The organism is Allobosea rubneri (assembly GCF_032464875.1).
Lineage (GTDB): Bacteria > Pseudomonadota > Alphaproteobacteria > Rhizobiales > Beijerinckiaceae > Allobosea > Allobosea rubneri.
The window spans coordinates 1-57142 of the sequence record NZ_JAWDID010000032.1 but is presented as its reverse complement, the minus strand read 5'-3'; the positions used below and the strand labels follow the sequence as shown (position 1 = coordinate 57142).

The window sequence follows — 57142 nt, the reverse complement described above, 5'->3', positions numbered from 1 at the left end:
CGGAGGCGGCGACCATGGCGACGATGTCGGGATCATTCTCGAGATCGTGCTGCAGCACGGTCACGATCACCTGGGTGTCGTTCTTGTAGCCATCGGCGAAGAGCGGACGGATCGGCCGGTCGATCAGGCGCGAGACCAGCGTCTCCTTCTCGGTCGGGCGTCCCTCGCGCTTGAAGTAGCCGCCGGGGATGCGGCCGGCCGCGAAGGTCTTTTCCTGGTAGTTCACGGTCAGCGGGAAGAAGTCGAAGCCCGGCTTCGGCTCCTTGGCCGAGACGATGGTCGCGAGCACGACGGTCTCGCCATAGGTGGCGAGCACGGCGCCGTCAGCCTGGCGGGCGATCTTGCCGGTTTCGAGCACGAGCTTGCGCCCGCCCCAGATCAGCTCTTCGGTTTGGATGTCGAACATGGATTTTCTTTCGGTCGGATGCGATCCGCCCCGCGCCCTTTGGCCCATGGGCAAGACGGCAAAACGCTCGGTCGTACAGTTCAGCCGCGCCCGAGCGCTCGGCGATCCTGCCATGGGCGTCCGCAACGCCCGGTGGATCATGCGGAAAGCCGCCCCATGCGGCCGCCGCATTCAAGAAGGGTAATGCCGCACCATTGCGGCCGGCCCCTTGAAGAACCGCCCGGAGCGACGAGGCACCGGGCGGGAATTCATCTCGCGATCAGCGGCGGATGCCGAGCTTCTCGATCAGCGTGCGATAACGGCCTTCGTTCTTGCCCTTGAGATAGTCGAGCAGCGAACGGCGCTGGGAGACCATCTTGAGCAGGCCGCGACGCGAATGGTTGTCCTTGTGATGGGACTTGAAGTGGCCGGTCAGATTGTTGATGCGCTCCGTCAGGATCGCGATCTGGACTTCCGGCGAGCCGGTGTCGTTCGGCTTGGTGGCGTGTTCCTTCACGAGCGCGGTCTTGCGCTCAGCAGTGATCGACATCGTGCTTTCCTTCGGTTCGAATGTTGATCTGGCGGGCCAGGCCGGGATGTCGTCCAGCAAGGTCCGAAGCCCGCATCGCCTCATCGCGGAGAGGATGCGCCGCCGGCGGCTAGGGCCGGTTGGCTGGGGCATATACACGAAAACGCCGGAAAGGCTAGCGCCACGCTCTGGAACCTTGGTCGGCCCCGCCGGTTGACCAGAGCGTGTCAGTCACCAGCCCGGGGGTCGATATCATGCGCCAGCTGCCCAAGGACCGCCTCATCGCCGCGCTTGGCGCCCAGCTCCTGGCCGAGCGCGAGACCCGCGACGCCTTGCGCGAGGTCATCGCCAACGGCCAGCTTGATCGCGAGGTCCTGCTCGCCATCCTTGCCGACCCCGTGCCGGTCGTCACCAGCGACGAACTGGCACGCGTCGAGGCCTGGTTGCGCGAGCTGCCGCCCGCCCTGCCGCCGCGCCGGCCTGCCCTGAGGGCGGCCTGATGGCCCCGCGCCCGGCCTGGAAGGGCTATCTCAAGCTCTCGCTGGTCTCCTGCGCCGTCGAGCTGACTTCGGCGACCGACCATAGCGAGAAGGTCTCCTTCCGCGTCATCAACCGCAAGACCGGCAACACCGTCCGCCGCCAATATATCGACAGCGTCAGCGGCAAGCCGGTCGATCAGGACGACGAGGTCAAAGGCTATGAGATCGGCAGCGACGAATACCTCCTCATAGACGAGGATGAGATCGACGCGGTCCAGATCGAGAGTTCCCACACGCTCTCGATCGAGCAGTTCGTCGACCGCGCCGCGATCCCGCAGATCTATTTCGATCAGCCCTATTATCTCAGCCCCTCCGACGAGGTCTCGGAAGAGGCCTTTGCGGTGATCCGCGAGGCGATGGCGAAGCAGAAGAAGGCCGGCATCGCCCGGATCGTGCTCTATCGCCGCGAGCGGCCGGTGATGATCGAGCCCTTCGACAAGGGGCTGCTGCTGACGACGCTGCGCTACGACAAGACCGTGCGCCAGCCGGACGAGGTCTTCGACGGGCTGCGCAAGGGCAAGCTCGACCCGGAACTCGTCGATCTCGCCACCCACATCATCGAGAAGAAGCAGGCCAGGTTCGATCCGAGCGGCTTCGAGGATCGTTACGAGGAGGCGCTGCTGGCGCTGATCGAGGCCAAGCGCAAGGGCAGAAAGCCGCCGGTTGCGAAGCCGGCCGAGCGTCCCACCAATGTGGTCAACCTGTTCGAGGCGCTGAAGAAGAGCCTCGGCGAGGAAGAGGACGCGCCGCGCAAATCCGCCTCCGGTGGCAAGAAGCCAGCGAGCGGCAAGCCGGCGAAGAAGGCCGTCGCTGCCAAGACCAGGAAGAGTGCCTGACCCGCCGCGGAGGGCGCCATGGCCAATCTCGACCTCTACCGCGCGAAGCGGGATTTTTCGCGGACGCGTGAGCCGAAAGGCGCAGCGAAACGCCGGAGCAGGGCGGAGCAGGCCGGCGGCGTCTTCGTGATCCACAAGCACGCCGCACGTCGTCTCCATTACGACCTCAGGCTCGAGCATGATGGCGTGCTCTGGTCCTGGGCGGTGACGCGCGGCCCGAGCCTCGACCCCGCCGAGAAGCGTCTCGCGGTCCATGTCGAGGACCACCCGCTCGAATATGGCGGCTTCGAGGGCACGATTCCCGAAGGCGAATACGGCGCCGGCTCGGTCATCATCTGGGACGAGGGCAAGTGGCTGCCGGAGAGCGATCCAGTCCGCGGCATGGAGAAAGGCCATCTCGCCTTCACGCTCGAAGGCCACAAGCTCGGCGGCCGCTGGCATCTGGTCAGGCTGAAGCCGCGCCGGGGCGAGAAGCGCGACAACTGGCTGCTGATCAAGGTCGACGACGATTTTGCCCGTGATGACGAGGATATCCTGGAGGCCGCGCCGGATTCTGTGAATTCGGGCCGCAGCGTCGCGGAGGTCGGCGAGGATCCCGCAGGCGACGTCTGGTCGACCGACGAGAAGCCCGCGAAAGGGCGCAAGCCCAAGAGTGCCAAGCCCAAGACCGGCGAGTCCAGCACAGTAAGGGCCAAGGCCGAAGGCGAGGAACTGCCGCGCTTCGTTGAACCCTGCCTCGCGATCCTGCAGGACAAGCCGCCGAGTGGCGACAACTGGCTGCACGAGGTCAAGTTCGACGGCTACCGGCTGCAGGCGCGGATATCCGGCGGAAAGGTCAAGCTGCTGACCCGCACCGGTCTCGACTGGAGCGAGCGCTTCGGCGCGCCGATCGCTTCGGCCCTCGCGGCGCTTCCCTGCGAGACGGCGCTGATCGACGGAGAACTCGTGGCATTGGGCGAGAACGGCATCTCCTCCTTCTCGGCGCTTCAGGCCGCGTTGTCGGAGGGCGAGACGGCCGATCTTGTCTTCTATGCCTTCGACCTGCTCCATCTCGACGGCGAAGATCTGCGGGCGGAACCGCTGCTCGCGCGCAAGGAAAGGCTGGAGGAGCTGCTGCAGGCTGCGAAACCCGACGCAGCCCTGCGCTACAGCGAGCACTTCGTCGAGCCCGGCCAGACCATGCTCCGCCATGCCTGCCGCATGGGGCTGGAGGGCGTGATCTCGAAGCGGGTGGACGCGCCCTATCGCAGTGGCCGGGGCCGCGACTGGATCAAGTCGAAATGCACGCAGCGCCAGGAATTCGTCATTGCCGGCTATGTCCCGTCCAAGGCGTCGCGCAACCAGCTCGGCTCGCTCGTCCTCGGCTATCATGAAGGCGGGGAACTGAAGCCGGCAGGCCGCGTCGGCACCGGCTTCACCCGCAAATCGGCCGCGGACCTGAAGCGGCGGCTGGACGCGCTCGCCGCTGAAGCCGCGCCTTTCGAGGGGGCGGCGGGGCGCGAGCGTGGTATCGTCTGGGTGAAGCCTGAACTCGTCGCGGAGATCGCCTTCGGCTCCTGGACGGCCTCGAAGACGCTGCGGCATTCGGCCTTCCTCGGCCTGCGCGAGGACAAGCCGGCTGATGAAGTGATCGAGGAGAAGCCGACCAAGGCTGCGGCGAGCAGGGGGCGATCAGCGGCAAAGCCGGCGCCGCCGAGGGCATCCCGGCGGGAGACCACCGTGACGTTGAGCAATCCCGACAAGCCGCTCTGGCCCGATATCGGCTTCACCAAGCAGAACCTCCTCGACTACTACGCCAGTGTCTGGGAGCGCATGGCAGCCTTCGTCGTCGAACGGCCGTTGAGCCTGCTGCGCGCGCCCGATGGTGTCGGCGGACAGGTCTTCTTCCAGAAGCATGCCGGCGCCGGACTGCACAAATCCGTGGCCCGGATGAAGGACAAGGATGGCGAGGAGCTGCTCTTCATCCGCGATTTTGATGGTCTCGCGGCTTTGGTCCAGCTCGGCACGGTCGAGATCCATCTCTGGGGCGCGAAGGCGGATGCCGTCGAGACCCCGGATCAGGTGATTTTCGACCTCGACCCGGACAAGGGCGTGCCCATCGAACGGGTGCGCGACGCGGCGCTGACGGTCCGCAATCGCCTTGATGAACTCGGCTTCGAAAGCTTCCTCAAGACCTCCGGCGGCAAGGGCTTTCATGTCGTCATGCCGCTGAAGCCGAAGTCCGGCTGGGACGAGATCAAGACGTTCGCGCGCGACTTCGCCAAGGCGATGGAGCAGGCCGAGCCGAAGCTCTACACCGCGACCTTGTCGAAGCAGGCGCGGCGCGGCCGCATCTTCGTCGACTATCTGCGCAATGGCCGCGGCGCGACTGCGATCGCCCCGTTCTCGACCCGCGCCCGTCCCGGTGCTGCCGTCGCCATGCCGGTCGCCTGGGAGATGCTGGAGAAGGAGCTTGCGCCAGATGCCTTCAAGGCGTCGACGATCATCGAGAACGGGCCGCCCGAGGACGCCTGGACGGGCTTCTTCAGCCCGAAACGCGCCCTGAAGGGCCGCTGATCAGGCGGCGAGCTCGCCGCGATCATAGCGCCGCTGTGCCTCCTCGACCTCGCCGATATGCTCCTCCGCCCATTGCGTCAGCGCCTGCACGGTGCCGGCGAGCGTCCGCCCGAGCGGCGTCAGCGCATATTCGACGGTGACCGGCACCGTCGGAAAGGCGCGGCGCGAGATCAAACCGTCGCGTTCCAGGCTCTTCAGCGTCTGCGACAGCATTTTCTGCGAGATGCTGTCGATCCGCCGGCGCAGTTCGTTGAAGCGCAGCGTCTCCTGCTCGAGCAGGATCAGGATCAGCACCGCCCATTTGTCGCCGATCCGGTCGAGCACGCGCCGGGTCGGGCATTGGGCGTTGAACGGGTCGGGGCGCTGCAGCATGGCGGTTTCCGGCAGGTGACCTTGTGCGGCGAAAGTGCCTTCTTGAGTGAAAATCGCACAGGCGCCATCTGGTGTCTATCGGGATGCAGGTTCCCAATGGATACCAGGAGATCGACATGAATATCGCTTTGATCGGCGCAACCGGCTTCATCGGCTCGCGCCTGCTCACCGAACTGACACGCCGAGGCCATAAGGTCACCGCCATCGTCCGCAATCCCGAGAAGGTTCCGGCCGGCGCCGGCATCAGCGCCCGCAAGGGCGATGTCTTCGACCGCGACGGCCTTTCCGCCCTCCTCGCCGGCCATGATGCGGTGATCAGTGCGGTGCATTTTTCGGCGAGCGATGCTGCGACGCTGCTGGCGGCCGTCAAGCAGTCCGGCGTGACGCGCTATCTCGTGGTCGGCGGTGCCGGGAGCCTCGAAGTCGCGCCCGGCGTGAAGCTGTTCGACACCAAGGAGTTCCCGGCAATCTATCTCGACGAAGCCAGGAAGGGCGGTGCCTTCCTCGACCTGCTGAAGGCCGAGACGGCGCTCGACTGGACCTTCCTCTCGCCTTCGGCGCTGATCCAGCCCGGTGAGCGCACCGGGAAATTCCGCCTCGGCAAGGATCAGCTCCTCGTCGACGCGAACGGCAACAGCGCGATCTCGGCCGAGGATTATGCGATCGCGCTGGTCGACGAGCTGGAAAAGCCGGCGCATTCGCGCCAGCGCTTCACCGTCGGCTACTGAGCGCAGCTCTGGTCTCGGTCGGGGCTTATCGGAGCTGATCGAAGCGGCCGGGTCGTCCCGGGTGACCCATCGGGTCCGACCTCCGGTCGGCCCGACGGCAGTCTCCGGGAGACCCGGGATCCATGCCGGAACGGTTCAGGAATGGATCCCGGATCGGCGCCGCTGAAGCGACTTGTCCGGGATGTCTCGCTTCTTCCGAGAGCGACCCCTCTCGACTCAGAGCAGCCCGCGCTTGGCGAGGCTGCGCATCAGATGCGAGGCGCCGAAGCGCCAGGGCTCGCACTCGTCGGTGCGGCGCATCCGGTTGATCAGCGCGCCGAGCTCGGGCGCGGCGATGGTGACGACGTCGCCGTATTTATGGGTGAAGCCGCCGCCCGGCGCGTCGCGATCCTGGATCGGCGCGAACATCGTGCCGAGATAGAGCGCCGCGCCGTCAGGATAGTGGTGGTGCGGGTTGAGCATCTGCGCGGCGAGGTCGGCCGGGTCGCGGCTGATCTTGGCGATCGAGGACGAGCCTTCGAGCTTGAAGCCGTCCTCGCCCTCGACGGTCAGGGTCACCGTCGTCTTGCGGACATGGTCGAGCGAGAAGCCGGCATCGAAGAAGCGGATGAACGGGCCAATCGTCGCCGCCGCGTTGTTGTCCTTGGCCTTGCCGAGCAGCAGGGCCGAGCGGCCCTCGACATCCCGCAGATTGACGTCGTTGCCGAGGCTGGCGCCGACGATCCGGCCGTCCGAGGCGACGATCAGCACGATCTCGGGCTCGGGATTGTTCCAGGTCGAGGTCGGATGCAGCCCGGCATCGGCGCCGGTGCCGACCGCCGAAAGCGGCTGGCCCTTGGTGAAGATTTCGGCATCGGGGCCGATGCCGACTTCGAGATACTGGCTCCAGGCGTTCTGGGCGATCAGCACCTCCTTCAGGCGCATCGCCTCGGCCGAGCCGGGCTTCAGCTTGGAGAGGTCGTCGCCGATCAGCTTGCCGATCTCGGTGCGGATCGCCGCCGCGGCGGCCGGGTTGCCGCGCGCCTTCTCCTCGATCACGCGCTCCAGCATCGAGATCGCGAAGGTGACGCCGGCGGCCTTGACCGCCTGCAGATCGACCGGCGTCAGCAGCCAGGGCTTGCTCGTGTCCCGGCCCTCGGCCGGCGTGTTGGCGAGGATCTCGGCGAGGCTGCCGACGCGCTCGCCCTTCGCCGCGGCGAGCGCCGCCGCCGGATCCTTGCTCTCGCAGAGATCGCGCATCGTTGCGAAGGCCGAGCTGATATCGACGAGGTCGTCGCCGCGTAGGACGACGACGGAGGGGCCGCCGAGCTCAGGGCGCCAGACACGTCCGGCCAGGGCGGCGCGGGCGGCATCGGCCGGCAGGGTGTTGGCGGGCGTGAGCGAGAGCGTCGGCATCGTGATCGGGTCCATTCGGGCAGGCTTTCAGGCCGGGCAGAACAGCCGCTTCCGCAGGATTGTGCAAGTGCCCGGCGCTGCTTCCATCGCAAGGGGGCAATGTCATCGTTTTGTCATTGAAACGTCGCCCCGGCTTCATGCTAGCTTGCGCACCAACGACAAGAGCCGCCTGCTTCCTTTGCAGGGCGGGAAGGGAGAATGCCATGACCGTGAAACTGACGACGCTTGCTTCGGTGGCTGCCTTCGCGATGGCCGCGGCCTCGCCGGCCCTGGCCCAGACCGAGATCCAGTGGTGGCACGCGCTGACCGGCGCCAACAACGACGTGGTCGTCAAGCTCGCCGAGGAGTTCAACGCCTCGCAGAAGGACTACAAGGTCGTCGTCGCCTATAAGGGCTCCTATCCCGACACGCTGAACGCCGGCATCGCCGCCTTCCGCGCCGGCAACGCCCCGCACATCCTGCAGGTCTTCGAGGTCGGCACCGGCACGATGATGTCGGCCAAGGGCGCCGTGAAGCCCGTGCACGAGCTGATGAAGGACGCCGGCGAGGCCTTCGATCCCAAGGCCTATCTGCCGGCGATCACCGGCTATTACTCGACCCCGAAGGGCGAGATGCTCTCCATGCCGTTCAACTCGTCGAGCATGGTGATGTGGTACAACAAGGACGCCTTCAAGAAGGCGGGCCTCAACCCCGACGCGCCGCCCAAGACCTGGCCGGAAGTCTTCGAGGCCGGCAAGAAGCTCAAGGCCGCCGGCTTCGACAAGTGCGGCTTCACCAATGCCTGGGCGACCTGGGCGAACATCGAGCAGTTCGGCGCCTGGCACAACATCCCGCTCTCGACCAAGGTCAACGGCATGGAGGGCTTCGATGCCGTCTTGACCTTCAACAAGGACCCGATGTTCCTGAAGCACTGGACCAATCTGGTCGAGCTGCAGAAGGACAAGACCTACGATTATTCCGGCCGCACCAACACCGGCGAGGGCCGTTTCACTTCGGGCGAGTGCCCGATCATGCTGACCTCCTCGGGCTTCTTCGGCAACGTCAAGGCGAACGCCAAGTTCGACTGGGCCAACGCGCCGATGCCGTATTATCCGGAGGCCGCCGGCGCCCCGCAGAACTCGATCATCGGCGGCGCCTCGCTCTGGGTGATGGGCGGCAAGAAGGCTGATGAATACAAGGGCGTCGCCAAGTTCTTCACCTTCCTGTCGAATGTCGACCGCCAGGTGAAGCTGCACACCGAGTCCGGTTATCTGCCGATCACCAAGGCCGCCTATGAGAAGGTCAAGGCTTCGGGCTTCTACAAGGACAAGCCCTATCTCGAGACACCGATCCTCGAGCTCAACAACAAGGAGCCGACCGACAACTCGAAGGGCCTGCGCTATGGCAGCCTCGTCCAGATCCGCGATATCTGGTCCGAGGAGCTGGAGGCGGCGCTGAACGGCCAGAAGTCGCCGCAGGCGGCGCTCGATGCCGCGGCTGAGCGTGGCAACCAGATGCTGCGCCAGTTCGAGCGCACGGCCAAGTAAGGCCGCTGACCGGAGGCCGGGACGCCCGTCCCGGCCTTCTTCTTCCTGCCAGGGCGGCCGATGCAGAAATACGCGCACTTCAAGGGCCTGACGATCCCGCTGCTTCTGCTCTTGCCGCAGCTCGCGATCACGCTCGTCTTCTTCTACTGGCCGGCGAGCCAGGCGGTCTGGCAGAGCTTCCTACTGCAGGACGCCTTCGGCATTTCGACCGAATTCGTCTGGTTCGAGAATTATCGCCAGCTCTTCTCCAGCCCGGAGTACTACAAGGCGCTGGTCAACACCGCGATCTTCTCGGTCTTCGTCGCGGCGCTCTCGCTGTCGATTGCCTTGCTCTTTGCGGTGATGGCCGACCGGGCGATCCGCGGCGCCGAGATCTACAAGACGCTTCTGATCTGGCCTTATGCAGTCGCGCCCGCCATTGCCGGCGTGCTCTGGATCTTCATGTTCGATCCTTCGCTCGGCATGCTGGCGCGCGGCCTGCGCAGCCTCGGCATCGCCTGGAATCCCAAGCTCGACGGCACCGACGCGATGACGCTGGTGATCATGGCGGCGACCTGGAAGCAGATCAGCTACAATTTCCTGTTCTTCCTCGCCGGCCTGCAGTCGATCCCGAAGAGCGTGATCGAGGCGGCAGTGATCGACGGGGCCCGGCCGATGCGCCGCTTCTGGACGATCATCTTCCCGCTGCTTTCGCCGACGACCTTCTTCCTGCTGGTCGTCAACCTCGTCTACGTCTTCTTCGACACCTTCGGCATCATCGACACCGTGACCGGCGGCGGGCCCTCGGGCGCCACCACCACCCTGGTCTACAAGGTCTTCTCCGACGGCAAGGGCGGCTCCGATCTCGGCGGCTCGGCGGCGCAGTCGGTCGTGCTGCTGATCATGGTGATCGCCATGACCGCCTTCCAGTTCCGCTTCATCGAGCGCAAGGTGAACTACTGATGGCCTCCGAGCTCACCCTCCCGTCATGGTCGGGCTTGTCCCGACCATCCACGCCTTTTGTGGTCGAAGGCCGTGTTCAAGACGTGGATGCTCGCCACAAGGGCGAGCATGACGGCTGGACGAGCGGAGGCGCGCGCTGATGGCGTCCGTGCTCTGGCAGGAACTCACCGCCGAGGAATTGCGGGCCAAGGCGGCGAACGATGCCGTCGTCGTGCTCCCCGTCGCCTCGATGGAGCAGCATGGGCCGCATCTCGCCGTCGGCGTCGACACCGTGCTCTGCGGCGCCGTCTGCAAGCTCGCGGCCGAGCGCGCCGCGGATCTCGAGGTCGTGGTGGCGCCGACGCTCTGGTGCGGCATGGCCGAGCACCACATGGCCTTCGGCGGCACCTTCACCTTCGACATCCCGACCTATCGCGCCGTGCTGCTCTCGCTGCTGAAGAGCCTGGAGCGGCATGGCTTCCACCGCGTCGTCATCGTCAACGGCCATGGCGGCAACATCGCCGCGCTCTCGGCCTTCCTGCCGGATTTCGCCCGCGAGACCTCGCTCTCGATCCGGGCGACGACCTATTTCCTGCTGGCGCAGCAGGAGATGGCGCCGTTCATGGAAGACCAGACCAGCGTGATGCACGCCTGCGAGGTCGAAAGCGCGATGATGATGGCGATTGCGCCCGATCTCGTCCGCAACGACCGGCTGCCCGAGGCCTTCGGCATGCGCGACGCCGACCCGGCGGCGCTGATGCGCCCGACAGTGGCGCGCTATCGGCCCTTCCGCGAGATGACCGAGACCGGCGTGATCGGCGATGCCCGCAAGGCAACGCCCGAGAAGGGCCGCGCCTTCCTGGATGCGGCGGCGGACGCGCTGGCGCGTCTGCTGCGCGAGCGTGGAGACCATGCCTGATGGTCGAGGACCGCCGCCTGGGCGATGCGATCGCCTATACGATCCTGACGATCGGCGTGCTGATCGTCGCCTTCCCGGTCTGGCTGACCTTCGTCGCCTCGACCTGGGACAACGCCACCATCATCAACGGGCAGTTGCCGCTCTATCCCGGCCCGCATTTCTTCGAGAACTACTACCGCATCCTCTTCGTCGGCACCTCCGGAACGACCCGTGAGCCGGTGATCGGGATGATGTTCAACTCCTTCGTGATGGCGATGACGATCGCGCTGGGCAAGATCTTCATCTCCGTGCTCTCGGCCTATGCGATCGTCTATTACCGCTTCCCGTTCCGGATGGCGGCCTTCTGGATCATCTTCGTCACGCTGATGCTGCCCGTCGAGGTCCGCATCTTCCCGACCTTCAAGGTCGTCTCCGATCTGCGCATGCTCGACAGCTATCAGGGCCTCGCCGTGCCGCTGATCGCCTCGGCGACCGGCACGCTGCTGTTCCGGCAGTTCTTCATGACCATCCCCGACGAACTCCTCGAAGCCTCGAAGATCGATGGCGCCGGTCCGTTCAAGTTCTTCAAGGACACGGTCTGGCCGCTCTCGCTCACCACCATTGCGGCGCTGTTCGTCATCCAGTTCATCTATGGCTGGAACCAGTATCTCTGGCCGCTTCTGGTCACCACCAAGGATTCGATGCAGACCATCGTCATCGGCATCCGCAAGATGATCGTCACCTCCGACGCCCTGACCGAATGGCAGCTCGCCATGGCCACCGCCATGCTGGCCATGCTGCCCCCGGTCTTCGTCGTCATCGCCATGCAGAGGCTCTTCGTGAAGGGCCTCGTGGAAACCGAGAAGTAAGCCGCCAATGGCTCAGGTCACGCTCAGCAACGTTAAGAAGGTCTATGCCGGCGGCGTCGAGGCGGTGAAGGGCGTCTCCTTCGACATCCCCGATGGCGGCTTCTGCGTCCTCGTCGGCCCCTCCGGCTGCGGCAAGTCGACCCTTCTGCGCATGGTCGCCGGGCTGGAGACGATCTCGGCCGGTGAGGTCGCGATCGGCGAGCGCGTCGTCAACCAGGTCGAGCCGGCGGACCGCGACATCGCCATGGTCTTCCAGAACTACGCGCTCTATCCGCATATGAGCGTCTACGACAACATGGCCTATGGCCTGCGCAATCGCGGCACGCCCAAGGACGAGATCGAGAAGCGCGTCGCCGAGGCGGCCCGCATCCTCGCCATCGAGCCCTTCCTGCAGCGCCGGCCGCGCCAGCTCTCCGGCGGCCAGCGCCAGCGCGTCGCCATGGGCCGCGCCATCGTGCGCAAGCCGCAGGTCTTCCTGTTCGACGAGCCGCTCTCCAATCTCGATGCCAAGCTCCGCGTCCAGATGCGCGTCGAGATCAAGAAGCTGCAGCGGGCGCTGGGCGTCACCTCGATCTACGTCACCCATGACCAGGTCGAGGCGATGACGCTCTCCGACAAGCTCGTCGTGATGAATGGCGGCCAAGTCGAGCAGATTGGCGTGCCCTCGGAGGTCTATCGCAAGCCGGCGAGCCGGTTCGTCGCGACCTTCATCGGCTCGCCGCCGATGAACCTCCTGCCCGGCAAGGTCGACGGCCCCGGCATCGTCGCGCTCGGCGAGGCGATCCTGCAGGCCCGCGACCTGCGCGAGGATCTGCCGGCCGGCACGGCGGTCGAGGTCGGCTTGCGGCCCGAGGATGTCGAGATCGCCTCGGAAGGCGCCGCCGGCTCCCTGCCCTTCGACGTCGATTTCGTCGAGGAGCTCGGCGCGACCCAGCTCTTCCACGGGCGCCTCGCCGAGCATGGCTTCGTCATGCAGGCCGGGACGGGCGAAGTCGCGGCGCAGCCGGGCCGGCTCTGGATCACCGTCGATCCCGACCGCGTCCATGTCTTCGACGCCGCCACCGGCTTGCGGCTCGGCCGGGCCTGACGCCTTTTTCGCTCAGTATCCGGCGGCGCGGCGCAAGAGGTCGAGGCCGACCAGGGTCAGCGCTGCCTTCACGGTGATCAGGAACCAGCGCTCGGGCAGCCGGTCGAGCAGCTTGGTACCGGCGATCGTGCCGGCGAAGCCCGAGGCGATCATCGCCGCGATCAGCGGCACCCAGTCGGTGAAGGCGAAGCCGAGGGCGCCGAAGGCGAAGACCTTGAGCAGATGCTGGAAGGTCTGGCAGGCGGCATGGGTCGCGACAAGCTGGCGCTTCTCCAGGCCGAGCGGCAGCAGCAGCGCCTGCACGAAGGGGCCGACGGCGCCGACGAACATGCTGACGATGCTGGCGAGCGCTCCGCCGATCACCAGCCCCGAGGAGGCGAGGCCGGGAATCCGCGGCTTCGGCACCCAGGTCATCGCCAGGATGAAGCTGCCGAGCACGCCGAGCAGGATTCGCTCCGGCAGGGCGATTACGACATAGGCACCGATCACCACGCCGATGACCGACCCGGCGGTGAAGCGCGCCACCAGCGGCCAAAGCGTATGCGCCCGCTGCACGATCGTCCGGCCGACATTGGAGCCGAACTGGACGAGGCCGTGCACCGCGATCACCACGCCGGGCGGCACCGCTCCTGCGAGCGCGCCGAGCATCGCGACTCCGCCGCCAATGCCGAAGGCCGCGGTGAAGGCCGAGGTCAGGAAGCTGATTGCGATCAGCAGGAACGCGATGGCCGGCGAGAGGCCGGTCGGAAGCAGCGTCGGGAGCATGGTGGGAGATTCCAGGCGAGGCTGCCCTTGTGGCATCGCCTGCCTGCTTCGGCAACGCGGCCTGCGGAAACCATTCCGTCGATTTGCGCTTTACAAGCGCCGCCGCAAGGCCTTCCCTCACGTCAAGGCCGGAGCTGCCCGCATGAGGTCGTTCGACCCGCCCGGCGCGGCAAGCAGAGAGCCGTCTCAGGTAGCGTCATTCGGGAGTAGCGTCATGTCCCGCTTCTTCGGCCTTATGGCCTTCGTCTTCGCCGTGCTTTTCAGCCTCAGCCCCGCGCAGGCTGGGGTCAACGTTCGCATCGACATCGCCGCCCAGAGGATGACCGTTACGACCAGCGATGGCGAGGTCCACAACTGGGCGATCTCCTCCGGCCGCAAGGGTTTCCGCTCGCCGAACGGCGTCTATCGTCCGACCCGGCTCGAGCGCAGCTGGTACTCGCGCAAATATGGCGGCGCGATGCCCCATTCGGTCTTCTTCCGCGGCGGCTACGCCATCCATGGCACGACGGCGGTCGGCGCGCTCGGCCGGCCGGCCTCACATGGCTGCATCCGCCTCCACCCGGCCAATGCCGCCAAGCTCTTCGCGCTGGTCAAGAAGCACGGTGCCGGCGCGACCCGCATCGCGCTCAACGGTGCCGCGACCGACAACTATTCGCGCTTCGCCAGCGCCTCAGGCGGCAGCAAGGTCGCCAAGGCCAAGCTGAAGAGCAGCAAGACCCAGATCGTCCAGGCCAAGAAGATCAAGGCCGAGAAGGCGCAATTCGCCGCGAGGCAGCGTAATGCCCCGGGCTGGGGCGAGGCGCGCGAGCAGATCCTGCTGCGGCCGGCCCTGCCGCCGGGCGCCTATGGCTATCAGCCCTATTATGGCGGCTCGGGCTATGGCGGCTCCGGCTGGCGCTGAGATCTCCGGTTAGAGCGCCTCGGCCGAGATCCGCATCCAGCCTTCGAGCGTCTCGCCCGGCTCCAGTCGTTTGAGCGGCGAGGCGGCACGGACCACGGCCTCGCTCGGCGCGCCCGCGGCGTGGCTCTGGGGCTCGACGCAGAGGAAATCGGCGCCGGCCGGTGCCCAGACCACAGGGCAGCGCAGGCTCTCGCTCGCGCTGATCGTGATCGCAAGCCCGGCGGAGGGTGTCTCGATCCGCGCCGTGCCATCCCAGCCGAGGAAGCTCCAGGCCGTCTCCGTTCCGGTCGCGAAGACTGGTTTGCCGGCATAAGGCCCGCCGGCTTCCAGCGCCTGCGTGCCGGTGGCGCGGAACTTCTCGCCGAAGATCAGTGCGCCGGTCGCGGTCATACCGAGCCGCGTATCGGCCGCGCAGGGAAACCAGGGGTGCAACCCCATGCCGAAGGGTAGGGCCGTGTCCGACTCGTTGGTGAGTGAAAGCGCGATGGTCATACCGGCCTCGTCGAGGCGGATGTCCTGCCTTGCCAGGTAGCGATAGGGGTCGGGACCGGCACTACGGCGGTGGACCAGAACGGTATGGCTGATATCCTGCCTTTCCACCTCCCAGGCCGCCTGCCAGCCGAAGCCGTGGATCGTCCCGGAAGGATCGTTAGCCGGCACGGTAAAGCGGATTTCGCCATCGTCGACGCGGCTGTCGAAGGCGCGGTTGGCGAAGGGCAGCATCGCCCAGCAGCCGAACTTGTTCGGTGCGTTTGTCCAGGGCGCGAGCCCCTCCGGCGCGTGCAGCAGCCGGTGCGAGCGGCCATCGGAGCCGCGCCATTCCAGCGCGGCGACGATGCCGCCATGCGCGGGCGAGATCCGGGCGGCATAGGGGCCGGCAGCGAGGGCGAGCATGGGGTGGCTCCGTTCAGGCGATCAGGGGCTGCAGCAGCTTCTGCATCGCGCGCATGCGCGGCAGCAGATTGGTCTCGATCTCGTCGCCGGCGACGCGCTGGGACTGGACCGAGAGGTTGAAGGCGGCGGCGACCTGGCCACGGCCATTGACCAGCGGCATGGCGAGCGAGACCAGGCCGAGCTCGAGCTCCTGATCGACGATCGCATGGCCCTGGACCCGGACCTCGGCAAGCTTCGCCATCAGCGGCTCGATTTCGGTCACCGTATGCGGTGTCAGCGCCGCTGGCTTGCCGGCGAGGATGCGCACTCGCGCCTCTTCCGGATCGAGCGCGGCCAGCAGCACGCGGCCCATCGAGGTACAGAAGGCCGGCAGCCGGGAGCCGACCGAGAGCCCGACCGACATGATCCGGCGCTGGGCCGAGCGGGCGATGTAGACGATCTCGTGCCCGTCGAGCAGGCTGGCCGAGGAGGATTCGTGGGTCTCTTCCGAAAGCCGCTCCAGGAATGGCTGGACGAGCTTGGGCAGCGCCGTCGAGGACAGCCACGCATAGCCGAGCCGTAGCACCCGCGGCGTCAGGCGGAAGAACTTTCCGTCGAATTCGGCATAGCCGATGCTCGTGAGCGTCAGCAGGCAGCGCCGGGCGGCGGCGCGGGAGAGATCGGTGGCACGGGCGACATCGGCGATGGTCAACCGGTCATGGCCGGCATCGAAGCACTCGATCACCGCCAGCCCCTTTTCGAGGGCGGCCATATGGTCGGGCGAGGGCGGCGGGCGCCCCGCTGCGCTGCTTGACCCTGCCAAGGCCTGTCCGTAAAGTTCGAAAATGAAAACGATGTGCGATTAACGCACAAATTCGGAGGAGATGTCAAGGTGGCGAAATTCGTCTCCCTTCAGGAGGGGATCGAGGAGGTGCTGCGCGACGGCGACTCGGTCTCGATGGAGGGCTTCACCCATCTGATCCCGCATGCCGCCGGCCATGAGGCGATCCGCCAGGGCCGCAAGCGCCTGACGCTGATCCGGATGACGCCCGACCTGATCTATGACCAGATGATCGGCATGGGCTGCGCTGAAAAGCTCGTCTTCTCCTGGGGCGGTAATCCTGGCGTCGGCTCGCTGCACCGCCTGCGCGACGCGATCGAGAATGGCTGGCCGCATCGCTTGGAGATCGAGGAGCATAGCCACGCCGCCATGGCCAACGCTTATGAGGCCGGCGCCGCCAACCTGCCCTTCGCGGTCTTCCGCGGCTACAAGGGCGTCGACCTGCCCAAGGTCAACCCGAACATCCGCTCGGTGACCTGTCCCTATACCGGCGAGGTGTTGGCGACCGTGCCGGCGCTGCGGCCCGATGCGGCGGTGATCCACGCGCTGCGGGCCGACCGCGAGGGCAATGTCCTGCTCGAGGGCATTGTCGGCGTGCAGAAGGAGGCGGTCCTGGCGGCCAAGCGCTCGCTCGTCACGGTCGAGGAGATCGTCGAGGATTTCGGGCCGCGCAATGCCAATGCGGTGATCCTGCCGGCCTGGACGGTCACTGCCATCGCCCATGTCCCGGGCGGCGCCTACCCGTCCTATGCGCATGGCTACTACAAGCGCGCCAACGAGTTCTACATCGGCTGGGACAAGATCGCGCGCGAGCGCGACAGCTTTTTGTCATGGATCAAGGCGAACGTCCTGGAAAAGGGCCCTGATGCGTTCGCGCAATACGCCCGGCCCCAGCGTCAGGCGGCGGAGTGAGCGGGATGAGTCACACCCCTTCGGAGATGATGACCATCGCCGCGGCGCGGCTCCTGGGCAATGACGATGTCTGCTTCGTCGGCATCGGCGCGCCTTCGGCCGCCTGCAATCTCGCCCGGCTGACCCATGCGCCCGGCATCACGCTGATCTATGAATCCGGCACGCTCTCGACGCGGCCGAGCGTGCTGCCGCTCTCGATCGGCGACGGCGAGCTCTGCGACACCGCGCTGACCACCGTGCCGGTGCCGGAGATGTTCCGCTATTGGCTGCAGGGTGGGCGCATCACCATCGGTTTCCTCGGCGGTGCCCAGATCGACCGCTTCGCCAATCTCAACACCACCGTGGTCGGCGATTACGCCGCCCCCAAGGTCCGCCTCCCGGGCGGCGGCGGCGCGCCGGAGATCGCCAGCAATTGCGGGCAGATCTTCATCACCATGGCGATGGGCTCGCGCGCCTTCGTCGAGAAGCTGCCCTTCATCACCTCCTTCGGCCACGGCACCGGCAAGGGCGACCGCGAGAAGCTCGGCCTCAGGACCATGGGGCCGACCCGGGTGATCACCGATCTCTGCGTCATGGCGCCGGATCCGGAGAGCGCCGAGCTCAGCGTGATCTCGCTGCACCCCGGCGTGACCCGCGAGCAGGTCCAGGCCGGCTGCGGCTGGCCCTTGCGCTTCGCCGCCGATCTCACCGAGACCCCGGCGCCGAGCGACCAGGAACTCGAGGTGCTGCGCGGCCTGCATGCGCGCACCCGGCAAGCCCATGGAGTGGCGGCATGAGCCTGATCTTTCCCCGCACCGGGCTGAAAGCCCATCCGCTCAACAACGCGCCGGAGTATCGGAGCACGCTGAAGCGGGCGCCCTCGCAGCCGCTGATCCTGCTGCCGCACACGCTGTCGGAGACCAGCGGACCGGTCTTCGGCCACAGCGCGGTCGCCGAGGGCGATTCCGATCTCACCCGCCAGCACGCCGGCGAGCCGCTCGGCGAGCGCATCATCGTCACTGGCCGCGTGCTCGACGAGGGTGGCCGGCCCGTGCCGCACACGCTGATCGAGATCTGGCAGGCCAATGCCGGCGGCCGCTATGTCCACGTCAAGGATCAGCATCCGGCGCCGCTCGACCCGAACTTCACCGGCGCCGGCCGGGCCCTGACCGATGCTGAAGGGCGCTATCGCTTCGTCACGATCAAGCCCGGTGCCTATCCCTGGCGCAACCACCACAATGCCTGGCGCCCGGCCCATATCCATTTCTCGCTGTTCGGGCCGAGCTTCCTGTCGCGCGTCATCACCCAGATGTATTTCCCGGGCGATCCGCTCTTTCCGTTCGATCCGATCTTCCAGTCGATCACCGACGCTAGGGCTCGCGAGCGTCTAATCTCGCGCTTCGACCTCGACACAACCGAGCCTGAATGGGCGCTCGGCTACCAGTTCGACATCGTGCTGCGCGGCCGCGAGATGACGCCGACGGAGGAGCCGCATGAGCACTGATCCGAAGGTTCCGCTCGAACTCACACCGTCCCAGACGATCGGGCCGTTCTTCGCCTATGCCCTGACGCCGCGCGCCTATGGCGGCAAGGAGCTCGCCACCGAGCAGGTCGCGACCGAGGGCGTCGCCGGCGAGCGCATCCGCATCGAGGGCACCGTCTATGACGGTGACGGCGTCCCGGTTGGCGACGCCATGCTCGAGACCTGGCAGGCCGATGCCGAGGGACGCTTCAACGCCGCCGGCAATGCCGGCTTCACCGGCTTCGGCCGAGCCGAGACCAGTGCCGAGGGCGCCTATTTCATCGAGACTGTGCGCCCCGGCGCCCTGCCGGGTCCGAACGGCGCGATGCAGGCGCCGCATCTCACCGTCTCGGTCTTCGCGCGCGGCCTGCTCATCAGACTCGCGACGCGGGTTTATTTCGACGGCGAGCCCGGCAATGTCGGGGATCCGGTGTTGGCCCTGGTGCCGAAGGAACGGCGCGCTACGCTGATCGCGAAGCGCGGCGCCGATGGCGTCTACCGCTTCGATGTCCGGCTGCAGGGCGAGGGTGAGACGGTCTTCTTCGACGTCTGATCGGCGCGCCGCTGTTCTCATGGCGAGGGCTGGGAGCGAAATGACGGGCACGTGCCTCGGCGCATGCGGATCGCGATTGATCCCACGCTCCGCTTGAGGCATCGCTGACCCGGTCATTCGCCCTAACCCCCGCCCACCTCCTGAGCGGCCGGGGGGCACGCCGGAGCCTGCCATGCCCAATCCCCTGATCGCGCTCGACTGGGGCACGACCCGCGCCCGCGCCTTCCTGATCGGCGAGGACGGCACGGTGCTCGACAAGCGCACCGCAGATCGCGGCATCCAGTCGGTTCCGGCCGGCGGCTTTCCCGCCGCTTTCGAGGCGATCGCCGGCGACCTGCGCCGGGCCAATCCGGAGGCTGCCATCCTGCTCGCAGGCATGGTCGGCAGCCGCAATGGCTGGATCGAGGCGCCCTATGTCGCCTGCCCGGCGAGCCCGGCCGAGATCGCCGCCGCCGGCCTGCGCGTCACGCTCGACGACGGCACGGCCGCGACCGTGCTGCCCGGCCTCTCCTGCGACGAGGGCGCCTTCGACGTGATGCGCGGCGAGGAGACGCTGGTTGTCGGGCTCGGCCTCAGCGACGGCATCGCGTGCCTGCCGGGGACGCATTCGAAATGGGCCAAGGTCGAGGGCGGCCGCATCACCCGCTTCGCCAGCTTCATGACCGGCGAGGTCTACGGCCTCCTGCGCGAGCATTCGATCCTGTCGCGTCTGGCGGAAGAGCCGGCCGGCGAGGATGCCGCCGAAGGCGCGCGTCGCGGTATTGCCGCTGCCGCGCGGCCGGGCGGACTGCTCAATGCCGCCTTCGCCGCCCGCTCCGAAGTGCTGGCCGGGCGGATGAGCGGAGGCGCGGTCGGCCCCTATCTGTCCTCGCTGCTGGTCGCGCAGGAGATCGCGGCAGCGCGCGCCATGTTCGGCGGCCTCGAGAACCTGCATCTCGTCGCCGACGGCGTGCTCGCCCAGAGCTATGGCCGCGCGCTCGCGGCCGCCGGTCTCGACCATCAGCTCGTCACGCCGGAAGCCGCCTTCGTTGCCGGTGTGGCGCGCCTCGCTGCGGATCTGCCGGCGTGATCGTCGTCTTCGGATCGCTCAACCTCGATCTGGTGACACCGGTCGAACGCCTGCCCGGTGCCGGCGAAACCGTGCTCGGTCCCGGCTATGCCCTTCATCCCGGCGGCAAGGGCGCCAACCAGGCGCTGGCGGCGCGCCGGGCCGGTGCCCCGGTCGTGCTCGTCGGTGCCGTCGGTCGCGACGCATTCGCCGAGCTCGCAGTGGAATTGCTGGCCGCCGATGGCGTCGACCTGACCCGTCTCGCTCGCGTCGCCGCGCCGACCGGCGCGGCCTTCATCGCGGTCGATGCTCAGGGCCAGAACCAGATCGTCGTCGCCGCCGGGGCCAATGCCGAGGCCAGCGCCGATGCGCTGGCGGCGATGGGTCTCGGCGAGGGCGATCTGCTGCTGCTTCAGCGCGAGGTGCCGGAAGAGCAGTGCCTGAGCGCGGCGAAGGCCATGCGCGCGGCCGGCGGTCGCGTGATCCTCAACCTCGCCCCGGCCGGCGTGCCGGTTCCGGAACTGCTCGGGCTGACCGATATCCTGATCGCCAACGAGCACGAGGCGGCGCTGCTCGCGCAGGGCCTCGGTTGGGCGGAGATAGAGCCGGATGCAATCGCCCAGCGGCTCGATGCCGAGCGCGGCATCGCCTGCATCGTCACGCTCGGCGCCGAGGGCGCGGTCGGCTGGCATGGCGGCGTGCGCCGCGGGCTCGAGGCGCCTCGGGTCGCGGTGGTCGATACCGTTGCCGCCGGTGACAGTTTCGTCGGCGCCTTCGCCGCGGCGCTGCAGGCAGGGTTCGGCTTTTCGGGCGCGCTGCAGCGCGGCCTCGCCGCCGGCTCGCTTGCCTGCACCGTCGCCGGCGCGCAGCCGAGCGTGCCCCGCCGCGAGGCGATCGAGGCACTGGTCGGGCAGAGCTTCCTGTAGATTTTGCGTGATCGGTTTGAGCAGGCGTTAAGCCTGCCGACAGGGCACCCAGGCGGATCTCGCTGGGTTCGGCTTCCGATTCACGCTTCGTCAGCACTCGGCGCGGCTATCTCGCAGCGGAAACGCGTGAAAGGACGTTGGATGGCGCCGCGGCCGATCGTCTGGTCCCTGGGCATAGCCGGCATCACCGGCCTGCTGGCACTCAACCATGCGAACAATCTCGCCTTGGATACCAAGGAGGAGGCGGCTCTCGCTGTCGCCCGCCCGGAGCGCCCCGCTGGGAACCTGGGGGAGCGTCGTTCCCTGACGATCAGCGCCGATGATCGCGGCCAGTACATTGTGCACCCTTCGATCGACAATTATCGGGTCAGGATGATGGTCGATACCGGTGCGAGCGTCGTCGCGCTGATCGACTCCGATGCACGGGCGCTGGGCGTGAAGCCGGATCGCTCGGCCTATAATTACTCCCTTGGCACCGCCAATGGCGTGGTCAGGGGCGCGCGGATACGTCTGCGCGAGATTCGGCTCGGCGACATTCTCGTTCGCGACGTCGACGCCGTGGTGCTGCCCGCGGGCGTACTCGGCGTGAGCCTGCTCGGCACCTCCTTCCTGCGCAAGCTTTCCGGCTATGAGGTCCAGGGCGGAAGGATGGTCCTGCGCGGTTGAGGCTTTCCGTTCCCATCGCCATTCCGATGGGCTATGCCGGCCTTGCGTCCTTGCCCTCTCATGCTCAGGCTCCGTTCATGTAGCCTGTGGCCTTTCCGCTCAGCATGTCTCCTGCGGGCTCTGCCTGGCCCGCTCTCCTCGAAGATGGATGGCCCGATGTTTCCGAAGCCCCTGCCCGAGCTCTTCCCGAACACCTTCGACTATGAATCGCTGCCGATGGTGAAGCCGACCGGCTTCCGCGAATACGATGCGCGCTGGTTCTTCGGGAAAGAGCTCAACCTGATGGGCGTGCAGGCCGTCGGCATGGGGCTGGGCACGCTGATCCGGCGCATGGGCGTCAAGCCCGAGATCGTCACCGCGCACGACTTCCGCAGCTACTCCTCCTCGATCAAGATGGCGCTGGTCACCGGCCTGATGGCGGCCGGCTGCAAGGTTCACGACATCGGCCTCGCCATGTCGCCGATGGCCTATTTCGCTCAGTTCGAGCTCGACGTGCCCTGCGTCGCCATGGTCACCGCCTCGCATAACGACAATGGCTGGACCGGCATCAAGATGGGCGCCCAGCGCCCGGTCACCTTCGGCCCCGACGAGATGGGGCAGTTGCGCGACATCGTGCTCGCCGGCGATTTCGACCTGCCCGGCGGCGGCTCCTATCAGTTCGTCCCCGATTTTCCGGCGCGCTACATCGCCGATCTGACCAATCGCCCGAAGATCAAGCGCAAGCTCAAGGTCATCGCTGCCTGCGGCAACGGCACCGCCGGCGCCTTCGCGCCGCAGATCCTGGAAGCGCTCGGCTGCGAAGTCATTCCGATGGATGCCGAGCTCGACCACACTTTCCCGCGCTACAATCCGAACCCCGAAGACATGAAGATGCTGCACGCCATGGCCGACGCCGTGAAGCAGCACGGCGCCGATGTCGCGCTCGGCTTCGACGGTGACGGCGACCGCTGCGGCGTCGTCGACAATCATGGCGAGGAGATTTTTGCCGACAAGATCGGCGTGATGCTGGCCCGCGATCTCGGCAAGCTCAACCCGGGCGCGCAGTTCGTCGTCGACGTCAAGTCGACCGGCCTGTTCTCTACCGATCCGGAACTGCAGAAGCTCGGCGTCAAGACCGATTACTGGAAGACCGGCCACTCCTACATCAAGCGCCGGGTCCGTGATCTCAACGCGCTCGCCGGCTTCGAGAAGTCCGGCCACTTCTTCTTCAACGCGCCGGTCGGCCGCGGCTATGACGACGGCGTCGTCACCGCCATCGCGGTGATCGACATGCTCGACCGCAACCCCGGCAAGTCGATGGCCGAACTCTACGCTGCCGTGCCCAAGACCTGGGGCACGCCGACCATGGCCGCCAAATGCGCCGACGAGATCAAATACGGCGTCAGCGACAAGATCACCCAGCGGATCCAGGCGATGCAGGCGGCGGGCGAGAAGATCGCCGGTCAGAAGATCGTCGACGTCATCACCGTCAACGGTGTCCGCGTCGTCAACGAGGACGGTACCTGGGGCCTGATCCGCGCCTCCTCGAACAAGCCGGAGCTGGTCGTGGTCTGCGAGAGCCCGGTCTCGGAAGCCCGCATGCGCGAGATGTTCAAGGCGATCGACGGCGTGCTCCGTGAGAACCCGGAAGTCGGCGCCTACAACCAGACGATCTGAGCGGAAGCGACGGAGCCGCGCGGGCATGGCCTGGCGCGGCTCCGTCTGACCTCGCCATCCCGTACTTTTGGAGCGCGCGCTTCGGTGCTGCGCAATAAGGACTGATCCGGCCGGGCTTGCCCGGCCGACAGGCCGCTTACCCCAGCTTGAGCTGCCCAGTGCCAGCTCAGCTCTAGAATCAACGCCTCGACATGCATGCAGATCGCACAGTTGCGTCTGGCCGCGCAGGCCGCTTGGTTAGCGCCGATCGCCCGTCGCGGCGGTGTTGCGGGCCTTGTTCTGCCCGCCGACCTCGTCGAAGAAGCGCTTGACGTCGCCGAGCTGCGCCGCCGGCTGGCAGACGGGCGTGCAGGAATAGCTTTCACGCTCCAGGCCGCGCTGCACGGTCAGCATCGAATCGCTGGCGGCCTGTACCCGTACGAAGGACTCCGCCAGCAGCGTGCCGCTGCCGTCGAGCGCGATCAGGTTGGTCACCCCGAAACTCTTGCCGGTGACGACCATCACGCCGTTTCGCTGGACGGAGACGTCGGCGATTGCGGGGTTGCCGACGATCACGGTTTGCGCCCTTTCGGGCAGGCGCACCACCTTGGCGTGATCGACGGTCACGACCACCGACTCCTGGTGGCTCGCTGCGGAGGCCGGAGCGGGCGCCGGTGCCGGGCGTGTCTGAGCGATTGCCGAGGACCAGACGGGCGCGCTGGCCGCGATGGCGGCGATGAGAACAAGCCGCGAGGCGGTCATCGCAATCAACATAGCTGGCGCCCCAAGATTTCCAACAGGCCGAGCAAAGCCGAAAATGATGAACCAATCCCTAAGATGGCGATCTGGCCGATGCAGAGAGGCACGGTTCGGACGCCAAGGCTTTGGGTAGTGCGTCGAAATTGGGTAGTCTGGCGCTCGGTCGAGGGGGAAATGAAAGTCGTCAGCTTTCGAGGATGGGGACAAATACTGTAGTTCGTAAAATTGTATCAATATATATACGCATAGTTAACTTCTGAATTGAGATAGGATCGTGTTAACCATCCAAGAAACACATGCGCAATTCTCCGAATTCTTGAGTCGCTTTAACTGATCAGCAATGCGGTCCGTGTAGCTTCGCAATTGTCGCTGACCGAAGCCGATCCAGAGCAAGGCAGCAGTCAAACCGTGGTGCAAAAGGAGACTACCATGACCAAGCTTTTCGCTCGCTTCGCCAAGAACGAGTCCGGCGCGACCGCCATCGAGTACGGCCTGATCGCCGCCCTGATCGCCGTTGTCGCCATCGCCGGCATGAACCTGGTCGGCTCGGCCCTCAACGGCATTCTGGGCCGTATCGCGACTGCCCTCGGCGGCGCCTGATCGGCGACCGGACGGTCCCGTATCGCCTTCTGGGCGAGTGCTTCGAACGCCCCGGCTCCACCGGGGCGTTCCTGTTTTTAGAGGGCGGCGCTTGCCCGCCATGGTTCCTCGCCAGCCAGCCGGTTTCCGGCTTTTCCGTAAGGCTTTGGTGAGGCGTCGCAGCCCATGCTTGCTGCGCTGAAAGTCCGGGAGACGAAACATGTCGCTGCCGCTGATCGCCATCCTCGTCGTCTTCCCCGCTGCCATGGCCTATGCGGCGGCCAGCGACATCGTCACGATGACGATCTCGAACCGCCTCTGCCTGCTGTTGGTCGCGGCCTTCGCGATCTGCGCCATCAGCCTCGGCCTCAGCTGGAGCCAGATCGGCTGGCATCTGGCGGCCGGGGTCATCGTGCTCCTCGTCGGCATCGCTCTTTTCGCGGTCGGTTGGGTCGGGGGCGGCGACGCGAAGCTTGTCGCCGCGACGGCGCTCTGGTTCGGCTTCGAGCCACTCCTGCCCTATCTGATGGTGACGGCGATCGCCGGGGGCGTGCTGACCCTCCTGCTGCACCAGTTGCGCCAGGCGCCTCTTCCGGGCCCGGCGGAGAACTGGGCCTGGGCCAAGCGGCTGCATGGCGTCCAGCAGGGCGTACCCTATGGCGTGGCGCTGGCGTTCGGTGCGCTTGCCGTTCTGCCGCAAACTGCGATCTGGCGGGCGGCGATCGGGCTCTGAACTCCGCAAAACGCGCCAGGACTAGGCGATCGCAGCAAAAAGATACGTTCAGTTAACCATAAGTTGACGATTCCAACAGCACGATCCGGCCAAGGGCCAGTTCGTGCTGGCTGAGGATCGTCAGCCATGAGTGCCGCCAGAATCATCATTCTCGCAATCGCCCTGGTCTCCGGACTGGGTGCTGCGCTGCTGATCAGCCGGCCCTCCAAGAACACCCCCGCAGTGAAATACGAGCCCGCACCGACCACGGAGGTGCTGATTGCGGCGGCCGATATCCCTGTCGGCAACCGGCTCGCCGCCAGCGATCTGCGCTGGATTTCCTGGCCGCTGGCCAGCCTTCCCACCGGCGTGATTCGCCGCGAGGATGCTCCCGAGGGCGAGGCCGAGTTCGTCGGCCAGGTTGCGCGGGCGCAGCTCTTCGGCTCCGAGCCGATCCGCCGCGAGAAACTCATCCGTACCGATGCAGGCGGCTTCCTGTCCGCGATCCTGCCGCCCGGCAAGCGCGCCGTCGCCATCACCACGGACAGCCGCGGCGCCAACACCGCCGGCGGTTTCGTCCTGCCCAATGACCGCGTCGACGTGATCAGCACCACGCGCGACGACAACAGCAAGGACGGCTCGCCGCCGTTCAGCGAGGCCATCCTGGTCAATGTCCGCGTGCTGGCGATCGGCCAGAACGTCCAGGACAAGAATGGCGACAAGGTCGTGATCGGCGAAACCGCCACCCTCGAGCTCGACCCGAGCCAGGTCGACATCGTGACCCTGGCGCAGAAGACCAGCTCTCTCACGCTGGTGCTGCGCAGCCTTCAGGATGCCGGCGACCAGAATGCGCCGGCCAGTGAGGGCGGAATGACCCTCGTGCGCTACGGCGTGACCAGTAAGGGCGTGAAGCCATGATCCCCGCCGTGAACGCCTTGCGCACCTTCCGCCGCCCCGCCATGCGGCGGCGCCTCGGTCTTGCCTTGCTGCCGCTCGCCGTGCTGACAGCCGGCGCGCCGGCCCTGGCCCAGGCCACCGGCGCCGCGCCGGTGCTTAATGTCGGCGCGAGCGAGCACGCGATCTCGCGCAAGCTCGATCTCTCGATCGGCCGTTCGCTGATCGTCGAATTGCCGCGCGACGCCAAGGAAGTGTTCGTCGCCAATCCCAAGGTCGCCAACGCCGTCGTGCGCTCGGCCCGCAAGCTCTTCATCATCGGCATGGCCGATGGCCAGACCTCGATGTTCGTGATGGATGCCGAAGGCAGGCAGATCACCGCGCTCGAGATCGAGGTTGGCCGTGATCTCAACGTGCTGCGCCAGACCCTTCGTTCGGCCATGCCGCAGGCACAGATTCAGGTGAAGCCAGCCGGCAACTCGATCCTGCTGGTCGGCACCGTCGCCAACGCCTCCGAGGCGACGCAGGCCGTGGACATAGCGAGCGCCTTCGTCGGCAACGCGACCACCGGCGGGCTGATCCAGACCACGAACAAGGGCGCGGTGATCAACTCGCTGACCATTCGCGGCCGCGACCAGGTCATGGTCAAGGTCGTGGTCTCCGAGGTCTCGCGCAAGGCGATCAAGCAGCTCGGCATCAACTCGACCGGCGAATGGAAGCTCGGCAAGTTCAGCATCACGCCTTCGATCGACAACCCGTTCCCGCTGCAGCCGCAGGCGCTCTCGGCCACCGCGATCGGCGCCGGCCTCGGCAACTCGACCAACTTTACGCTGCGCGCGCTCGAGCGGGCCGGCCTCTCCAGGGTGCTGGCGGAGCCGACTGTGACCGCCATCTCCGGTGAAAGCGCCAAGTTCATGGCTGGCGGCGAGATGCCGACGCCGACGGGTGTGAACTGCGATACCGACCAGCTCACCCGCCGCAACACCAACTGCATCATCCAGCTGCAGTACAAGCCGGTCGGCGTGTCCCTGAACTTCACGCCGATCGTGATGTCGGAGGGTCGGATCTCGATGCGGATCGCCACCGAAGTCACCGAGCTCGACTTCGAGAATCAGATCCGCCTCAACGACAATCTCAATGCGCCGGCTTTTCGCGTCCGCAAGTCGGACACCACGGTCGAGCTGCCTTCGGGTGGTACACTGGCGACCGCGGGCCTGATCCAGCGCATCTCGCGGCAGTCGATCAACGGTCTGCCGGGCCTGATGAACATTCCGATCATCGGCACGCTGTTCCGCTCGCGCGACTATCAGCGTGAGGAGACCGAGCTGATGATCGCGGTGACCCCCTACATCGTGAAGCCGATCGACCCCGGCCAGCTCAACCGGCCGGATGACGGTTTCGTCGAAGCGCACGACGCCCAGACGATTCTGATGGGACGTCTCAACAAGATCTACGGAACGACCAGCGGCGGGCCCGTTCCCCAGGCCTATCGCGGCCGCGTCGGCTTCATAGTCGATTGAGCGCTGCGGGCATGCATCTGCAAGGGATGGCGAGCGTGACGACATATGACAGAACCCAGATGAGCCGTCGTCGCCCGGCAGGTCTCCTGCCCGTTCTCGCGGCCGCGCTCGCGCTCGGCGCCTGCGCCAAGGGCGACCTCACGGCGGGGGGGGCGCCCTTCGACACGCGTGAGCGCCATCCGATCGTCCTGCGCGATGCGCCGCGCTCGCTCGATGTCTTCGTTGGTCGCGCCGGTGGAGGCCTCGATCCGCGCCAGGCCGACGATGTCGCCCGCTTCGGTCAGGATTATCGCCGCAGCGGCCGCGGCGGCCTGGTCGCCGAGGTGCCGACCGGTACCGGGAGGGAGCTAGCGGCGCGCGACACGCTCGACGGCATTCGCCGCTCGCTGGCGCAGGCCGGCGTATCCCAGGGCGCGCTCCAGGTCAGGACCTATCCGGTCGTCGATCCCGGCCTCGCCTCACCGATCCGCCTGACCTATGCCTCGCTTCAGGCCGGCCTGCCGCATGCCTGCGGGCAATGGCCGGAAGACGCCGGCGTTTCGAGCTACAAGACCGATGCCTCGAACCAGCCTCTGTGGAATCTCGGCTGCTCGACCCAGGCCAATCTCGCCGCGCAGGTCGCCGACCCGCTCGATCTCGTCCGCGCCCGCAGCGAAGGCCGGCTGGACACCCAGAAGCGCATGGAAGCGATCAGGAAGCTGCGCGAGGGCAAGGATCCGTCGACCGAGTATCGCCAGGAGCAGTCTGCGATCAGCAAAGCCGTCGGAGGCAAGTGATGGCGGAAGGGACGCTTCATGAGCCGGACATGACCGGCGAGGAGATTATCGCGCCGCTGCCGCGCATCACCTTGCAGGCCTTCTGCGAGACGCAGGAAGTCGCCACCGCCATGCAGGCGGTAACGGCCGACCGGCGCATGGACAAGGCGCAGACCCGTATCCAGATGGGCGGCCCGGCGGCGGCAGTCGAGGCGTTTCGCGCTGCGCCGACGCCGAACGTCATTGTGCTGGAGACGGCAACCGAGCCGGCGCGCTTGATCGCCAGCCTCGACGCCCTGGCCGAGAGCTGCGACCCCGGGACCAAGGTCGTGGTCATTGGCCACGTCAACGATGTCCAGCTCTATCGCGACCTGATCCGCCGCGGCGTCAGCGACTATCTGATCGCCCCGCTCGGCGTGCTCGATGTGCTGCGGACGCTTTCCGAACTCTACGCCACGCCGGGCGCCGAAACGCTCGGACGAACCATCGCTGTGGTCGGGGCCAAGGGAGGTGTCGGCGCCTCGACCGTCGCGCATAACCTCGCCTGGGCGATCGGCCGCAATCTCGACGCCTCGACCGTGATCGTCGATCTCGACATCGCCTTCGGCACGGCAGGGCTCGACTTCAACCAGGATCCCCCGCAGGGCATCGCCGAAGCGGTGTTCGCGCCCGATCGCCTCGATGCCAACATGCTCGACCGGCTGCTCTCGCGCTGCAGCGAGAACCTGGCTCTTCTCGCGGCGCCGGCGGTTCTCGACCGCACCATCGATCTCGGTGAGGATTCGTTCGATCTGCTGCTCGACCTGCTGCGTGCCAGCGTGCCCTGCATCGTGCTGGACGTGCCGCATATCTGGACGGGCTGGGCCAAGCGCACGCTGATCGGTGCCGACGAGGTCGTGATCGTCGCCGCGCCCGAGCTTGCCTCGCTGCGCAACGCCAAGAATCTGATGGACCTGCTGCGCGCGGCGCGGCCGAACGATTCCGTGCCGCGGCTGATCCTCAACCAGGTCGGAATCGCCAAGCGGCCGGAGATCGACGCAGCCGAGTTCGCCAAGGCTCTCGGGATCGAGGTCTTGAATGCGATTCCCTTCGACGCGCAGCTCTTCGGGACGGCCGCCAATAACGGGCAGATGATCGCCGAGGTCCAATCGGGCGGCAAGGTCGCCGAGGCCTTCGTCCAGATCGCGATGGCGCTGACGGGGCGTGGCGAAGCCAAGCGCGGCAAGCGCAGCCTGTTCGAGCCGCTGGTCGCCAAGCTGATGCGCCGGAAGGCCTGAGATGTTCGGCAAGCGCAACGCCACCCTGCCGCTCGCCCAGGCCTCGATGGCCCCGCCCGCGGCAGCGGCCGCCCGGTTGGCTGAGCCACGGCCGGCGGCTGTCGAAGCGCGCCGCCCGCCGCCGCCTCCGGCACCCGTCGAGTCTGCGAAGTCCGACGAATACTACCAGATGAAGAGCATGATCTTCGGTGCTCTCATCGAGGCGATCGACCTCTCCCAGCTCGCCAAGCTCGACGGCGAGTCTGCCCGGGAGGAAATCCGCGACATCATCAACGAGATCATCTCGCTGAAGAATGTCGTGCTGTCGATCGCCGAGCAGGAGGAACTGCTCGACGATATCTGCAACGACGTTCTCGGCTACGGGCCGCTCGAGCCGCTGCTGGCGCGTGACGACATCGCCGACATCATGGTCAACGGTGCCGGCCGGACCTTCATCGAGACCGGCGGCAAGATCCAGCTGACCAATGTCCGCTTCCGCGACAACGCCCAGCTGATGAATATCTGCCAGCGTATCGTCAGTCAGGTTGGGCGCCGCGTCGACGAAAGCTCGCCGATCTGCGACGCCCGCCTCGCCGATGGTTCGCGCGTCAACGTCATCGCCCCGCCGCTCGCCATTGACGGCCCGGCCCTGACCATTCGCAAGTTCAAGAAGGACAAGCTGACTCTGGATCAGCTCGTCCGGTTCGGCGCGATCGCGCCGCCTGGCGCCGAGATCCTCAAGATCATCGGCAAGGTCCGCTGCAATCTGGTCATCTCGGGCGGTACCGGCTCGGGCAAGACGACGCTGCTCAACTGCCTGACCAACTATATCGAGCACGACGAGCGCGTGATCACCTGCGAGGACGCGGCCGAGCTGCAATTGCAGCAGCCGCATGTCGTGCGCCTGGAAACGCGTCCACCCAATCTCGAGGGAACCGGCGCGGTTACGATGCGCGACCTCGTCAAGAACTGCCTGCGCATGCGGCCCGAGCGCATCATCGTCGGCGAGGTGCGCGGACCGGAGGCCTTCGACCTCCTGCAGGCGATGAACACCGGCCATGATGGCTCGATGGGCACGCTGCACGCCAACACCCCGCGCGAATGCCTGAGCCGCATCGAATCGATGATCACCATGGGCGGCTTCAGCCTGCCGTCGAAGACCCTGCGCGAGATGATCTGCTCCTCGATCGACGTGATCATCCAGGCGCAGCGCATGCGCGACGGCTCGCGCCGCATCACCCACATCACCGAGGTGATGGGGATGGAGGGAGACGTCATCATCACCCAGGACCTGATGGTCTATGACGTGCTTGGCGAGGATCCGAACGGCAAGCTGATCGGCCGCCATCGCTCGACCGGGATCGGCAGGCCGCGCTTCTGGGAACGGGCGCGCTATTTCGGCGAGGAGCAACGTCTGGCGTCCGCTCTCGACGAGCTCGAGAGCCAGAACGATGCGACTGCGGCGTAACCGGGGGGACGGGACAGCGCCATGGATTACGGGCTGATCGCTGCCGCCCTTCTTGCCGCCATCTCGGCGGGCGGTGTCGCCTATGCGCTGCTCTACCCCTCGCTCAGCGGCCAGGCCCGGGCCGAGCGCCGGCGCAAGGAATTCGCGAGTCCCGTGGTCACCCGCGCCACCGCCGATCGCGAGGCGCAGAATCGCGCAAAGCGCGGCCAGGTCGCGCAGAGCCTCAAGGATATCGAGAACCGTGAAAAGGCGCGCAACAAGGCGACGCTCGAAGTTCGGATCCAGCAGGCAGGTCTGAGCTGGTCGCGGCGACAATACTTCATTTTCGCCGCGATCACCGCGGCCGTCGCCGGCCTCGCCATGCTCATCGCGTCGGGCAACGGCGTGCTCGGCCTCGCCGGGCTTGTCGTCGGTGCGCTGGGTCTGCCGTCCTTCTATTTGAGCTTTCGCCGCAAGAAGCGCCTGAAGCGCTTCTCCAATGAATTTCCCAACGCGATCGACATCATCGTGCGCGGTATCAAGTCCGGTCTGCCGCTGAACGATTGCCTGCGTATCATCGCCAGTGAGGCGCAGGAGCCGGTCAGGACCGAATTTCGCCTGATCGTCGAGTCGCAGACATTGGGTCTCTCCCTTACGGACGCCGCGACCAAGCTGTTCGAGCGCATGCCCTGCGCCGAGGCCAATTTCTTCGGCATCGTGCTGGCGATCCAGCAGAAGACCGGCGGCAATCTCGCCGAGACCCTGGCCAATCTCTCCCGTGTCATCCGCGAGCGCCGCAAGATGCGCGACAAGATTGCGGCGGTCTCGATGGAGGCCAAGGCCTCGGCGGCGATCATCGGGTCACTGCCGGTCGTCGTTGCGCTCCTCGTTTATGTGACCAGCCCCCGCTACATCGAGTTGCTCTGGCTGACCTCCACCGGCCAGATCGCCTTGGCCGCCGGGCTCGTCTGGATGACGATCGGCGTCATCGTGATGAAGAACATGATCAATTTCGACATCTGAGGAGGGGAAGATGCTGGCGCTCCTCATCGAAAAGGCCATGAACCTCCAGTTCATGCTGGCGCTGTTCAGCGGGCTTGCCGTGGCTGCGACGATCGTCGCTGTCGGCACGCCACTGCTCGAAGGCAACGCGCTGGGCAAGCGGATGAAGAGTGTCGCGACCGAGCGCGACAAGATCCGCGCCCGCGAGCGCGATCGCCTGGCACGCCAGAAGGACAAGGTGACCTTGCGGCAGGAGCCGAAGGCGTTCATGCGGCAGATCGTCGACCAGTTCAAGCTCGGCGACTGGCTCGGCACCGAAAACGCCAAGAAGAAGCTTGCGTTGGCCGGATTCCGTGGCCAGCAGGCCGAGATCGGCTTCCTGTTCTTCCGGGCTGTCACGCCGATCGGCCTGTTCCTGTTCGCGCTGTTTTACGTCACTTTCGTCAATGATTTCGGCCTGTCGCAGATCAACCGGATCGCGGTCGCCATCGCTGCCGCCTATCTCGGCATCAAGGCCCCGGAAATCTATCTTTCGAACGCCACCAAGAAGCGCCAGTTCTCGATGCGGCGTGCCTTTCCCGACGCGCTCGACCTGCTGCTGATCTGTGTCGAATCCGGCATGTCGATCGAGCTTGCCTTCCGCAAGGTCTCGACCGAGATCGGCAGCCAATCGGTGCCGCTGGCCGAGGAGTTCGCGCTCTGTACCGCGGAACTGTCCTATTTGGCGGAGCGCCGGCAGGCCTATGAGAACCTCGCGGCGCGAACCGGGCTGGAATCGGTGAAGTCGGTCTGCACGGCGCTGATCCAGGCCGAGCGCTACGGCACCCCGCTCGGCACGGCCTTGCGGACGCTCGCCCAGGAAAGCCGCGACCAGCGTATGAACGAGGCCGAGAAGAAGGCCGCAGCCCTGCCGCCGAAGCTGACCGTGCCGATGATCCTGTTCTTCCTGCCGGTGCTGTTCATCGTCATCATGACGCCGGCCTTCATCAAGCTGGTCGACATGCAATGATCGCGGCGCTGCGCGCGCCGTCGCGCGTATCGAAATGAGCGATGCCTTGCCGCTTTAGGCGACAAGGCATCGATTTCAGCGATTGCCCTCATAGAACGCTCTGGCTGTTCCGCGTCGGCGGGGTCGATGTGGAAGAGCGGGGCGATTTCCATCGTCCCGAACACACGCCCGCAGGCAAGCCGATTGCTTACGGGCGCGTCGAGCGGACGGTCCGCGAGACCGCTTGCAGCGGTGGCATCCCGGCGAGCGCTCTTTATGCTGCCCAAGCGAGCCGGCAGCTACTATGCGAGGCCCCGGCATCAGCTTCATGGAAATCGGACTGCCGCCGGCCCCTTCGGCATTGGCATGCGCCGGAATCATAAATGAGACCCTTGCGAGGCTCGCCAGGCGATACGGAACGCCTCGAGGCCAACGGCAAAGGCGCCGGATCCTGCAGCCTGTCGCGAGCGCGGGCGCCGGCCAGCTCCGACCTTGCGACGGATGCCCTACCTTTCGCGGAACATCCGCGAAGCGTGGTCGAGGAAGGGCTTTGCGAGATAGGAGAAGGCCGTCCGTTCCTCGGTCGAGATGAAAACCTCGACCGGCATGCCCGGAAGCAGCTTGCGTTCGCCGAGTGCTGCTGCGTCGCCATCGATCTGCACTTCGCCGACATAGAACGTCGCGCCGGTCGCGGGGTCCTTCGAGGTCGCCGGCGAGACATGCACGACCGTGCCGGGATATTCCGGCGTGCTGTTGCGGGCGAAGGCCGAGAAGCGCAACCGGGCAGATTGCCCCTGCCTGACCTGATCGATGTCGGCCGGCGAGATCCTGACCTCGACGGTGAGCCTCGCATGGCGGGGAACGATCGTCGCAAGGCGCGCAGCGGGCGTGATCACGCCGCCGACGGTGAAGACAGTGAGCTCGTTGACCACACCCGCGATCGGCGCCCGGATCTGGGTTCGCGATAGCCGGTCCTCCGTCGCCAGGCGCCGCTCTGTGAGCTCAGACACCTTGGCCTCGACCTGGCGGAGTTCGCGCTGCGCCTCGGTGCGCGCGGTCTCGTCGACAGCGATGATCTGCAGGCGCGCCTCGCTGATGCGCAGGGCCGCGCGGGCGAGGGCGGCCTCGATCTCGCCGCGCTCGCCCAGGAGCCGAGCCCATTCGCGGTTGATGTTGTAGACCTTGGTTCCGTCGATGAAGCCCTTCTCGAAGAGGCTGAGATATTTCTTGCGCTCGAGCTCGACGAGCCTCAGCTCCTCGACCTTGGCGACCTTGCGCGCATTGAGCCCCTTGATCTCCTCGCCAGACTGGACGATGGCGATCTCGAGCTGTTCCTTGCGGCTTTCCCGGTTGGTCTTGTTCCCGGCGAAGAGCCGGGTCTCGCCCTCGATGATGTGGGGCGCCTCTTCGGAGAGCTCCGCCAGGCCGGGCGGGAATACGATGTCGGGAAGGTTGTCGCGCTCGGCGATGAGACGGATCTTACGCCCGAGATTTTCACTGAGCTGCGAACGGACGATGCTCAGCTCGACGCGTGTCTGGACATCGTCGAGCTGGATCAGCATCTGGCCTTCGGCGACGCTGTCGCCCTGCTGGACGGCCAGCCGCTCGATGATGCCGCCATCGCGATGCTGCACTTCCTTCAGGTTCTGGTCGACCTTGACGGTGCCCTGGGCAATGATCGCGCCGCTGAGCTGGGCGGTCGCGGCCCAGCCCCCGCAGCCGACGATCAGCACGAGCGCCAGCGTCGAGCCGATGATGACGTGGCGCCTGAGCCGGAAGCTGCTCTGGCGCTCCGGGACCTCGTTCACCTTGGGCGCCGCGTCGAACTGGCGTGCATCGAAGTTCTGCATGTTCACGGCGGCCACTCCATCCGCACCCGAGGTGCAATACGCGTAGCTCTGCGCTGGCTAGAAGTAATAGAACTTGTGGTTTCCGAGGACCTGGATCGAGAAATCCCGCTCGTCGTCCTGCTCGAGATAGACGTCGACGATGGTATGTTCGTTGCCGTCGATCTTCTCGATGCGGAACCGGAACGGCTGCGCCGTCTCCTCTTCGCCATAGGTCGCATTGAAGCGGTCGTCCTCGCCTTCCGCCTCTGCCTGATCGTCGTCCGCCTCGTCGAAGTCGCTGCGGAGCTGGTACTGCTTGACGACGATGCGGTCGCCGGCATCGAGGTCCAGGATCTCGTGAATGAGATCGCGCTGCTCATCGCCTAGCGAAACCTCGAAGACGAAGGCATCGTCACCCTCGCCACCGGTGAGCGTCGTCGGCTTGTCGCCGACCACGAACTTGTCGTCGCCCTTGCCGCCGATGATGGCCTCGATGTTGACGGCGATGTCCTTGCCGATCTCGGCGCCCTTCGCCGTGCCGGCGATCGCATCGACTTCGACGCCCTGTGTCGTGCGGGAGAGGTCGAGCGTGTCGGTGTCGTCGCCGCCATCATAGCGATCGTCATCCTGGTCGAGGGTCACGACGAAGGTGTCGTCGCCCTCGTCGCCCTTGACCTGGTCGGCGCCGGGACCTGCCTCGATCGTATCGTTTCCCTTGCCGCCCGAGACGATATCGTTGCCCGCGCCGGTGGAAATCTTGTCGTTGCCGTCCTCGCCGAAGACCCGGTCGTCGCCCGCGCCGGAGTCGACGACGTCATTCCCGCCACCCGCGCGCACCGTGTCGCGCCCGGCACCAAGCGTGACCGTATCCTCTCCGCTTCCTCCGATGACGATGTTGTCGCCATCGGCGGCCACAACACGGTTCCTGCCGCTCCCGGTCTGGATGATGTTGTTGCCCGGGCCACCGTCGATATCGTCATCGCCAGGCCCGCCGTCGATGAAATCGTCGCCATCTTCGCCGAAGATGGCGTCGTCTCCCAGGCCGCCGAAGAGATAGTCGGGGGACGTCCCGCCCGAAAGCCGATCATTTCCGGAGCCGCCGCCGATCATGTCGGAGCCGGCACCACCTGAGATGACGTCGTCGCCCTCGTCGCCCGCCAAGGTATCGTCACCGTCTTCGCCATGAATCTCGTCATTGCCCGCCCCGCCCGAGATCTGGTCGTTGCCGGCGCCGCCGAAGATGCGGTCATTGCCCGCCTCGCCATGGATGATGTCGTCGCCGGCACCGCCGAACACGATGTCGTCGCCGGCGCCCGCATGGACGAGGTCATCGCCTGCGCCGGCTACGATATGGTCGTTGCCGAGGCCACCATGGACGATGTCGCTGCCGCCGCGGGCGTGGATGTTGTCTGCCCCGTCGCCGCCCGAGATGATGTCGGCGCATTCGGTACCGATCAGCATGTCGTCCGCCGCTGTGCCGTTGATCTCGTTGAACTCGACCACCTCGAAACCGGCCGTCTGCGCAACCGCGACCTTGCCGTCGCTCACCTCGTACTCCAGCGTTACCGGACCGTGAGACCCGGCGGCCGGCTTGAAGATCCAGCCGCCTTCGACCGGGGTCAGCGTTCCGCTCGACACCCGCAGGTTGACGATGGAAAGGGTATCGCCGTCGGCGTCGACCGCGCCGGAGAGCAGCGCCGCGATGGAGACCAGCAGTGTCTCGCACATCCCGATGCTGGGCAGCGCGACGCCGCCGCGCAGCACCGGAGCCTGGTTGCGCGGCGTGCGGTCTTCCGAACTGGCGCTGACGCTGCCGGACTTTTCATCGGAGCCGGTTTTCTCATCTCTGGCCTTATCGGTCGGTTCGGCCTGTGGGGCGCTTTTGACCGGCTTCAGCGAGACCTTCTCACCTGTTTCTTCCGACACGGAGCTGGCTGGCCTGGAGGAGCTCCCGCCCTCGCCCACAGGCGCGACGGCCTGGAAGCTGCGTGCCAGGCGGTTGTCGTTGCTCGGCAGGTCGAGGCCGAACGCGGCCCTTGGCGAATCCGAGCGCGGCAGCGGCAGCTGCTCATAATCGATCGGCGGTGAATCGATCCCGAGAAAATCCGCGATCCCGCCTACCGGCGCGCTTGGGGCGCCGGAACCCAGCGCCGGCTCCCTCTCGCGTTCGCCGAGCGCTCCCGTCTCCTCTTCCGCCGCAGCGCCCAGCACGTCCGGCGCGTCGCCGCGCTTTGCCTCCGGCTGCTCGGCGCTGGGCTCCGGAGTGGACCTGGCGAGGCTGGGGAACAGGCTCGCGATGTAGGTCGCGATCGCCGCCATTGCGAGCAGGACCGCGCCGACCAAGCGCGCGGGCCGGCTTTCAGCCTCGGGCGTACGATAGATCTGCTCGGCCGTCGGCAGGTTGGGAGTTTGGGGTTTGAGAGCCTTGACCTCGATCATGCCGACACCCGTTCGTGTTTGGCATTGAAGTGACCGGTCATCGGAGTGACCGGAGCAGCGCTCGATGGCGCAGGGGGGGCCCCTGCGCCATGTCCCGCCGAGGGCACCAGGATCTCGCTTTTCGGGCCGAATGCGATGAGCTTGCCGCTCTGGATCAGGCAGACATAGTCGACGGCGACGAGCGCGCTCGGCCGGTGCGCGACGATAATGGCGATGCCGCCGCGCTTCTTGATGGCTTCGACCGCGGCGTTGAGGGCCGCCTCGCCTTCGCCGTCGAGATTGGAGTTGGGCTCGTCCATCACGACGAGGAAAGGTCTGCCATAGAGCGCGCGGGCGAGCCCGATCCGCTGTCTCTGCCCGGCCGAGAGCGCGGTTCCTTGCGAGCCGAGCTGCGTCTGGTAGCCGTTCGGCAGCCGGACGATCATCTCATGGACGCCGGCGGCCGCCGCTGCCGCGACGATGTCGAAGGCGTCGGCACGCGGGCTCAGGCGCGAGATGTTCTCCTCGACCGTCGCATCCAGCAGGCTCACCTCCTGCGGGAGGTAGCCGATCGAGGCTCCGAGGCTCTCCTCCGGCCATTGGCTGAGTTCGGCCCCGTCGAGCCTGACCGAGCCGCGCAGCGTCGGCCAGATGCCGGTCAGGGCGCGTATCAGGGTCGTCTTGCCGCCGCCGCTCGGGCCGATCACGCCGAGCGCCGTCCCGGCCGCCATCTCGAAGCCGACTTCGCTGAGCAGGATCTGCCCCGTGCCCGGCGCGGCCACCGTGATTTTCTCGACCTTGAGCGACTTGGCCGGAGCCGGAAGCTTCATGGGCTCGACCGCCTGGCTGAGCGCCACAACCGTGTCGCGCAGCCGGCCGAAGGCGAGACGTGCGGCGACGAAGCCCTTCCAGTTGGCGATGGCGAGGTCGACCGGGGCCAGGGCCCGCGCGGAGGCGACGGAGGCCGCTATGATGGCGCCGGCGGAAAGCTCGCCCTTGATCGTGAGATAGGCGCCCAGCCCGAGGATCGCCGATTGCAGGATCATGCGCAGCACGCGCGAGATCGCGCCGAAGGTTCCGCCGAGGTCGTTCGCCTGCGTCTGCAGCTCCAGATGCTCGCGATTGGCGCTGTCGAAACGGGCGACGGCCTGATGGGCGAAACCCATCGCCTTCAGCACCTCGGCGTTGCGGGCATTGGAATCGGCGATCGCGTTGCGCACGATCCCGGCCTGGCGCGTGGTCCCGTTCAGCCGGCGCGTCAGCACCTCGCTGAGGATCGTCAGCAGCGTCAGGATGAAGGCGCCGCCGAGCGTCAGGGCGCCCAGCCAGGGATGCAGGAAGTAGACGAAGGCCAGATAGAGCGGAATCCAGGGCAGGTCGAACAGGGCGCTCGGGCCCTGGCTGCCCAGGAAGGCGCGGACCGTGTCGACATCGCGCCCGCGCTCCAGCGCCTCCGCGCTCGAGAAGCCGAAGCGGGGCATGTCGATCGCGACGCGATGGGCGATCGGCGCGATGTCCTCGTCGAGCCTGGCGCCGACGCGCACCAGAACCTGCGAGCGGATCACGTCGAAGCCGCCCTGGAACAGATAAAGCCCGATCGCCAGGGTGGAGAGCGCCACCAGGGTCTGCACGCTGCCGCTGGTCAGGGCGCGGTCGTAGACCTGGAGCATGTAGAGCGAGCCGGTCAGCGCCAGGATGTTGATGATGCCGGACATCACGAACAGGAAGATAAAGGCACTACGGAAGCCCTGCGTGAGCTTCGCTGCATCGCGCCTTCTGGCGCTCGCCAGTTCTCGTGAAGAAGCCATGATCGCAATCCGTCAGCATTCACACGCGGGGGAATGTCGGAAAGGCAGGGAGCGGCCCGGGGCGCGGACCGCTCCCTGAAGTTGGACCTCAGAGATTGAAGTTGTCCGAGGTCAGCGTGTGGCTGCCCTTGAGCTCGATGCGGAAATCGGTGTCCGTCGCCGCATCGACGTTCCCCTTGACGATCGTGTAATCGCCATCAGCCCGCGTCTCATAGGTCACCACCAGCTGGGCGGTGGCGGTGAAGTCGGCGCCGGGCACCAGCGTGAAGGCCTGGTTGCCGGCCACCGCCGCATTGGCGTCGATGCCGCTGACGTCGAGCCGGTCGCCGGGCTCGAAACCGAGGATCGTATCGCCATCCGCGCCTTCCTTGCTCAGGAAGCGGAAGGTGTCGTTGCCGGTCCCGCCTTCCATCACGTTCACCGCATTGCTGGCCGTGATGGTGTCATTGCCGGATCCGGTCGCGACATTCTCGATGTTCCAGAGCGAGTCGGTCCCGCTCTGGCTGCTGCTGGCACTGCCGCGCCCGAGGAGCCCGTTGCCGAGATCGACGGTGAGGTTCGCCGTGATCGCCGACAGGTCGAGCGTGTCGGTGCCGGCTCCGCCATCGGTGCCGTCGCCGTAGTACGAGTCGTTGCCGTCGCCGACTTCGCCGACGATCACATCGTTGCCGGCGCCGCCGACCACGGTGTCGTTACCGGTTCCGCCGGAAAGCAGGTCATCGCCGCCGTCGCCGAACAGCTTGTCGTCGCCAGCCTCGCCATAGAGCATGTCGGCTCCGGCGCCGCCGAAGAGCTGGTCGTTTCCGGCCGCCCCGAAGACCACGTCGCGGCCTGCGCCGGCATCGGCGACATCGTCTCCCGCCCCCGCAGAGATGGCATCGTCGCCGCCCGCGCCGGTCAGGACGTCATCGCCCCCGAGCCCCACCAGCGTATCCGCTGCTCCGGTGCCGGTCAGGACATCGTCCTGCGGCGTGCCGGTCCGCGGGCTTCCCGCGCCTGGCGCCGGATTGGTCGGGGTGTCGTCATCGTCGTCACAGCCAGAGCCGTTGTGATGGTCGTCGTCATCTTCGTCGTCATCATCCTCATGGTTCGAGAATTGCGGCATGCCGCCCGTCGTCTTGAAGGAGATGGTGTGCGCCGGGCTCGTCATCTTGGTGATGCCGTCCTCGGTGGTGACGTCGTAGTCCTCCGGGGTCGCGTCTCCCGGCAGCTCGATCACATCCTGCGGGCGCAGCGTCCCGATGATCGTGTCGTTGCCGCCATTCGACCTGAAGACGATGCGGTGCGCCGAGGACAGCGAGGTGATGTCGATGGTGTCGTCACCGACGTTGCCGTCGATGGTGATGGTGTTGAGCGCCAGACTCGTGGTCGAGAAGTCGCCGAAAATCTGCACGGTGTCGCCCGGCGTGCCGCCGGCGCCGCCATTGACCGGATCGGTGGTCTGCGTGCCGATCCGGATTTCCTCGATATTGTCGAGTTCGGCGATGATCGAGGTGGTCCCTCCGGTGGTCCGGGTGATGACGATCTCGGTATCCGGCTGCAGTCCGCCGAGCAGGAGCATGTCTTCCCAGTAGTCCCTGGCATAGACGCGATAGGTCTCCGCCTCGCCCGCACGGGTCGTGACCCGGAAGGTATCGGTGCCGAAGTCGCCATTGACGATGTCGAAGCCGTCAGTGGCGCCATTGGCGTTGGCGTTCCAGGTGATCGTCTCGTTCCCGGTCCCGCCGAGGATCACGTCGTCGCCAAGTCCGCCGGTGATGATGTCATTGCCGTCGCCGCCGTCGATCCGGTCGTTGCCGCTGCCGGCATTGATGGTATCGATGCCGCCGCCGGCGAAGATGATGTCGTTGCCGCCGCTGGCGTTGACCGTATCGGCAGTGCCGGCGAGCACATAGATTTCCGCGTCGTTGTTGCCATTGACCGTCGTGCCGGTGACACGGGTCACGCTCACGGTTGCTCCGTCGGTCAACGTCCCATCGCTGCCGGTATAGGTGAAGGAACCGCCGGCGCCGCCGGTATCGGAAACCGTCACGGCGTCAGCGCCCAGGACCGGAGCGCTGAGACCGTTCTGCCCGCCGACCACCGTGATCGTCACGGGCGAGCCCTCGGGATCGCTGTCGTTGGCGAGGAGGGCCGACCGCTGGATCGCGAAGCTGGTATTCGCGGCCACGTTGGTGATGACCGTATCGTTGGCGGCGATCGGAGCGTCGTTCGTCGCCACGACATTGACCGTCGTGGTGGCGACCGCGCTGTTCAGCAGGCCGTCATTGACGGTGACGTTGATCGTCCGGGCCACCGTGGACGGATTCTCCGAGGTGCTCGAATACCGGATCTGCGCAATCGCCGTCTGGTAGGCGGCCGGCGAGGCGTTACCGGTCAGGTTCAGGACCAGCTGCCCTGCAGGCGGGTTGGGGTCGAGCGACGAACTGATCCCGGCCGGCAGCGTGCCTGTCACCGACAGGGCATCGCCAGCGCTGGCATTGGTAATGACGATCCGTGCCGACGCGATGGTCGTGCCGTCATCGGTGACGACAGGCCCCAGTGCGATCGGGATGGGAGCGCCATTTTCGGTGTAGTTGGTGCTGTAGTTGTTGCCTGGTCCGCCAGGAACGGGCGTGACCGTATCGACCTCGGTCCGGATGTTGACGTTGTCGATGTAGAAATTCTCGCTGGTGCCACCCCCCCCGGTCTCGAAGGAGCCGTTGACCAGGAAGCGGATTTGCGTGTTCGCTCCGATCAGGTTGGCCGGCAGCGCCATCGAGAAGGCGCCGGTGGTATCACCGCCTAGCGCTGTCCCCAACGTCGTCCAAGCACCGTTCGTGGTGTTGCGCACCTGGACCGAGACGGTTTCGTTGCCACCATCGAGGTCGTCTGCCTCCCAGCTGAAGGACAAGGTGGCCCGCGTGATGCCCGTGAGATTCACCGCACGGGCGAGAGTCTCGCCGCCATCGATGCCTGCGACGAATTGCAGCCTGCCACCGCCGATGTTCACGTCGCCAGCTGCTGCGTTCCCATCATCGCCGCTCTCGGTCCAACTCCCCGCCCAGTTCGAGGTGCCATTGTTGTTGGTGTAGGCACTGGCGCCGAATTGGTCGCGATAGGCCTGCTCCACGACGACCGTGCTCGTCGACGTCGTCGGACCATGTAGATCCAGCGTCGGCGCCAGCAGCGAGATGTCCTGGTCGGTGAAGCGCAGAATCTCGACATTGCGGACGGTGTCCGTGCCGTCGGTCGCGAGGCCGCCGGTATGGGAGACGGTCACGGTGCCGTCGGGGTTGAAGTCGATTTCGTATTCGGCCCGCGCGCCGGAGAACACCGCGACGTCGATATCGGCGACGCCGTCGCTGTCGGTGGTCTGGCCCAGCGCTTCCTGTGCGGTGCTGTCCCGGATCGTCCTGACGATCGAGAGCTGGCCGGGATTGATCGTGCCGTTGAACATCGCGTTCGCCAGCGTCGTCATGCTCTTGTGCAGGGCGAGCGGGGTGCCGGTGTGGTTGACGTCCTCGGGAGCGAAGACGCCGATCTGCACGTCGAGCCACTTGTCGCCGTCGATGATGTCGTCGCCGGCAAGGCCCGTCATGACGTCGCTGCCGTCGCCGCCGAGGATGATGTCGCCCGCCGAGAAGGACGTCACGCCCTGGCCGAGCAGTTCTTGCAGGCCGGCGATCAGGGCAATGCCTTCCGCGTCGAGCGCGCTTCCGGCAAAGCCTTCGGTGCCCCCCTGAGCGGCGGGCAGCCGGTCGGCCGCGGTCGCTTCGGAGCCGGTCAGGACGTCGTTGAAGCGGCTGCCCGAGAGGCCTTCCATCGACGCGAACTCGTCGAGCGCTGCGTTCTGGGGCAGGGTCGGAGCCTCGTCGAACACGATAGGGATCGACAGATTGGCGTTCACGCCAAGGGTGTTGTCCTTGTAGGTCGCCCAGTCGAAGCCCGACATGCCGGCCATTTTGCCGCGGCCGGCGCTGCCGACCATGATGTCGTCGCCGCCCTCGCCGATGAACTCGTCGAAGCCGCCATCGCCGAGGAACACGTCATGGCCGTCAATGCTGTCATGCGCGAAGACCTCGTCGAAATTGTCGCCGGGCGCGCCGTCGAAAGTACCGGTTTCGATCCAGTCATTGCCCTCGTTGCCGAGGATGCGTTCGGCGTTCTTGTTGCCATAGATGAAGTCGTTGCCCGTGCCGGCGAAGACTTCCGAGCCCATATCCGTGCCGAGGAAGATGAAGTCCTGGCCGTCATTGCCCATGACGAGATCGAGGCCCGGGCCCGCATGGACCACGTCGTTGCCGGCGCCGGCCTTGATGTTGTCGTCGCCGCCGCTGTCCTTGATGATGTCGTCGCCGTCACCACCATTGATGATGTCGTTGCCGAAGCCGCCTTCGAGCTTGTCGTTGCCGGCGTCGCCGAACAGCGTGTCGTCACCGATACCGCCGATCAGCGTGTCGTTGCCATCGGTTCCGCCGAGGACCACATGGTCCGAGCCGGTATAGCGGAGATAGTTCGAGTCCAGCCCCGGGGTCGACGGGTCGTTGCGGATCACCAGCTGCGTCAGGATGCCGGTCCCGACCGGATCTGTGCTCTCGAGCGTTCCGTTGCCGTCCAGATCGTTGAACTGCCTGGACTGGTTGACCTCGAGGATCAGGCCGGGGGTCGAGAACACGTCGGACGGCAGGTGCGTCGCATCGGTGTTGCGCATGATCATGCCGGCGAAGGAGTTGTTCTCCATCTCGCCGAAGAGGTGCAGGCCGTCGAGGCGCTGCAGGTAGTAGAAGCGGTCGCCGTTCTGCAGCTTCTCCATCTGCACTTCGAAGACGAAGTTGAAGGTCGAGCCGAGCATGCCGCCAAACGGCATGATCTCCTCGGCGAGGCCGCCGATCCAGAGATCGACATTGTTGAGGCCGCCGAGCGAACCGCCGGCATAGGCACCGGTGGCATTGAGGAAGTCGACCGCATCGGTCGGCATGACGAACCCGGGCACAGCGAACTTGCCCACGCCGGAGCCCTGGATCAGCGTCAGGGCCGCGTCGCGCTTGCCTTCGATCGTGGTCTCGCCGGTGATCAGCGAATGCGTGCCGTAGGCCGCGATGAAGTTGATGATCGAGGCTTCGTGCTTGAGGTGCCCGGCGAAGTCGACCCAGCTCTCATAGGGCTTGAGCAGGACGTCCTGGTTGGTCGCTTCGTAGAACTGGGCGCGCGCCTGGTTGAGCGAGGGAACGCCGGTGTCGCGGCCGCGGGCGAGGTTGATGGTCGCGAGGTCGAGCGGCAGGCCGAGCAGATTGTTGCGCAGCGCGCTGGTCACGAACTCGTCGATCTCGTTGCCGACCTGACGGGTCATGCCCCGAATGATCGAGCCGGCGGCGATCTCGTCGTCGATCACGCCGTTCAGGCCGTTGAAGGCCGTCGGGTTGAGGAAGCCTTCGATCAGGCTGATCGAGTTGGAGGCGTAGTTGGTGTCGAGCCGGTCGATCTGCTCGGTCAGCATCGAGTGGCCGAAGCGGTAGACCACATGGGCGAACTCGGCGACGATCGAGGGATCGATCGTGGTGTCGAAGCCGTCGGGCACGAGGAAGACGTTGATGTTCGGCTGAACCTTGCGCGCGAACTCCTCGAAGACGAGATGCTGGTACTGCATCTCGGTGCCGAACTTAGCGGCCTGGAACAGGCGCTCGCCGTCCCAGATCAGGCCGGCGGCGCTGGCCGGAACAGCCGCGACATCGTTGACCAGCCATTCGTTGAGGAAGGCCACGGCCTCCGCCTGCGACGCGCCTTCGGCGAGCATGGTGTTGGCGTCGGCCAGCACGACCTCCTTGGTATGCTCGACCAGCCGGTTGTGCTCGGAATGGAAGACATGGTGCACGGCGGTGAGGCCGATATTCTCGTTGGCGCGGCCGTCGCCGGCGATGAAGTGCGCGTCGAGCAGCTCGTTGTCGTATTCGGTGTCGCCATTGCCGGGGTTGCCGAGGCCGATCGTGATGTCGCCATCGGCGATCTTGCCGACCGGGACCGCCTCATGCGCGATGTCGGCCAAGAAGGCGTGGCTGGTGCGGATCGCGCCGGTCGTCAGAACACCGAGGCCGCCGTTGGCCGCGGGATTGCCCTCGACGACGATGTCGTCGGCGGTGTTGGGAATGCCGTCGAGGCCGATGCCTGTAATGATCTGCGGGAAACCGTTGGTGCCCGGAATGAAGTTGCCATAGGCGTCGGTTCGCATCAGCGGCACGCTGCCGACGTCGTTGTCGGTCAGCTGGATGCCGAGCACCGTCCGGGCCTGAGCCTTGACCTCGCCCCAGGTCGCCATGCCGCCATTGGCGCCTTCAATCAGTTTGCCGGTGGCGACCGGGTCGCCCGCGGCGTTGGTCACATACTGGCGCAGGAAGACCTGGTGTGACGGGTGCGAGGTATAGGTCTGGTTCTGATCGACATAGGCGGTGGTGGTGTTGACGGGACGCGTGTCGTCGGGTGTGCCCATGACGCCGTCGGCGCCGGGGCCAACCGTAGCGCGCGTCAGCACCATGAAATTGGTGGGGCTGCCCGCGACATAGAGCGGATCATCCGGCTGTAGCGGGATGAACACGGTGCCGCTGCCACCTTTGTTGACCAGGTCGAGGCCGTGATCGAAGAACTGGCCGAACAGCGTGAACCACGAGTTGAACGGCGCCGAGAGGCCTTCGTCGGGCGCGACGGCCGGGAGATGGACGTTGTCGCCGTCCATTGCGATGCCGAACGGCTCGAGCGCCGCGTCACGCACCACGCGCGCCGCCTCCAGAGCCGTGACCGTGGCAGCATGCGCGGTGGTCGCCGCCGCCAGCGCATCGAGCGCCGTCTGCTCGGCGGGCGTGGGGGGCGTATCGGGATTGCCATCGCCCAGCGCATCGGCTGCGGTCTTGGCGTTCTGCATCACGACGCGCGCCTGATACTCGGCGTCGGAAGCCGGCTTGAAGGTCTGGTAGATCGTCGTGATCGCAGCGAGATCGGTCATCTGCGTCGCCGAGCCGGCGCGCTGGAGCGCCGTCAGGATCGCCGCCGGGTTGCCCAGCGTCTGGTCGACGAGCAGGTTGGAAATGGTCCGTAGGCTCGAATCGAAGACGAGCGAACCCGGATTGTTCGACGGGTTGTAGTTCGGTGCCGTCGGCATGGCCGGCGCGCCCCCGGGGCCGTCCGGATCGAAGGACGTGCCGTCCGCCGGACGGTACTGCGGTGGCAGCAACTCGGGGAAGGGATTGTCGGCCGCGCCCCACTGTTCCTGGCCCGGAAGCAGATGGTTATAGGAACCGTCGACGGTACGAAGTCCCCAGGCAATGTTGTAGGCCGGAATTTGCCCACCGGGACCGAACAGCGGCTGGCCGTTCGCATGGTTCTCGGCGATCTTGATCTGCGCGAGAATGAAATCGAGATCGCTTCTGATGTAGGATACCATCGTACCGTCTCCGATTTTTGTGACCGACCGCAAAGACGCTTCAGGTAACGTGCCAAATAAAATCAATATTGTTGTTATTGACGTCGAGCTGTGAGATCATAAAATTTAATACGAATAATATCGAATTCGTATCGTCGATCATTATTTCGGATTGGCTGATTTCATAGCGCGGAAGGTCCAGCCAAAAGTACCGACCTTAGTCGGCAGTCGGCGGCGGACTTTCGTACGCTTGAGATTGCGGTCGGAGCGGCTAGATTTCGCCGGGAGGAACCGCGCCTCGTGCATGCGGCGATGAGCGCCGCCCGGTGCGGACAGCCGCGAGGCGACCTCCAAGCCGAAGCTCAAGCACCGATTCCCGGGAGGGAGCGCAGGCTTTGGTGAACGCCCTTTATTATCTTGTTATTTCATACGAAATTGATCTTCACTGGCAGTGACCTGGCGCGCCCGGTCGGAGGGTACTCGGCCTGAATCCATGAGGATTGCGGATGAGCTCGCCTGCAGATGGAAAGCCCCGGCAAGGCCCCGACCTCGCCGCTTCGCCACCGGCTTCGAGCGCTCCGGCGCACTGGCCGGGGCTGGGCTTGCCCGCCGCCGTTTCGAGGCACTGGCGCGCGCTTAGCCTGGAACGGAAATTCCTGATTACCGCCGCGCTGGCGGTGGGCCTGTCGATGGCGACGCTTGGCTACTGGGTCGAGAAGCGCATCCGAGACGGCTGGGTCCAGGGGATGGCGGAGACAGGCGCGCTCTATTTGGAAGGCTTTCTCTCAAATCACGTGCAGCTTCTGGAGCACGCGAACCGGCTGACTCCGGAGAGCGAAGCGGAGATTGACGACCTGCTTTTCAAGACGAATCTTGGCAGTCGCGTCGCAATCATCAAGATCTGGGATACCAGCGGGAATCTCGTCTACAGCACGAACAAGTCGGACTCCCATCAGAAGATGCATCCCGACTACATTGCCAGAACTCTTTCTGGGAGTGTTGTGATAGATACAGATCCGGATGATGAGAAAGGTGAATTTAGATTATCTGACAATAGTAATAGACTTATAGAAATCTATGCTCCAATCTACAAAAGAAAGACAAAGGATATCATTGCGATCGGAGAATTTTATGAATTCGATACAAGAATTCAAAAAGAGCTTTATGAAATGGAGTTTACGACGTGGATGCTCATAGCATTCGTTACAATTGTTATTGTATTTCTGCTTTATTTGATCGCGAGCCGTATCAGCCGAACGATCGGCATGCAGCAGGACTTGCTGGAAGCGAACCTTGCACGTGCGGCAGCGCTGGCCAAGCGTAACAACGCCTTGCGTCGCGCCGCAGATCGCGCACGTCTCAATGCTTCAGCCTTGAATGAGACCTATCTGGCCAGCATCGGCGCGGATATCCATGACGGGCCGATCCAGATCCTGAGCCTGATGATGCTGAAGCTGCCTCGGGCCTCGGAGCAGGGCGAGCAGCCAGAGGAGCTTGCGAGAACGATCCGCCAGAACCTGGAGCCGTTGATCCAGAAAACTCTGGCCGAGTTGCGAAACCTGTCCGCCGGACTCGTGCTTCCGGAGGTCGAGCACCTGTCTCCCGCGGAGACCATCGACCTGGCGGTGACGAGACATGAGGAACACACCGGGACCCGAGTCGCGCGCGATCTCATGAACCTGCCCAAGCACGCCCCGCGTGCCATCCGGGTCTGCGCCTACCGCGTCATCCAGGAGGCGCTGAACAATTCCTACAAGCATGCGGGTGGACGCGGGCAACGTGTAACGGCCCGGGGCGACGGAAAGATGCTGGAGATCGCCGTGGCCGACAGCGGCGTGCAATCGTCATCGCAGCTCCACCGTCCGATGGGCAGCACCAAGCTCGGGCTGCGTGGCATGGAGAGCCGCGTCAAGGCGCTGCGCGGCAGCCTGGCGATCATCAGATTGCAGAATGGCGGAACCGAGATCCGCGCAAGCTTGCCGCTGCGCTCCTAGAGCCCTTCTCCGCCTCGTTGAAACGCGGGAAAGGCTCTAGTTCTCTACCATAGCATTTTCTTCACGCGTCCCGGTGCCGGCTTCGCTCGAAAATGCGCTGGAATTCAGGGCGGTGCTGGCTTGCTCGTTCTCGGTGAGGCGCCTGCAGCCTCGAGCGCCGCCGCATTCAGCCGCTGGGCAGCGATAACGACTTCCAGCCGATTGCGCGCGTTCAGCTTGTGCATGAGGTGGGTCATGTATCCTTTGACCGTCTTCTCGCTCAGCGAAAGCGCCCTGGCGATCTCCCTGTTCTGCTTGCCACAGAGGAGCAGCTTCACGATCTGGTCCTCACGGACGCTGAGGCGGGTGGCCTGGGCGGACTTCTTTTCCAGTGCCTTGCACTGCAGGGCGCCGATCACTTTGGCGGAGAAGCATGGGGTGATGTAGATTTCGCCGCGGCAGGTCGCTTCGATGGCCTCGATCAGATCCTCCGCCGTGCTGCCCTTGAGCACATAGCCCTTGGCGCCTGCCTCGAGAGCCTGAATCGCGTGATCCGTGCTGGTCGAAGCCGTGAAGACCACGATCTTCATCTCCGGCACGGCACGCGCAGCGTCCGCGATCGCCTGGAAGGCGTCACCGGGCATGTTCAGGTCGACGACCATTGCATCGGGGCGGTGTTTGACAGCAATCGCGCAGATGTCGCCCGCCTGTGATCCTGCCGATGCCAAGGAAAATCCAGGCTTTCTTTGCATCAGCGCGACGATTCCTTCCATCAGGAGAGGGTGGTCGTCAACGACTGCAATCGTTATCCGTTCCATAGACCCTCTCGCTGCAAAGTATCGTCACATTCTTCTTGGGATCGTTCGGCTCAGGCTACTCCAAGGCAAGCGGCGAGGCGGCCTTTAACAGCGAATTGCCTCGCGTTTCTGTTCGCACTGCACCTTACACCGCGAGGGTTGAACCGCGATGCGTTCACTGTGATTACCTCGCCTTGGTATCTTGCCATCGGTCAGGAACGATGCGGCCGGCCGATGCGGCGATCTGGATGCCCGGATCTCGCCGGCTGCCGTCCTGCCGCAGAGCCGGAACGCCCTGTCGAGACGCATCATGAGCGCGTGGTGGTTCTAAGCTGTGCGATGGGCGCAGCGGACAGGGCCAAGCGCTCGCGCATGCGGTCCACAAAGACTTTCCTCTCGCCGTCACGCGATCAGCGGAGGGTGAGGCCGGCGAGCACGTGCTCCTCCGCCAGTATCTCAAGCTGGCTCAGCGTCTCCTCGTCGCCGGGGAAACGCGAAACCCGCCTCCTCCAAGGTTGACCGGGCTCAGCTATTCGCCAGTCTGGGCCGCGGCCTGCGCCGTGCCTTCTGGAAGGATGTCATGAAGAAGCTGATCAACGATCCCCGCCAGGTTGTCCGCGAAATGCTGGAAGGGATCGTCGCCCTTCATCCCGGGCTCGCGCTGCTGGCGGAGTACGACGTCGTGCTGCGCAGCGACACGCCCGGACCGGCGCAGCGCAAGGTCGCGGTCATCTCCGGCGGTGGTGCCGGGCACGAGCCGGCCCATGCCGGCTATGTCGGCAGGGGCATGCTGCATGCGGCAGTGTCGGGCGATGTCTTCACCTCGCCGTCCGTCGATGCGGTGCTGGCCGCGATCCATGCCGTCGCAGGGCCTGCCGGTGCGCTTCTGGTCGTCAAGAACTACACCGGCGATCGGCTGAACTTCGGCCTTGCGGCCGAGCTTGCTCGCGCCGGCGGCATTCCCACCGAGATCGTCGTCGTCGCCGACGATGTCGCCCTGCGCGACACGGTCCCGGATGAGCGCCGTCGCGGCATTGCCGGCACCGTGATGATCCACAAGATCGTCGGTGCGCTCGCCGAAGCCGGCGAGGACCTGCAGAGGGTGGCCGCGGCAGGCCGTGCGGCCGCGGCGGTGACCGGCACCATGGGCGTCGCGCTCGGCGCCTGCACGATCCCGGCCGCCGGCACGCCGGGTTTCAGCCTCGGCGCGGACGAGATCGAGCTCGGCCTCGGCATTCACGGCGAGGCCGGCATCGCCCGCCAGAAGATCGCACCGGCCGACGCCATCACCGACCGGCTGCTGGACACGATCCTCGCCGATCGCGGTTACGCTGCGGGCACGCCCGTCGCCCTGCTGGTCAACAATCTCGGCGGCACCACGACGATGGAACTCGCGGTCGTTGCCAGGCGCGCGCTCGCCCGGTTGCGCGAGCGCGGGCTGGTCGTGGGCCGAGCCTGGGCCGGCACCTTGCTGAGCGCGCTCGAAATGCCGGGCTGCTCGCTTTCTGTGATGGCGCTGGACGATGCCCGCCTTGCCCTGCTCGACGAACCGACACAGGCCCCGGCCTGGGCCGGGCCCGGCATCGTGCCGACGAGTGCAACCATCGTCTCGGCTGGTGAGCCACCCCCGGAAAGCGAGGCCGTGGTGTCGGCGGACGCTCTCGGCGCGACCGTCAGGCACGCCGCGCTTGCCGCGGCGGTTGCGCTGGAAGCCGCCGAACCGCTGCTCACCGAGCTCGACAGCCGCGCCGGCGACGGCGATCTCGGCATCAGCATGAGGCGGGCCGCGGATGCAATCCGGGCAAGCTGTGCCGCGAGCCATTCGGCCGATGCGGCATCGGTCCTGGCCTTGCTGGCCGGCGCCCTGCGACGCGCCATCGGTGGCAGTTCCGGACCCTTCTATGCCGTGGGACTGCTGCGCGCCGCGCGGCAACTCACAAGGGAGGCGGAGAGCGATCTGAAGAGCTGGAGCGCGGCCTTCTCGGCCGGCGTCGCCGCCGTTTCGGAACTTGGCGGCGCCAAGGGCGGAGACCGGACCATGCTCGATGCCTTGCTTCCGGCTGCCGAGGCCTTGGCGGCTGCGGCACGGCGCGATCTCACTGCGAGTGCGGCCTGGGCTGAAGCCGCCGAAGCGGCGCGGATCGGTGCCGAGGCGACCGCTGGGATGAAGCCGAGGCTCGGCCGTGCGAGCTACCTTGGCGATCGTGCCCTTGGCGCGCCCGATGGCGGCGCCGTCGCGGTTTCAGTGTGGCTCGGCGCGATCGCCGACCGGTCCGCGTCGAGAGTCGAGTGACCGCGTAGCGAAACGCCGCCCGCGGGCCGAGCCCGAGTTCTGGCAGCGCCGCGTGTATCCGGGCGGTCCCGATCCTTGTTGCGGCGAGGGAACGGGACGACCGGGTTTATAGGCTGCCCTGCCGGCAGGGGGCGCCCTCTCGATCAGCCGGCCTGGCCGCTCTCCGCATCGACCGGCGCCTGTCCGGGGCTGGCGGTGCGTGGCGCCTGCGCCTTGCCCTTGCTGCCGCGCAGCATCTCCCAGCTATTGGGCTGGCTGACCGAGCGGCGCAGATAGGCGACGGTCGCCGTGGCCTCGGCCGGGCTCATATCCTGGCGGGCGATCTGTTCGGCATCCGCGAAGCGTCCCTGCAGGCCGAGCACGAGGACGAGGTTCTGGCGCACGCGGGCATCGCTGCCGGGCGCGGCGGCAGCCTCGCGCAGCACGCGCTCGGCCTCGGGCAGGCGCTTCGACAAGGCGAGCGACAGGCCGAGATTGGACATCACCGTCGGCTCGTTCGGCGCCAGCCTGAGCGCGGTCTGGTAGATCTGCTGGGCGCGGTCGTGCTCGCCGAGCTGGTCGGCGACGGTGCCCTGCGCCGAGAGCACCCGCCAGTCCGGTTTCTCCGGCGTATGGGCCCGGCTCAGCACGTCGTCGGCCTCCTTCAGGCGGCCGTTATCGGCAAGCGAGCGGCCATAGGCGCCGAGCAGCTCGAGGTCGTTGGTATGGACCAGCACAGCGCCCTGCAGGATGGCGAGCGCCTGGGCGTTCTTGTCGAGCGCCCGCAGGGCCCTTGCGTAGAAAAAGGCGGCGTTGCGGTCCTTGGGATTGGCCTCGTAGCGCTTGGCCCATTGCGCTTCCTCGGCACGCCACTGCTCCGGCCCGCGCGGCTGACTGGCGCTGCTGCCGATCGAGCCGGTGACGTCGCCGGGGCCGCTGCGCATCTGGCAGGCGCCGAGGGCGAGGCAGGCGAGCGAAACCGCGGCGAAACGGCGGATGCGGGAGGATATCATAGGCTTGGACATCGGCCGGACTGCCTCGCCGGTTACGGAAAACTGTTGCCTGCGGTGATAAAACGTTAACCCTAACGGACTGTTAACCAGCCGGATTCGCGTGGCTCACAAGGGCCGCCATGGTCCCCTTGCGAGAGGTTTTCTGCCCGTGCACGCCCTGCTCCAGCCCGCCGGCTCGCCTGCCATTCCCGTCCATTGCGTCGCCGCCGGCGGCTGGCCGGAGCTCAGGGCGGGGCTGGCGCCGCTGGCGCGTGCTTTCGCCCAGGCGCAGGGCTTCGAGGCCCGCCCCGGCCAGCATGTCCTGCTGCCGGACGCGAACGGAGCCCTCGCGGCGGTGCTGCTCGGCGTCGAGCCCGCGACGGTCCGGCGGCGCGATCCCTTCGCGCCCGGCCGTCTCGCCGCGCTGCTCCCGGCCGGCGGCTATGCGCTGTCGGGCGAGATCGGCGAGCCCGGCCTCGCAGCGCTCGGCTGGCTGCTGTCGGCCTATCGCTTCGAGCGCTACCGCAAGCCGAAGCCGGCGACGGCGCGGCTCGTCCTGCCGGCCGGCGTCGACGGCGAGGAATTGACCAACCTCGCCGAATCGACCGCGCTCGCCCGCGATCTCGTCAACACGCCCGCGAACGATCTCGGCCCAGCCGAGATCGAGGCGGCGGTGCGGGCGCTCGGCGCGGCCTTCGGCGCCGACGTTACCAGCATCGTCGGCGACGATCTCCTCGCCGCCAATTTCCCGATGATCCATGCGGTCGGCCGTGCCTCGCCGCGGGCACCGCGGCTGATCGAACTGCGCTGGGGCGAAGAGGGCGATCCCCGCCTGACCCTGGTCGGCAAGGGCGTCGCCTTCGATACCGGGGGGCTCAATCTCAAGCCCGATGCCAGCATGCTCCTGATGAAGAAGGACATGGGCGGCGCGGCCGCCGCGATCGCCGCGGCGCGGATGATCATGCAGGCGAAGCTGCGGGTCAGGTTGCGCCTGTTGGTGCCGGCGGTGGAGAACGCGGTGTCCGGCTCGGCCTTCCGGCCGGGCGATGTGCTGCCGAGCCGCAAGGGGCTGAAGGTCGAGATCGGCAACACCGATGCCGAGGGACGCCTGATCCTCGCCGACGCGCTGGCGCTGGCCGATGAGGAAGCCCCGGAGCTGCTGATCGACTACGCCACGCTGACAGGCGCCGCCCGTGTCGCACTCGGCCCCGATTTGCCGCCCTTCTACACCCATGACGAGGGCCTGGCGGCCGAGATCGCACGGCTCGGCATGGCGGTGAACGACCCGGTCTGGCGGCTGCCGCTCTGGCCGGCCTATGACGCCCTGCTCGATTCCAAGGTGGCCGAGGTCAACCATATCTCGGGTGGCCCTTTCGCCGGCTCGGTCACGGCGGCGCTCTTCCTCAACCGCTTCGTCGAGAAGTCCGTCTCCTATGCCCATTTCGACATTTATGGCTGGAATCCCTCGGCCAAGCCCGGCCGGCCTGAGGGCGGTGAATGCCAGGGCGCCCGGCTGACCTATGCGCTCGCCCGGCAGCTCTACCCGGCGCGTTAAGCCTGTCTCGCGTCAGCGGTTGCGCCGCCCTGGCGCTGCGATAATGATACGGCCCCGTAACGATCGGGGGAACGAGCGCTCATGGCGCTGGAGATCAAACCGTCTCAGGCGCTCAAGCTCTGGCGCCAGGTCCATCTCGACCTGGTCCAGGATGCGCATTCCGATTTGTCGGTGCGCCAGACCGCGATCCTTCTGACGATCTATCTGGAGCTGCCGCCGCATACGGTGCGCGGCCTCGCCAGCCGGCTCGGCGTCACCAAGCCGGTGATCACCCGCGCGCTGGATTCGATGGGCAAGCTCGGCCTGGTGACGCGCCGCCGCGACGAGACCGACAAGCGCAATGTCGTGATCCAGCGCACGGTCGCGGGCGCGCTCGCCGTCGAGCACCTCGCCGATCTCGTGACGGCGCGGGCCCGCGAGCTCGGCCCGGCCTGATCCGGCATCTTCGCCCGTTAATCCGGCAGCGCTAGGCCCTTGTTTTATCGCATTTTCTTCACGCGAACCGGTGCCCACCTCGCTCGAAAATGCTCTACACTGGCGCCATGACAGAGATTCTCGACCGCCGCCTTACCCCTGCCCGGCCCGATCTCGCCGCCCGCCATCTCGATGGCCAGGTCGAGGCGCTGGCCTTTGCCGATCCCGTGCCGATGCGCGTCGTCACGCCCTTCGCGCCCTTGCGGCGCGAGCCGCGACCCGACGCTGCGCTGGATACCCAGGCGCTGGCCGGCGAGCAGGTCCGCGTCTACGAGCAGCATGAGGGCTGGGCCTGGTGCCAGCTCGTCGGAGATTCCTATGTCGGCTATCTCCCGGAGGACGCGCTCGCCGGCGATGCGGCAGTGCCGACCCATCGCGTCCGGGCGCTGCGAACCTTCGTCTACCCCGGCCCGTCGATCAAACTGCCGCCGCTTGAGGATCTCTCGCTCGGCGCCATGCTCGCCATCACCGGCGAAAGCGGCGAGTTCTTCGTCACCCAACGCGGCGGTCACGTCTTCAAGCAGCATCTCTGCACCCGTGACGTGCACGAGCCGGATTTCGTGGGGGTCGCCGAGCGCTTCCTCGAAGTGCCCTATCTCTGGGGCGGCAAGACCAGCCTCGGCCTCGATTGCTCGGCGCTGGTCCAGCTTGCGCTGGCGGCGGCCGGTATCGCCGCGCCGCGCGATTCCGACTTGCAGGAGAAGGGGCTCGGCCAGCCCGTTGCCTTCGACGAGGACCTAACCGGTCTGCAACGCGGCGATCTTGTCTTCTGGAAGGGCCATGTCGGGATCATGACAGATCCTGAGACCCTGCTGCACGCGACGGCGTTCTCGATGAGCGTGATCCGCGAGCCGCTGCGCCCGGCGCGCGATCGCATCCTCGCCCGCAATGGCGGACCGATCACCGCGATCAAGCGGCTGGGCTGACGCCGCCGGCGCGGCTCAATAGCCGCGCGCGGGATCGACGATGTGCTCGAGCGGCTCACCCGCCTCGAGCCGCCTGATCTGCGCCGCGACCTGGGCCGCGACGGTCTCCGGCGCCGACATCGCCGCGTTGTGCGGGGTCACCGTCACCGCGGGATGAGTCCAGAGCGGCGATTCCTGCGGCAGCGGCTCGGTCTCGAACACATCGAGCACCGCCGCCTTGAGCTCGCCGGCGGCCAGTGAGGCGAGGATATCGGCTTCGACCTGGAGCCCGCCGCGCCCGGCATTGATCAGCACCGGCCCGCCGAGGCGCCCGTCGCGCGCCAGCCCCGCGAACAGGGCGCGGTTCAGCATGCCGCGGGTCTCGGGCGTCAGCGGCACGAGGCAGACCAGGATGTCGGTGCGCGCCAGGAATTCGGCCATGCCGGCTTCACCGGAATAGGTCGGCACGCCTTCGATCACCTTCGGCGAGCGGCTCCAGCCGGCAACGTCGAAGCCGACGACGCGCAGCTTCGCGACCGCATCGAGCCCGAGCTCGCCCAGCCCCATCACGCCGACGCGGACCTCGCGCGCCGCCGGCTGGTTGCGGTCGTCCTCCCAGATTCCCGCGCGCTGCTGGGCCATGTAGCGCGGCAGCTGGCGCAGCTGCGACAGGCAGTGCAGCACGACATATTCGCTCATCCGCGTCGTCAGGTCGGGGTCGACGACCCGCGCGATCGGCACCTGCGGCAGCCGGGAATCGGCGAAGATGTGGTCGACACCGGCGCCGAGCGAGAAGATCGCGGCGAGGTTGGGCAGCCCGGCGAGGCTACCCTCGGGATGTTTCCAGCTCGCGACATAATGGACGGCGCGCCGGTCGAAAGGCTCGCCGAGCGTCACGATGGGCAGCTCCGGCAGCAGCGCGGCGAAACGCGCGCGCCAGTCCTCGACATGCCAGACGGTCATTGCCACCAACAGGCTCATGGCTGGGATGCCTCCGTAACGGGAATGATCAGGGGGCCGCGCTCCACCGGGCCATCGCCGAGCCGGTAGGCGGCGCGCAGCCGCGTCTGCGCCGCCGAGAAGCCGGCCTCGTCGCGGGCATGGACGATGCCGAGCGGCTGGTCGGGGCCGACCGTATCGCCGATGCCGGCGAGCTCGACGATGCCGACGGCGTGGTCGATCGTGTCCTGCGGCCGTGTCCGCCCGCCGCCGAGCGCGACCACGGCGAGGCCGACGCCGCGCGTGTCGATCTTTGTGACGATGCCGGCGCGTTCCGGCAGCACCGGCCGGACCAGAGGCGCCGCGGCGAGATGCGCCTGCGGCCGCTCCAGCAGATCGGCCGGCCCACCCAGCGCCACGACCATGCGGGCGAAGCGCTCGGCCGCCGCGCCGCTGGCGAAGGCGGTTTCGATCTTTGCCGTCGCCTCCTCGATGGTCGCGGCGAGCTTGCCGAGCAGCAGCATCTGGGCGGCGAGCGCGACCGTGACCTCATGGAAACGCGGCTCGCGCCGCCGGCCGGTCAGATGGTCGAGGGCATAGGCTGTCTTTTATA

48 protein-coding genes (1 of these 48 cut by a window edge) are annotated in these 57142 nt (G+C 66.5%); 32 read left to right on the top strand and 16 right to left on the bottom strand.

Annotated elements, in window-relative coordinates; genetic code table 11:
- Together pnp and rpsO are read right to left on the bottom strand one after the other, a co-directional pair.
- Positions 1–406, bottom strand: the start of a protein-coding gene (gene pnp / locus RKE40_RS19280; protein WP_316019838.1) for a polyribonucleotide nucleotidyltransferase. Its footprint begins 1766 nt before the window's first position; the window shows 406 of its 2172 coding nt (coding positions 1–406); the start codon lies at positions 404–406; the stop codon falls past the left edge of the window.
- 259 nt (positions 407–665) lie between these two features.
- Positions 666–935, bottom strand: a complete 270-nt coding sequence (gene rpsO / locus RKE40_RS19275; protein ID WP_066473509.1) for a 30S ribosomal protein S15 — start codon at positions 933–935, stop codon at positions 666–668.
- A 233-nt stretch (positions 936–1168) separates the two neighbouring features.
- On the opposite strand from rpsO, the gene RKE40_RS19270 reads away from it, so the two are divergent.
- The 3 genes from RKE40_RS19270 to ligD are packed head-to-tail and all read left to right on the top strand — an operon-like array spanning position 1169 to position 4845.
- On the top strand, positions 1169–1414 hold the full coding sequence (locus RKE40_RS19270) for a hypothetical protein (RefSeq protein WP_316019849.1): 246 nt from the start codon (positions 1169–1171) through the stop codon (positions 1412–1414).
- The gene (gene ku / locus RKE40_RS19265; protein ID WP_316019837.1) at positions 1414–2289 is read left to right on the top strand and encodes a non-homologous end joining protein Ku; all 876 of its coding nucleotides are present in this window, start codon (positions 1414–1416) and stop codon (positions 2287–2289) included. The genes RKE40_RS19270 and ku overlap by 1 nt, the downstream gene beginning before the upstream one ends.
- An 18-nt stretch (positions 2290–2307) precedes the next feature.
- Positions 2308–4845 carry a DNA ligase D gene (ligD, locus tag RKE40_RS19260; RefSeq protein WP_316019836.1) on the top strand — a complete coding sequence of 846 codons (2538 nt, stop codon included), beginning with the start codon at positions 2308–2310 and terminating at the stop codon, positions 4843–4845.
- Here ligD and RKE40_RS19255 read toward each other — a convergent pair whose 3' ends face one another.
- Positions 4846–5217 (bottom strand): winged helix-turn-helix transcriptional regulator, encoded by a 372-nt coding sequence (locus RKE40_RS19255; protein WP_390893454.1) that lies wholly within the window; start codon positions 5215–5217, stop codon positions 4846–4848.
- A gap of 116 nt (positions 5218–5333) precedes the next feature.
- On the opposite strand from RKE40_RS19255, the gene RKE40_RS19250 reads away from it, so the two are divergent.
- On the top strand, positions 5334–5945 hold the full coding sequence (locus RKE40_RS19250) for an NAD(P)-dependent oxidoreductase (RefSeq protein WP_316019835.1): 612 nt from the start codon (positions 5334–5336) through the stop codon (positions 5943–5945).
- A 216-nt stretch (positions 5946–6161) separates the two neighbouring features.
- On the opposite strand, the gene RKE40_RS19245 is transcribed toward RKE40_RS19250, so the two are convergent.
- Positions 6162–7340 carry a fumarylacetoacetate hydrolase family protein gene (locus tag RKE40_RS19245; protein ID WP_316019847.1) on the bottom strand — a complete coding sequence of 393 codons (1179 nt, stop codon included), beginning with the start codon at positions 7338–7340 and terminating at the stop codon, positions 6162–6164.
- 209 nt (positions 7341–7549) lie between these two features.
- Between RKE40_RS19245 and ugpB the strand changes: the two genes are divergently transcribed.
- The 5 genes from ugpB to RKE40_RS19220 all read left to right on the top strand — a co-directional run bounded on the left by ugpB (position 7550) and on the right by RKE40_RS19220 (position 12641).
- Complete coding sequence (ugpB, locus tag RKE40_RS19240; protein ID WP_390893455.1) at positions 7550–8866, top strand: sn-glycerol-3-phosphate ABC transporter substrate-binding protein UgpB; 1317 nt, start codon at positions 7550–7552, stop codon at positions 8864–8866.
- Between the two features lie 60 nt (positions 8867–8926).
- The gene (ugpA, locus tag RKE40_RS19235; RefSeq protein WP_316019833.1) at positions 8927–9808 is read left to right on the top strand and encodes a sn-glycerol-3-phosphate ABC transporter permease UgpA; all 882 of its coding nucleotides are present in this window, start codon (positions 8927–8929) and stop codon (positions 9806–9808) included.
- Between the two features lie 139 nt (positions 9809–9947).
- Entirely contained in the window at positions 9948–10706 is a 759-nt protein-coding gene (locus RKE40_RS19230) for a creatininase family protein (protein WP_316019832.1), read from the top strand.
- Positions 10706–11554 carry a sn-glycerol-3-phosphate ABC transporter permease UgpE gene (gene ugpE, locus RKE40_RS19225; protein ID WP_316019831.1) on the top strand — a complete coding sequence of 283 codons (849 nt, stop codon included), beginning with the start codon at positions 10706–10708 and terminating at the stop codon, positions 11552–11554. Before RKE40_RS19230 ends, ugpE begins: the two co-directional genes overlap by 1 nt.
- A gap of 7 nt (positions 11555–11561) precedes the next feature.
- Positions 11562–12641, top strand: a complete 1080-nt coding sequence (locus RKE40_RS19220) for a sn-glycerol-3-phosphate import ATP-binding protein UgpC (protein WP_316019830.1) — start codon at positions 11562–11564, stop codon at positions 12639–12641.
- 12 nt (positions 12642–12653) lie between these two features.
- Here the strand turns inward: RKE40_RS19220 and RKE40_RS19215 are convergent, their stop codons facing one another.
- A complete protein-coding gene (locus tag RKE40_RS19215) occupies positions 12654–13406 on the bottom strand; it encodes a sulfite exporter TauE/SafE family protein (protein WP_316019829.1) in 753 nt (250 codons plus the stop codon).
- 214 nt (positions 13407–13620) lie between these two features.
- On the opposite strand from RKE40_RS19215, the gene RKE40_RS19210 reads away from it, so the two are divergent.
- On the top strand, positions 13621–14307 hold the full coding sequence (locus RKE40_RS19210; RefSeq protein WP_316019828.1) for a L,D-transpeptidase: 687 nt from the start codon (positions 13621–13623) through the stop codon (positions 14305–14307).
- 9 nt (positions 14308–14316) lie between these two features.
- Here RKE40_RS19210 and RKE40_RS19205 read toward each other — a convergent pair whose 3' ends face one another.
- Together RKE40_RS19205 and RKE40_RS19200 are read right to left on the bottom strand one after the other, a co-directional pair.
- Complete coding sequence (locus tag RKE40_RS19205; protein ID WP_316019827.1) at positions 14317–15201, bottom strand: aldose epimerase family protein; 885 nt, start codon at positions 15199–15201, stop codon at positions 14317–14319.
- A 13-nt stretch (positions 15202–15214) separates the two neighbouring features.
- On the bottom strand, positions 15215–15952 hold the full coding sequence (locus tag RKE40_RS19200; RefSeq protein ID WP_316019826.1) for an IclR family transcriptional regulator domain-containing protein: 738 nt from the start codon (positions 15950–15952) through the stop codon (positions 15215–15217).
- Positions 15953–16072: 120 nt separating this feature from the next.
- Here RKE40_RS19200 and RKE40_RS19195 point away from each other — a divergent pair, with 120 nt between their 5' ends.
- From RKE40_RS19195 to RKE40_RS19160, 8 genes are all read left to right on the top strand, one after another.
- Entirely contained in the window at positions 16073–16933 is an 861-nt protein-coding gene (locus tag RKE40_RS19195) for a CoA transferase subunit A (RefSeq protein ID WP_316019825.1), read from the top strand.
- A 5-nt stretch (positions 16934–16938) separates the two neighbouring features.
- Positions 16939–17709 (top strand): CoA-transferase subunit beta, encoded by a 771-nt coding sequence (locus RKE40_RS19190; RefSeq protein ID WP_316019824.1) that lies wholly within the window; start codon positions 16939–16941, stop codon positions 17707–17709.
- The gene (gene pcaH, locus RKE40_RS19185) at positions 17706–18416 is read left to right on the top strand and encodes a protocatechuate 3,4-dioxygenase subunit beta (RefSeq protein ID WP_316019823.1); all 711 of its coding nucleotides are present in this window, start codon (positions 17706–17708) and stop codon (positions 18414–18416) included. Before RKE40_RS19190 ends, pcaH begins: the two co-directional genes overlap by 4 nt.
- Entirely contained in the window at positions 18406–18987 is a 582-nt protein-coding gene (gene pcaG, locus RKE40_RS19180; protein ID WP_316019822.1) for a protocatechuate 3,4-dioxygenase subunit alpha, read from the top strand. The genes pcaH and pcaG overlap by 11 nt, the downstream gene beginning before the upstream one ends.
- A 172-nt stretch (positions 18988–19159) precedes the next feature.
- Positions 19160–20056: a 2-dehydro-3-deoxygalactonokinase gene (locus RKE40_RS19175; protein ID WP_316019821.1), complete on the top strand. Its 897-nt coding sequence runs from the start codon at positions 19160–19162 to the stop codon at positions 20054–20056.
- A complete protein-coding gene (locus RKE40_RS19170; protein ID WP_316019820.1) occupies positions 20053–20961 on the top strand; it encodes a ribokinase in 909 nt (302 codons plus the stop codon). The genes RKE40_RS19175 and RKE40_RS19170 overlap by 4 nt, the downstream gene beginning before the upstream one ends.
- A 141-nt stretch (positions 20962–21102) precedes the next feature.
- Entirely contained in the window at positions 21103–21627 is a 525-nt protein-coding gene (locus RKE40_RS19165; RefSeq protein ID WP_316019819.1) for a retropepsin-like aspartic protease family protein, read from the top strand.
- Between the two features lie 156 nt (positions 21628–21783).
- Positions 21784–23283, top strand: coding sequence for a phosphohexomutase domain-containing protein (locus tag RKE40_RS19160; RefSeq protein ID WP_316019818.1), 1500 nt, complete (start codon positions 21784–21786; stop codon positions 23281–23283).
- Positions 23284–23520: 237 nt separating this feature from the next.
- On the opposite strand, the gene RKE40_RS19155 is transcribed toward RKE40_RS19160, so the two are convergent.
- On the bottom strand, positions 23521–24024 hold the full coding sequence (locus RKE40_RS19155; RefSeq protein WP_316019846.1) for a pilus assembly protein N-terminal domain-containing protein: 504 nt from the start codon (positions 24022–24024) through the stop codon (positions 23521–23523).
- A gap of 426 nt (positions 24025–24450) precedes the next feature.
- On the opposite strand from RKE40_RS19155, the gene RKE40_RS19150 reads away from it, so the two are divergent.
- From RKE40_RS19150 to RKE40_RS19110, 9 genes are all read left to right on the top strand, one after another.
- Positions 24451–24621, top strand: coding sequence for a Flp family type IVb pilin (locus RKE40_RS19150; RefSeq protein ID WP_316019817.1), 171 nt, complete (start codon positions 24451–24453; stop codon positions 24619–24621).
- A 199-nt stretch (positions 24622–24820) separates the two neighbouring features.
- Entirely contained in the window at positions 24821–25333 is a 513-nt protein-coding gene (locus RKE40_RS19145; protein ID WP_316019816.1) for an A24 family peptidase, read from the top strand.
- Between the two features lie 126 nt (positions 25334–25459).
- Positions 25460–26230, top strand: a complete 771-nt coding sequence (cpaB, locus tag RKE40_RS19140) for a Flp pilus assembly protein CpaB (protein WP_316019815.1) — start codon at positions 25460–25462, stop codon at positions 26228–26230.
- Complete coding sequence (locus RKE40_RS19135) at positions 26227–27726, top strand: type II and III secretion system protein family protein (protein ID WP_316019814.1); 1500 nt, start codon at positions 26227–26229, stop codon at positions 27724–27726. The genes cpaB and RKE40_RS19135 overlap by 4 nt, the downstream gene beginning before the upstream one ends.
- 59 nt (positions 27727–27785) lie before the next feature.
- Entirely contained in the window at positions 27786–28502 is a 717-nt protein-coding gene (locus RKE40_RS19130; protein ID WP_316019813.1) for a CpaD family pilus assembly protein, read from the top strand.
- Positions 28502–29758: a CpaE/TadZ family protein gene (locus tag RKE40_RS19125; RefSeq protein WP_316019812.1), complete on the top strand. Its 1257-nt coding sequence runs from the start codon at positions 28502–28504 to the stop codon at positions 29756–29758. Before RKE40_RS19130 ends, RKE40_RS19125 begins: the two co-directional genes overlap by 1 nt.
- Before the next feature lies 1 nt (position 29759).
- Positions 29760–31205 (top strand): CpaF family protein, encoded by a 1446-nt coding sequence (locus tag RKE40_RS19120; RefSeq protein WP_316019811.1) that lies wholly within the window; start codon positions 29760–29762, stop codon positions 31203–31205.
- Between the two features lie 21 nt (positions 31206–31226).
- Complete coding sequence (locus tag RKE40_RS19115) at positions 31227–32207, top strand: type II secretion system F family protein (protein WP_316019810.1); 981 nt, start codon at positions 31227–31229, stop codon at positions 32205–32207.
- A gap of 10 nt (positions 32208–32217) precedes the next feature.
- Positions 32218–33195 (top strand): type II secretion system F family protein, encoded by a 978-nt coding sequence (locus RKE40_RS19110; protein WP_316019809.1) that lies wholly within the window; start codon positions 32218–32220, stop codon positions 33193–33195.
- A gap of 485 nt (positions 33196–33680) precedes the next feature.
- On the opposite strand, the gene RKE40_RS19105 is transcribed toward RKE40_RS19110, so the two are convergent.
- The 4 genes from RKE40_RS19105 to RKE40_RS19090 form a co-directional block, all read right to left on the bottom strand.
- Positions 33681–35024: an HlyD family type I secretion periplasmic adaptor subunit gene (locus RKE40_RS19105; RefSeq protein WP_316019845.1), complete on the bottom strand. Its 1344-nt coding sequence runs from the start codon at positions 35022–35024 to the stop codon at positions 33681–33683.
- Positions 35025–35081: 57 nt separating this feature from the next.
- Complete coding sequence (locus tag RKE40_RS19100; RefSeq protein ID WP_316019808.1) at positions 35082–37442, bottom strand: cadherin-like domain-containing protein; 2361 nt, start codon at positions 37440–37442, stop codon at positions 35082–35084.
- Positions 37439–39229, bottom strand: a complete 1791-nt coding sequence (locus RKE40_RS19095) for a type I secretion system permease/ATPase (protein ID WP_316019807.1) — start codon at positions 39227–39229, stop codon at positions 37439–37441. The genes RKE40_RS19100 and RKE40_RS19095 overlap by 4 nt, the downstream gene beginning before the upstream one ends.
- Positions 39230–39317: 88 nt before the next feature.
- A complete protein-coding gene (locus RKE40_RS19090; RefSeq protein ID WP_316019806.1) occupies positions 39318–46643 on the bottom strand; it encodes a peroxidase family protein in 7326 nt (2441 codons plus the stop codon).
- Between the two features lie 485 nt (positions 46644–47128).
- Between RKE40_RS19090 and RKE40_RS19085 the strand changes: the two genes are divergently transcribed.
- Positions 47129–48616: a sensor histidine kinase gene (locus tag RKE40_RS19085; protein WP_316019805.1), complete on the top strand. Its 1488-nt coding sequence runs from the start codon at positions 47129–47131 to the stop codon at positions 48614–48616.
- Positions 48617–48720: 104 nt separating this feature from the next.
- On the opposite strand, the gene RKE40_RS19080 is transcribed toward RKE40_RS19085, so the two are convergent.
- The gene (locus tag RKE40_RS19080; RefSeq protein ID WP_316019804.1) at positions 48721–49413 is read right to left on the bottom strand and encodes a response regulator; all 693 of its coding nucleotides are present in this window, start codon (positions 49411–49413) and stop codon (positions 48721–48723) included.
- Positions 49414–49972: 559 nt separating this feature from the next.
- On the opposite strand from RKE40_RS19080, the gene RKE40_RS19075 reads away from it, so the two are divergent.
- Complete coding sequence (locus RKE40_RS19075; protein WP_316019803.1) at positions 49973–51685, top strand: dihydroxyacetone kinase family protein; 1713 nt, start codon at positions 49973–49975, stop codon at positions 51683–51685.
- Positions 51686–51828: 143 nt separating this feature from the next.
- Here RKE40_RS19075 and RKE40_RS19070 read toward each other — a convergent pair whose 3' ends face one another.
- Entirely contained in the window at positions 51829–52689 is an 861-nt protein-coding gene (locus RKE40_RS19070; RefSeq protein WP_316019802.1) for a tetratricopeptide repeat protein, read from the bottom strand.
- A gap of 136 nt (positions 52690–52825) precedes the next feature.
- Between RKE40_RS19070 and RKE40_RS19065 the strand changes: the two genes are divergently transcribed.
- The 3 genes from RKE40_RS19065 (at position 52826) to RKE40_RS19055 (ending at position 55611) form a co-directional block, all read left to right on the top strand.
- Entirely contained in the window at positions 52826–54211 is a 1386-nt protein-coding gene (locus tag RKE40_RS19065; RefSeq protein WP_390893448.1) for a leucyl aminopeptidase family protein, read from the top strand.
- Between the two features lie 81 nt (positions 54212–54292).
- The gene (locus RKE40_RS19060) at positions 54293–54646 is read left to right on the top strand and encodes a MarR family transcriptional regulator (RefSeq protein ID WP_066473420.1); all 354 of its coding nucleotides are present in this window, start codon (positions 54293–54295) and stop codon (positions 54644–54646) included.
- 107 nt (positions 54647–54753) lie between these two features.
- Entirely contained in the window at positions 54754–55611 is an 858-nt protein-coding gene (locus tag RKE40_RS19055) for a C40 family peptidase (RefSeq protein ID WP_316019801.1), read from the top strand.
- A gap of 15 nt (positions 55612–55626) precedes the next feature.
- Here the strand turns inward: RKE40_RS19055 and RKE40_RS19050 are convergent, their stop codons facing one another.
- Both RKE40_RS19050 and RKE40_RS19045 read right to left on the bottom strand, forming a co-directional pair.
- Positions 55627–56571: a 2-hydroxyacid dehydrogenase gene (locus RKE40_RS19050; RefSeq protein WP_316019800.1), complete on the bottom strand. Its 945-nt coding sequence runs from the start codon at positions 56569–56571 to the stop codon at positions 55627–55629.
- Positions 56568–57053, bottom strand: coding sequence for a hypothetical protein (locus tag RKE40_RS19045; RefSeq protein ID WP_316019799.1), 486 nt, complete (start codon positions 57051–57053; stop codon positions 56568–56570). The genes RKE40_RS19050 and RKE40_RS19045 overlap by 4 nt, the downstream gene beginning before the upstream one ends.
- Positions 57054–57142 lie beyond the last annotated feature (89 nt).

Excerpts from the sequence above, each read along its gene's own strand:
- RKE40_RS19175 (WP_316019821.1), top strand. The coding sequence starts at position 19,160 with ATGCCCAATCCCCTGATCGCGCTCGACTGGGGCACGACCCGCGCCCGC.
- RKE40_RS19095 (WP_316019807.1), bottom strand. The coding sequence starts at position 39,229 with ATGGCTTCTTCACGAGAACTGGCGAGCGCCAGAAGGCGCGATGCAGCG.
- RKE40_RS19200 (WP_316019826.1), bottom strand. The coding sequence starts at position 15,952 with ATGGCCGCCCTCGAAAAGGGGCTGGCGGTGATCGAGTGCTTCGATGCC.
- ligD (WP_316019836.1), top strand. The coding sequence starts at position 2,308 with ATGGCCAATCTCGACCTCTACCGCGCGAAGCGGGATTTTTCGCGGACG.
- RKE40_RS19245 (WP_316019847.1), bottom strand. The coding sequence starts at position 7,340 with ATGCCGACGCTCTCGCTCACGCCCGCCAACACCCTGCCGGCCGATGCC.
- RKE40_RS19210 (WP_316019828.1), top strand. The coding sequence starts at position 13,621 with ATGTCCCGCTTCTTCGGCCTTATGGCCTTCGTCTTCGCCGTGCTTTTC.
- RKE40_RS19255 (WP_390893454.1), bottom strand. The coding sequence starts at position 5,217 with ATGCTGCAGCGCCCCGACCCGTTCAACGCCCAATGCCCGACCCGGCGC.
- RKE40_RS19230 (WP_316019832.1), top strand. The coding sequence starts at position 9,948 with ATGGCGTCCGTGCTCTGGCAGGAACTCACCGCCGAGGAATTGCGGGCC.
- RKE40_RS19150 (WP_316019817.1), top strand. The coding sequence starts at position 24,451 with ATGACCAAGCTTTTCGCTCGCTTCGCCAAGAACGAGTCCGGCGCGACC.
- pcaG (WP_316019822.1), top strand. The coding sequence starts at position 18,406 with ATGAGCACTGATCCGAAGGTTCCGCTCGAACTCACACCGTCCCAGACG.
- RKE40_RS19050 (WP_316019800.1), bottom strand. The coding sequence starts at position 56,571 with ATGAGCCTGTTGGTGGCAATGACCGTCTGGCATGTCGAGGACTGGCGC.
- ugpE (WP_316019831.1), top strand. The coding sequence starts at position 10,706 with ATGGTCGAGGACCGCCGCCTGGGCGATGCGATCGCCTATACGATCCTG.
- RKE40_RS19075 (WP_316019803.1), top strand. The coding sequence starts at position 49,973 with ATGAAGAAGCTGATCAACGATCCCCGCCAGGTTGTCCGCGAAATGCTG.
- RKE40_RS19105 (WP_316019845.1), bottom strand. The coding sequence starts at position 35,024 with ATGCAGAACTTCGATGCACGCCAGTTCGACGCGGCGCCCAAGGTGAAC.
- RKE40_RS19120 (WP_316019811.1), top strand. The coding sequence starts at position 29,760 with ATGTTCGGCAAGCGCAACGCCACCCTGCCGCTCGCCCAGGCCTCGATG.
- pcaH (WP_316019823.1), top strand. The coding sequence starts at position 17,706 with ATGAGCCTGATCTTTCCCCGCACCGGGCTGAAAGCCCATCCGCTCAAC.
- cpaB (WP_316019815.1), top strand. The coding sequence starts at position 25,460 with ATGAGTGCCGCCAGAATCATCATTCTCGCAATCGCCCTGGTCTCCGGA.
- RKE40_RS19125 (WP_316019812.1), top strand. The coding sequence starts at position 28,502 with ATGGCGGAAGGGACGCTTCATGAGCCGGACATGACCGGCGAGGAGATT.
- RKE40_RS19070 (WP_316019802.1), bottom strand. The coding sequence starts at position 52,689 with ATGTCCAAGCCTATGATATCCTCCCGCATCCGCCGTTTCGCCGCGGTT.
- RKE40_RS19085 (WP_316019805.1), top strand. The coding sequence starts at position 47,129 with ATGAGCTCGCCTGCAGATGGAAAGCCCCGGCAAGGCCCCGACCTCGCC.
- RKE40_RS19055 (WP_316019801.1), top strand. The coding sequence starts at position 54,754 with ATGACAGAGATTCTCGACCGCCGCCTTACCCCTGCCCGGCCCGATCTC.
- RKE40_RS19205 (WP_316019827.1), bottom strand. The coding sequence starts at position 15,201 with ATGCTCGCCCTCGCTGCCGGCCCCTATGCCGCCCGGATCTCGCCCGCG.
- RKE40_RS19220 (WP_316019830.1), top strand. The coding sequence starts at position 11,562 with ATGGCTCAGGTCACGCTCAGCAACGTTAAGAAGGTCTATGCCGGCGGC.
- RKE40_RS19100 (WP_316019808.1), bottom strand. The coding sequence starts at position 37,442 with ATGATCGAGGTCAAGGCTCTCAAACCCCAAACTCCCAACCTGCCGACG.
- RKE40_RS19165 (WP_316019819.1), top strand. The coding sequence starts at position 21,103 with ATGGCGCCGCGGCCGATCGTCTGGTCCCTGGGCATAGCCGGCATCACC.
- RKE40_RS19250 (WP_316019835.1), top strand. The coding sequence starts at position 5,334 with ATGAATATCGCTTTGATCGGCGCAACCGGCTTCATCGGCTCGCGCCTG.
- RKE40_RS19090 (WP_316019806.1), bottom strand. The coding sequence starts at position 46,643 with ATGGTATCCTACATCAGAAGCGATCTCGATTTCATTCTCGCGCAGATC.
- ugpA (WP_316019833.1), top strand. The coding sequence starts at position 8,927 with ATGCAGAAATACGCGCACTTCAAGGGCCTGACGATCCCGCTGCTTCTG.
- RKE40_RS19190 (WP_316019824.1), top strand. The coding sequence starts at position 16,939 with ATGAGTCACACCCCTTCGGAGATGATGACCATCGCCGCGGCGCGGCTC.
- ku (WP_316019837.1), top strand. The coding sequence starts at position 1,414 with ATGGCCCCGCGCCCGGCCTGGAAGGGCTATCTCAAGCTCTCGCTGGTC.
- RKE40_RS19080 (WP_316019804.1), bottom strand. The coding sequence starts at position 49,413 with ATGGAACGGATAACGATTGCAGTCGTTGACGACCACCCTCTCCTGATG.
- RKE40_RS19115 (WP_316019810.1), top strand. The coding sequence starts at position 31,227 with ATGGATTACGGGCTGATCGCTGCCGCCCTTCTTGCCGCCATCTCGGCG.
- RKE40_RS19135 (WP_316019814.1), top strand. The coding sequence starts at position 26,227 with ATGATCCCCGCCGTGAACGCCTTGCGCACCTTCCGCCGCCCCGCCATG.
- RKE40_RS19145 (WP_316019816.1), top strand. The coding sequence starts at position 24,821 with ATGTCGCTGCCGCTGATCGCCATCCTCGTCGTCTTCCCCGCTGCCATG.
- rpsO (WP_066473509.1), bottom strand. The coding sequence starts at position 935 with ATGTCGATCACTGCTGAGCGCAAGACCGCGCTCGTGAAGGAACACGCC.
- RKE40_RS19155 (WP_316019846.1), bottom strand. The coding sequence starts at position 24,024 with ATGACCGCCTCGCGGCTTGTTCTCATCGCCGCCATCGCGGCCAGCGCG.
- RKE40_RS19110 (WP_316019809.1), top strand. The coding sequence starts at position 32,218 with ATGCTGGCGCTCCTCATCGAAAAGGCCATGAACCTCCAGTTCATGCTG.
- RKE40_RS19045 (WP_316019799.1), bottom strand. The coding sequence starts at position 57,053 with ATGCTGCTGCTCGGCAAGCTCGCCGCGACCATCGAGGAGGCGACGGCA.
- RKE40_RS19130 (WP_316019813.1), top strand. The coding sequence starts at position 27,786 with ATGAGCCGTCGTCGCCCGGCAGGTCTCCTGCCCGTTCTCGCGGCCGCG.
- RKE40_RS19215 (WP_316019829.1), bottom strand. The coding sequence starts at position 13,406 with ATGCTCCCGACGCTGCTTCCGACCGGCCTCTCGCCGGCCATCGCGTTC.
- RKE40_RS19160 (WP_316019818.1), top strand. The coding sequence starts at position 21,784 with ATGTTTCCGAAGCCCCTGCCCGAGCTCTTCCCGAACACCTTCGACTAT.
- RKE40_RS19060 (WP_066473420.1), top strand. The coding sequence starts at position 54,293 with ATGGCGCTGGAGATCAAACCGTCTCAGGCGCTCAAGCTCTGGCGCCAG.
- RKE40_RS19270 (WP_316019849.1), top strand. The coding sequence starts at position 1,169 with ATGCGCCAGCTGCCCAAGGACCGCCTCATCGCCGCGCTTGGCGCCCAG.